Origin of the sequence: Pseudomonas sp. NFR02, from assembly GCF_900119375.1 — a bacterium.
Lineage (GTDB): Bacteria > Pseudomonadota > Gammaproteobacteria > Pseudomonadales > Pseudomonadaceae > Aquipseudomonas > Aquipseudomonas paracarnis.
The window spans coordinates 1-57671 of sequence record NZ_FPJJ01000012.1 but is presented as its reverse complement, the minus strand read 5'-3'; the positions used below and the strand labels follow the sequence as shown (position 1 = coordinate 57671).

Annotated in this window: 48 protein-coding genes (1 of these 48 running past the window's edge); 22 read left to right on the top strand and 26 right to left on the bottom strand. The window is 62.0% G+C overall.

Features of this window, described 5'->3' with window-relative positions; translation table 11 throughout:
* A protein-coding gene (locus BT199_RS25735; protein ID WP_014718111.1) for a methionine gamma-lyase crosses the window boundary here: on the top strand, positions 1 to 566 show its final stretch. It extends 679 nt beyond the left edge of the window; the window shows 566 of its 1245 coding nt (coding positions 680-1245); its start codon lies off the left edge, out of view; the stop codon is at positions 564 to 566.
* Positions 567 to 797: 231 nt separating this feature from the next.
* Positions 798 to 1469 (top strand): helix-turn-helix domain-containing protein, encoded by a 672-nt coding sequence (locus BT199_RS25730; protein ID WP_072435738.1) that lies wholly within the window; start codon positions 798 to 800, stop codon positions 1467 to 1469.
* 116 nt (positions 1470 to 1585) lie between these two features.
* Here BT199_RS25730 and BT199_RS25725 read toward each other — a convergent pair whose 3' ends face one another.
* Positions 1586 to 12973 carry an autotransporter-associated beta strand repeat-containing protein gene (locus tag BT199_RS25725; RefSeq protein ID WP_072435737.1) on the bottom strand — a complete coding sequence of 3796 codons (11388 nt, stop codon included), beginning with the start codon at positions 12971 to 12973 and terminating at the stop codon, positions 1586 to 1588.
* 411 nt (positions 12974 to 13384) lie between these two features.
* Here BT199_RS25725 and BT199_RS25720 point away from each other — a divergent pair, with 411 nt between their 5' ends.
* Both BT199_RS25720 and BT199_RS25715 read left to right on the top strand, forming a co-directional pair.
* Complete coding sequence (locus BT199_RS25720) at positions 13385 to 15196, top strand: monovalent cation:proton antiporter-2 (CPA2) family protein (RefSeq protein WP_019817299.1); 1812 nt, start codon at positions 13385 to 13387, stop codon at positions 15194 to 15196.
* 72 nt (positions 15197 to 15268) lie between these two features.
* Positions 15269 to 15823, top strand: a complete 555-nt coding sequence (locus BT199_RS25715; RefSeq protein WP_014718107.1) for a DcrB/PsbP domain-containing protein — start codon at positions 15269 to 15271, stop codon at positions 15821 to 15823.
* 648 nt (positions 15824 to 16471) lie between these two features.
* On the opposite strand, the gene BT199_RS25705 is transcribed toward BT199_RS25715, so the two are convergent.
* From BT199_RS25705 to BT199_RS25680, 6 genes are all read right to left on the bottom strand, one after another.
* Complete coding sequence (locus BT199_RS25705; protein WP_020303169.1) at positions 16472 to 17188, bottom strand: alpha/beta hydrolase; 717 nt, start codon at positions 17186 to 17188, stop codon at positions 16472 to 16474.
* A gap of 10 nt (positions 17189 to 17198) precedes the next feature.
* A complete protein-coding gene (gene cobF, locus BT199_RS25700; protein WP_019817301.1) occupies positions 17199 to 17954 on the bottom strand; it encodes a precorrin-6A synthase (deacetylating) in 756 nt (251 codons plus the stop codon).
* Positions 17955 to 17999: 45 nt separating this feature from the next.
* Positions 18000 to 18554, bottom strand: a complete 555-nt coding sequence (locus tag BT199_RS25695; RefSeq protein WP_014718104.1) for a histidine phosphatase family protein — start codon at positions 18552 to 18554, stop codon at positions 18000 to 18002.
* A 143-nt stretch (positions 18555 to 18697) separates the two neighbouring features.
* The gene (locus BT199_RS25690) at positions 18698 to 20017 is read right to left on the bottom strand and encodes an MFS transporter (RefSeq protein ID WP_072435736.1); all 1320 of its coding nucleotides are present in this window, start codon (positions 20015 to 20017) and stop codon (positions 18698 to 18700) included.
* A 33-nt stretch (positions 20018 to 20050) separates the two neighbouring features.
* Positions 20051 to 21580 carry a class I adenylate-forming enzyme family protein gene (locus BT199_RS25685; protein ID WP_072435735.1) on the bottom strand — a complete coding sequence of 510 codons (1530 nt, stop codon included), beginning with the start codon at positions 21578 to 21580 and terminating at the stop codon, positions 20051 to 20053.
* A gap of 3 nt (positions 21581 to 21583) precedes the next feature.
* The gene (locus BT199_RS25680) at positions 21584 to 22762 is read right to left on the bottom strand and encodes an acetyl-CoA acetyltransferase (RefSeq protein WP_014718101.1); all 1179 of its coding nucleotides are present in this window, start codon (positions 22760 to 22762) and stop codon (positions 21584 to 21586) included.
* Positions 22763 to 22892: 130 nt separating this feature from the next.
* On the opposite strand from BT199_RS25680, the gene BT199_RS25675 reads away from it, so the two are divergent.
* The 4 genes from BT199_RS25675 (at position 22893) to BT199_RS25660 (ending at position 26900) form a co-directional block, all read left to right on the top strand.
* On the top strand, positions 22893 to 23465 hold the full coding sequence (locus tag BT199_RS25675) for a LuxR C-terminal-related transcriptional regulator (protein WP_003190613.1): 573 nt from the start codon (positions 22893 to 22895) through the stop codon (positions 23463 to 23465).
* Positions 23466 to 23703: 238 nt separating this feature from the next.
* Complete coding sequence (locus BT199_RS25670; protein WP_072435734.1) at positions 23704 to 24600, top strand: VOC family protein; 897 nt, start codon at positions 23704 to 23706, stop codon at positions 24598 to 24600.
* Positions 24597 to 25988 (top strand): alginate export family protein, encoded by a 1392-nt coding sequence (locus BT199_RS25665; protein ID WP_072435733.1) that lies wholly within the window; start codon positions 24597 to 24599, stop codon positions 25986 to 25988. Before BT199_RS25670 ends, BT199_RS25665 begins: the two co-directional genes overlap by 4 nt.
* Before the next feature lie 93 nt (positions 25989 to 26081).
* Positions 26082 to 26900: an alpha/beta fold hydrolase gene (locus tag BT199_RS25660; protein ID WP_014718098.1), complete on the top strand. Its 819-nt coding sequence runs from the start codon at positions 26082 to 26084 to the stop codon at positions 26898 to 26900.
* 217 nt (positions 26901 to 27117) lie between these two features.
* On the opposite strand, the gene BT199_RS25655 is transcribed toward BT199_RS25660, so the two are convergent.
* From BT199_RS25655 to BT199_RS25635, 5 genes are all read right to left on the bottom strand, one after another.
* Entirely contained in the window at positions 27118 to 27357 is a 240-nt protein-coding gene (locus tag BT199_RS25655; RefSeq protein ID WP_072435732.1) for a hypothetical protein, read from the bottom strand.
* Positions 27358 to 27418: 61 nt separating this feature from the next.
* On the bottom strand, positions 27419 to 27580 hold the full coding sequence (locus BT199_RS25650) for a DUF2474 domain-containing protein (RefSeq protein ID WP_072435731.1): 162 nt from the start codon (positions 27578 to 27580) through the stop codon (positions 27419 to 27421).
* 110 nt (positions 27581 to 27690) lie between these two features.
* Positions 27691 to 28707, bottom strand: a complete 1017-nt coding sequence (cydB, locus tag BT199_RS25645) for a cytochrome d ubiquinol oxidase subunit II (RefSeq protein WP_072435730.1) — start codon at positions 28705 to 28707, stop codon at positions 27691 to 27693.
* 15 nt (positions 28708 to 28722) lie between these two features.
* Positions 28723 to 30144: a cytochrome ubiquinol oxidase subunit I gene (locus BT199_RS25640; RefSeq protein WP_072435729.1), complete on the bottom strand. Its 1422-nt coding sequence runs from the start codon at positions 30142 to 30144 to the stop codon at positions 28723 to 28725.
* Positions 30145 to 30211: 67 nt separating this feature from the next.
* Positions 30212 to 32536 carry an FdhF/YdeP family oxidoreductase gene (locus BT199_RS25635; protein WP_072435728.1) on the bottom strand — a complete coding sequence of 775 codons (2325 nt, stop codon included), beginning with the start codon at positions 32534 to 32536 and terminating at the stop codon, positions 30212 to 30214.
* 436 nt (positions 32537 to 32972) lie between these two features.
* On the opposite strand from BT199_RS25635, the gene moaA reads away from it, so the two are divergent.
* The 5 genes from moaA to moaE are packed head-to-tail and all read left to right on the top strand — an operon-like array spanning position 32973 to position 36121.
* Positions 32973 to 33971, top strand: a complete 999-nt coding sequence (moaA, locus tag BT199_RS25630) for a GTP 3',8-cyclase MoaA (protein ID WP_072435727.1) — start codon at positions 32973 to 32975, stop codon at positions 33969 to 33971.
* Positions 33972 to 34010: 39 nt separating this feature from the next.
* Positions 34011 to 34910, top strand: a complete 900-nt coding sequence (locus BT199_RS25625; protein ID WP_072435726.1) for a bestrophin family protein — start codon at positions 34011 to 34013, stop codon at positions 34908 to 34910.
* 12 nt (positions 34911 to 34922) lie between these two features.
* Positions 34923 to 35417 (top strand): cyclic pyranopterin monophosphate synthase MoaC, encoded by a 495-nt coding sequence (gene moaC, locus BT199_RS25620; protein ID WP_072435725.1) that lies wholly within the window; start codon positions 34923 to 34925, stop codon positions 35415 to 35417.
* Positions 35414 to 35665 (top strand): molybdopterin converting factor subunit 1, encoded by a 252-nt coding sequence (moaD, locus tag BT199_RS25615; protein WP_072435724.1) that lies wholly within the window; start codon positions 35414 to 35416, stop codon positions 35663 to 35665. Before moaC ends, moaD begins: the two co-directional genes overlap by 4 nt.
* A gap of 3 nt (positions 35666 to 35668) precedes the next feature.
* A complete protein-coding gene (moaE, locus tag BT199_RS25610; protein ID WP_072435723.1) occupies positions 35669 to 36121 on the top strand; it encodes a molybdopterin synthase catalytic subunit MoaE in 453 nt (150 codons plus the stop codon).
* A gap of 70 nt (positions 36122 to 36191) precedes the next feature.
* Here the strand turns inward: moaE and glp are convergent, their stop codons facing one another.
* Entirely contained in the window at positions 36192 to 37397 is a 1206-nt protein-coding gene (gene glp / locus BT199_RS25605; RefSeq protein WP_072435722.1) for a molybdopterin molybdotransferase MoeA, read from the bottom strand.
* Positions 37394 to 37933 carry a molybdenum cofactor biosynthesis protein B gene (moaB, locus tag BT199_RS25600; RefSeq protein WP_072435721.1) on the bottom strand — a complete coding sequence of 180 codons (540 nt, stop codon included), beginning with the start codon at positions 37931 to 37933 and terminating at the stop codon, positions 37394 to 37396. Before moaB ends, glp begins: the two co-directional genes overlap by 4 nt.
* Positions 37934 to 38163: 230 nt before the next feature.
* Here moaB and mobA point away from each other — a divergent pair, with 230 nt between their 5' ends.
* From mobA to BT199_RS25585, 3 genes are all read left to right on the top strand, one after another.
* Positions 38164 to 38826 carry a molybdenum cofactor guanylyltransferase MobA gene (gene mobA, locus BT199_RS25595; RefSeq protein WP_083535096.1) on the top strand — a complete coding sequence of 221 codons (663 nt, stop codon included), beginning with the start codon at positions 38164 to 38166 and terminating at the stop codon, positions 38824 to 38826.
* A 63-nt stretch (positions 38827 to 38889) separates the two neighbouring features.
* Entirely contained in the window at positions 38890 to 39786 is an 897-nt protein-coding gene (locus BT199_RS25590) for a LysR family transcriptional regulator (RefSeq protein WP_072435720.1), read from the top strand.
* Between the two features lie 128 nt (positions 39787 to 39914).
* Entirely contained in the window at positions 39915 to 40913 is a 999-nt protein-coding gene (locus BT199_RS25585; RefSeq protein WP_072435719.1) for an NAD(P)H-quinone oxidoreductase, read from the top strand.
* A 185-nt stretch (positions 40914 to 41098) separates the two neighbouring features.
* Here the strand turns inward: BT199_RS25585 and BT199_RS25580 are convergent, their stop codons facing one another.
* The gene (locus BT199_RS25580) at positions 41099 to 42229 is read right to left on the bottom strand and encodes an alkene reductase (protein WP_058410443.1); all 1131 of its coding nucleotides are present in this window, start codon (positions 42227 to 42229) and stop codon (positions 41099 to 41101) included.
* 78 nt (positions 42230 to 42307) lie between these two features.
* Positions 42308 to 42985: a type 1 glutamine amidotransferase domain-containing protein gene (locus tag BT199_RS25575; RefSeq protein ID WP_019817311.1), complete on the bottom strand. Its 678-nt coding sequence runs from the start codon at positions 42983 to 42985 to the stop codon at positions 42308 to 42310.
* Between the two features lie 166 nt (positions 42986 to 43151).
* Between BT199_RS25575 and BT199_RS25570 the strand changes: the two genes are divergently transcribed.
* On the top strand, positions 43152 to 44096 hold the full coding sequence (locus tag BT199_RS25570; protein ID WP_072435718.1) for a GlxA family transcriptional regulator: 945 nt from the start codon (positions 43152 to 43154) through the stop codon (positions 44094 to 44096).
* Here BT199_RS25570 and BT199_RS25565 read toward each other — a convergent pair.
* Complete coding sequence (locus tag BT199_RS25565) at positions 44074 to 44712, bottom strand: GNAT family N-acetyltransferase (RefSeq protein WP_019817313.1); 639 nt, start codon at positions 44710 to 44712, stop codon at positions 44074 to 44076. The genes BT199_RS25570 and BT199_RS25565 overlap by 23 nt on opposite strands.
* A gap of 47 nt (positions 44713 to 44759) precedes the next feature.
* On the opposite strand from BT199_RS25565, the gene BT199_RS25560 reads away from it, so the two are divergent.
* On the top strand, positions 44760 to 45632 hold the full coding sequence (locus BT199_RS25560) for an undecaprenyl-diphosphate phosphatase (protein ID WP_038449834.1): 873 nt from the start codon (positions 44760 to 44762) through the stop codon (positions 45630 to 45632).
* On the opposite strand, the gene BT199_RS25555 is transcribed toward BT199_RS25560, so the two are convergent.
* From BT199_RS25555 to BT199_RS25535, 5 genes are read right to left on the bottom strand one after another with little or no spacing between them, the layout of a single operon-like run.
* Entirely contained in the window at positions 45629 to 46591 is a 963-nt protein-coding gene (locus BT199_RS25555; protein ID WP_019817314.1) for a Dyp-type peroxidase, read from the bottom strand. The genes BT199_RS25560 and BT199_RS25555 overlap by 4 nt on opposite strands.
* Positions 46592 to 46639: 48 nt before the next feature.
* Positions 46640 to 47458, bottom strand: coding sequence for a sugar phosphate isomerase/epimerase family protein (locus BT199_RS25550; protein ID WP_072435717.1), 819 nt, complete (start codon positions 47456 to 47458; stop codon positions 46640 to 46642).
* A gap of 2 nt (positions 47459 to 47460) precedes the next feature.
* A complete protein-coding gene (locus BT199_RS25545) occupies positions 47461 to 48660 on the bottom strand; it encodes an NAD(P)/FAD-dependent oxidoreductase (RefSeq protein ID WP_072435716.1) in 1200 nt (399 codons plus the stop codon).
* A complete protein-coding gene (locus BT199_RS25540) occupies positions 48657 to 48983 on the bottom strand; it encodes a MocE family 2Fe-2S type ferredoxin (protein WP_019817317.1) in 327 nt (108 codons plus the stop codon). The genes BT199_RS25545 and BT199_RS25540 overlap by 4 nt, the downstream gene beginning before the upstream one ends.
* Positions 48980 to 50074 carry a fatty acid desaturase family protein gene (locus BT199_RS25535; protein ID WP_072435715.1) on the bottom strand — a complete coding sequence of 365 codons (1095 nt, stop codon included), beginning with the start codon at positions 50072 to 50074 and terminating at the stop codon, positions 48980 to 48982. Before BT199_RS25535 ends, BT199_RS25540 begins: the two co-directional genes overlap by 4 nt.
* Before the next feature lie 161 nt (positions 50075 to 50235).
* Here BT199_RS25535 and BT199_RS25530 point away from each other — a divergent pair, with 161 nt between their 5' ends.
* Entirely contained in the window at positions 50236 to 51288 is a 1053-nt protein-coding gene (locus BT199_RS25530) for a LacI family DNA-binding transcriptional regulator (protein ID WP_072435714.1), read from the top strand.
* Between the two features lie 121 nt (positions 51289 to 51409).
* Here BT199_RS25530 and yghU read toward each other — a convergent pair whose 3' ends face one another.
* Complete coding sequence (gene yghU / locus BT199_RS25525; protein WP_072435713.1) at positions 51410 to 52240, bottom strand: glutathione-dependent disulfide-bond oxidoreductase; 831 nt, start codon at positions 52238 to 52240, stop codon at positions 51410 to 51412.
* A gap of 95 nt (positions 52241 to 52335) precedes the next feature.
* Between yghU and mug the strand changes: the two genes are divergently transcribed.
* Positions 52336 to 52869: a G/U mismatch-specific DNA glycosylase gene (mug, locus tag BT199_RS25520; RefSeq protein ID WP_072435712.1), complete on the top strand. Its 534-nt coding sequence runs from the start codon at positions 52336 to 52338 to the stop codon at positions 52867 to 52869.
* 30 nt (positions 52870 to 52899) lie between these two features.
* A complete protein-coding gene (locus tag BT199_RS25515) occupies positions 52900 to 53496 on the top strand; it encodes a glutathione S-transferase family protein (RefSeq protein ID WP_072435711.1) in 597 nt (198 codons plus the stop codon).
* Positions 53497 to 53569: 73 nt separating this feature from the next.
* Here BT199_RS25515 and BT199_RS25510 read toward each other — a convergent pair whose 3' ends face one another.
* Complete coding sequence (locus tag BT199_RS25510; RefSeq protein WP_014718077.1) at positions 53570 to 54337, bottom strand: SDR family NAD(P)-dependent oxidoreductase; 768 nt, start codon at positions 54335 to 54337, stop codon at positions 53570 to 53572.
* A gap of 138 nt (positions 54338 to 54475) precedes the next feature.
* On the opposite strand from BT199_RS25510, the gene BT199_RS25505 reads away from it, so the two are divergent.
* Complete coding sequence (locus tag BT199_RS25505; RefSeq protein ID WP_072435710.1) at positions 54476 to 55624, top strand: aldose epimerase family protein; 1149 nt, start codon at positions 54476 to 54478, stop codon at positions 55622 to 55624.
* Between the two features lie 115 nt (positions 55625 to 55739).
* Here BT199_RS25505 and araH read toward each other — a convergent pair whose 3' ends face one another.
* The gene (gene araH / locus BT199_RS25500; protein WP_072435709.1) at positions 55740 to 56708 is read right to left on the bottom strand and encodes an L-arabinose ABC transporter permease AraH; all 969 of its coding nucleotides are present in this window, start codon (positions 56706 to 56708) and stop codon (positions 55740 to 55742) included.
* A 9-nt stretch (positions 56709 to 56717) separates the two neighbouring features.
* The coding region (locus BT199_RS25495; protein ID WP_139271628.1) for an ATP-binding cassette domain-containing protein at positions 56718 to 57671 on the bottom strand (954 nt) is incomplete at its 5' end.

The window sequence follows — 57671 nt, the reverse complement described above, 5'->3', positions numbered from 1 at the left end:
GCCACCAGGCGCTGGCACAGCGCATCCGCCTGCAAGGGCTCAAGGACCTGACCGGCGCAGTGATGTCACCCCAGGACGCGTCGTTGCTGATGCGCGGCCTCAAGACCCTGGCCCTGCGCATGGACCGTCATTGCAGCAATGCCCAGGCGCTGGCCGAAGCCTTGCAGGCGCACCCGGCGGTGGAGAGTGTGATCTACCCCGGGCTGCGTTCCTTCCCCCAGTACGAACTGGCGACCCGGCAAATGAAACTGCCCGGCGGCATGATTGCCTTTGAACTCAAGGGTGGGATCGAGACGGGCCGGCGCTTTATGAACGCACTGCAACTGTTCACCCGTGCGGTCAGCCTGGGAGATGCCGAATCACTGGCCCAACACCCGGCGAGCATGACCCACTCCACCTACACCCCCGAGCAACTTGCGCAGCACGGTATCAGCGAGGGCCTGGTGCGTTTGTCGGTGGGGCTTGAAGACGTTGCCGACCTGCTGACGGATATCCAACAGGCCCTGGCCAAGTGCAGCGGTGCCAACCTGCGGCCAGCCCCCACAGCGGTTTATGCCATGAAATAGCGCCTCAAGCCGTGCGTTTTGCGGTGCCTGGGCGGCGGTCGGAAGGATCCGACTGCCGTTCTACATGTTTAATGCTTTTTTTTTCGCAGATTGGATCCCCCTCCTTTAGCCAGCCTGTACTAGCATGTCCGCAGCGGGACGCACTATCACTGCAGGTTATTCACATTCGTTACCTTCTTAACCCCCGTCGCTATAAAACCGAACACCTGCACGAAACTCACGGACGAATTGATGAACTCACACCTGTTCCCACAGATAGGCAAGGTCATCGCCAGCACCGGCAGCCGCCATTTTCCACGCATGCTGCATGACCTGATCCTCACCCAACTGGCAGTGGACGCCACCCATATCACCCAATTGCACGTCAGCCGCGAAGGCCTTGGCCGCCGCAAGATCAGCCCGGTGTACACCGATTCGGTGGCGGCCCTGGGCAGCGAGCAACTCGCCGCACAACTGCACCTCACGGGCCGCAAGGACGATGTGCGCTATGTACTGTCGGTGTATCGCTCGCACCCGTCCGACAGCTTTTCCGCGCAAGAACGCAGCATGCTCCAAGACTTCTCCGCGCTGTTGCTGCCCATGGTGGAAAAACACATCACCGCGCTGCAGCCATCGCTCCCAGACAGCCCGTGCGCAGTGCCCCAACATCAGGGCATCGACACCTTGCACCGACGCATTCAGGAGCGCCTGGTGCAATCGGGGCTGACCCTGTCCAACCGTGAACTGCAAGTGTGCGTAGGCCTGCTGGCCGGGCGCACCGCGCCGGAGTTGGCCGAACAACTGGCGTTGAAGGTCAACACCATCGAGAGCTACCTCAAGCGTGCGGCGATCAAGTTGGGGATCAGCGGGCGGCATTCGTTGTTGCGGTGGATGTACTCGACCGAAGACGGCACCCGTTTCTGAGCTCACGCCAATCAAACTGTAGGAGCATGCTCGCTTCTACACGGGGTATTCGAGCAAGCCCAGCTTTCAGCAAAAAAAACCGCCCTTGCGGGCGGTTCAAGAAAACTCGGCCTTGATCAGAAACCGAGGGAGAAACTCACCGTCACGGCGTGGTCTTTGTCGTTGCGCGAGAGTTGGCCGGAATAGCCCAGGCCCAGTCTGCCGTTCTGGCTGATCTGGTAATCCAGGCCCGCTTCCACCACCGCGCTGTCCTTGGCAATCGGCACGCCCTGGGTGCTGAACGAGCCACCGCCATTGATAAAGCTCAGGTCGGCGTCGGGCTTGGTGTCACCGAAGGCATGGCGCCAGCCGATGCTGCCCCGTGGGGTGATTTTCGAGCCGTTGCCCAGGGTGATGGTCTGGCCAATGCGCACGCCCAAGGTCGAGTAGGTGATGTCCTGGTCGGCATCGCCACGCAGGGCTGCCGAGCCGCCTTTTTCCTTGATGGTGTCGCTGTCATAGTTGACGTAGGCCAGGCCGGCGAACGGTTCCAGGGCCACGGTAGGGGTTTGAATGGTGTAGCCGACTTCACCGAACACCTGCGCACTGCGTGCCTTGTAATCGGCTTTGAGGCGTTGGCCTTCGCCACCGACGGCCACGTTGCGTTTGCTTTCAACGTCATGCCAGCTGTACGCCACGCCCATGCGTGCGGCGAAGGCTTCTTGCTGGTAGGCGGTGTAGGCCATCAGGTGGTAGCTGTCCACATCGGCGCTCGAGTTGCGGCGCTTGGCGTCCAGGTCGCTGCGGGTATAGCCGGCGGCCACGCCCACGCGCCAGGCGTCGTCCACTTGCTTGTCGGTACCGAGCAGGAAGCCGCTGAGGTTGCGGTCCAGCTTGGCGCTGTTGCTGTCACCGCCCATGTGGCCCCAGGTGCCGAGCACGCGCATCCAACCGACCATCTCGCCGTGGCAACCGGCGCTGCTCAGGTGGTTTTCGCTGGGTGCCAGGGCATTGCGCGGGTCGTCCTCGCGGTAGCAACCGGGTTGGCGCAGGCGCTCGTTGACCGCATCACGCACGTAACGCGAGTCTTCAAGCATGGCGCTGGCGGTGCTGGCGTGGATTTCGCCGGACAAGCTGTCGAAGGCCGCACGTGCCGCCGCTGCATCACCGTTAAGCAGTGCATTTTGCACCGCTGCGCCACCGACTGCGGTGCCTGTGCCCAACGCCGCCGCTACGCCGCGCTGGTTACCGGTGGCCGCCACGCTGGCGTAGCTGACGTCGTTGCGGCTGACCGCCAGGGCCACTTGGGTTGGGCTGTAGTTCAACGCGGTAGTGAGGAATGCCAGGTTCTCCAGGTTGGTGGTGGCAAAGGTGCCGTTGACCGCGCCCGCCGTCAGCAGGGTGTAGGTGGTGGCGCCGGCATAGGGTGCCAGGTTGACCACATTCAAGGTGCCGCCCAGGTTGGCGGTGCCGCCCACGGCCAGGGAGCCGGTGGTGGATGGGGTGATCACCAGGTTCAGCGCACCGGTGCTGGCGTTGGTGAAGTTGCCGGCAACGGTCAGCTTGCCACCGTCGGGCGTCACCGAGCCGTTGTTGACCAGCGAACCGACACTGCCGTTACCGGTCAGCCCCGCACCGTTGGCCACAGTGACTTGGCCGCCAAGCACCGCGCCTGGGTTGGCCGCGTTACCCACTTGCAGCACGCCCTCTTCCACCGCCACGGTGCCACTGAACGGCTGGTTGCCGGTCAGCAACAGCGCGCCTGCGCCTTGCTTGATCAGCGCACCGGTGCCGCTCAAGGTGCCGCTGAACTGGCCATTGGTGCGCTGGGTAAACAACAACCGCGCGTTGTTGAGGATCCTGCCACGCAGGCTGGTGGTGGTGCCCGCCAGCGTACCGCCACTGACGGTGGTGCCGCCGGTGTAGGTATTGGCGCCAGTCAGCAGCAAGGTGCCCGCATCCAGCTTGTTGATGCCGCCGGTTCCCACCAGCGGTGCATCAATCTGAGCGGTCACGCCGGAATTGACGCGCACTGGCGCCAGGCTGCCATCGGCCGCATTGGTCGGGCTCAAGCTACCGCCTGCGCCGGCGACCAGCGTGTAGCCGGCGTCCAGCACTTGCAGTCCAGTGAAGCCTTGGTTGCCAACTACGGTCACGGTGCCGCCCTGCCCGCCAAATACCGCGAACTGATTGGTGGACGCCTGCCCTTGAGTGCCGGTGGGGTCGGTCCAGTTGGTGCCTGGGCCCCAGGTACCACTGCCGCCGGTGATGCTGCCATCGGGGTTGGTGGTGCCGCCGTTCCAGAACTGGATCTGCCCTGGGGTGGTTTGCACCACCAGGTTGAGCTGGTTGGCCAGCGCCGTTTGCAGGCTCAGGTTACCCAGTGCCACCGGCAAGGTGCCAAAGGTGAGGCCGTTATCGGTCAAGCTGCCGCCGTAGCGGAACAGCTGGTACACGCCGACACCGAAGCCGCCGGTATCGCTGACGTTGAGGGTGCCGTCCAGGGTCAGGTTGCCCGCCACGTTCACCGCCGTACTGGAGGCACCCGGCGCACCGAGGGCGAAGTCCAGGGTGGTGCCCGATGACAAGGCCAGCGAACCCACCGACAGCGGCGTCGCGGCACCGGCCTGGAGCACCGAGCCATCAGCCATGTTCACCGCACCGCCCAGGGTACCGCTGCCGCCGAGGGTCGCGCCGCTGGCGACTTGCACTGCGGCGCTGTTCAAGGTGCCGTTGACCAGCAGGCTGCCGGTGTTGAAGTTGGTGTTGCCGGTAAAGGTGTTGTTGCCGCTGAGCAACAACGCGCCGGTGCCGGTTTTGTTCAACACACCGGTACCGGTGAGGTTGCCGGTGTAGGTGCCGTCGATGGCTTGCTCAAAGGTCAACGCCGCGTTGTTGGCGATAGCGCCTTGCAGGCTGGTGGTGTTGCCCGTGGTGCTGCCGCCGTTGAGCGTGGTACCGCCGCTGTAGGTGTTGGCCGCGGTCAGCAACAAGTCGCCGTTGCCATTTTTCACCAGGCCGCCGCTGCCGCTGACCACGCCGTTGAGGGCCAGGTCGTGGCTGCCGGCCAGGGTCAGCGCGCCACCCAGGTTGAGGGTATTGGCCAGTTGCAGGTCGGTGCTGCCATCCAGTTGCGCCGCGCCGCCGACCGTCAAGGCACCACTGCCCAGGGCAGCATTATTGCCAAGGATCAATTGACCGGCGTTCAGGCCAGTGCCGCCGCTGTAGCTGTTGACGCCATTGAGTGTCAGCGCTGCCGCACCGTTTTTCACCAGGCTGCCGCTGCCGCTGACAACCCCATCAAGGGTCAGCGCGTTGCTGCCTGCCACCGCCAAGGCACCGTTGAGCACGGCCGCATTGGCCAGGCTGACCGCCGCGTTGCTGTCTAGGGTAGTACCACCGGCCGCCGTCAGAGCGCCTGTGCCCAGGGCACTGTTATTACCCACCACCAGGGTGCCGCCATTGAGCGCGGTACCGCCGGTGTAGCCATTATTGCCGTTGAGTACCAGGGTGCCGCTGTCGAGCTTGGCCAGGGTGCCAGCGCCGTTGAGGGTCACGCCCAGGGTCGCGGTGGCGTTGGGGTCGACGCGTACCGCGGTGTTGCCGGTGCCGCCATTGACCAGGTTGAGCACGCCCGCCGTGCCGGAGCCCAGGGTGTAGCCATCAGTGACGAACTGCATGCCGGTGATGTTTTGCGTACCGTCCACCGTCACGTTGCCCGCCGCGCCTTGGAACACCGCGAAGCTGTTGGCCCAGCCTTGGTTGAGGGTGCCGTCGACATTGGTCCAGTTGGTATTGCCGGCGTTCCAGGTGCCGTTGCCGCCGTCAATCGCACCGTTGCCGATCAGGCTGTTGCCATCCCAGAACTGCACGGTGGTGTTGGGCGCAGTCACCAGCAGGTTGACCTTGTTGGTGATCGCGGTCTGCACTTGCAGGTCGCCCGGCACCACGCTGCCTGGCAGTGTGCCAAGAGCCAGGCCGTTATCGGTCAAGGCCCCGGTGTAGTTGATAAGGTTGTAGACGCCGCTGCCAAAGCCGCCGATATCAGTGACATTGAGGTTGCCGTCCAGGGTCAGATTGCCGCCGACATTCAGCAGGCCTGTGCCGCCACCCAGCACCGGAGTGCCGAGACCGACATCCAGGTTCGAGTTGCCACCCAGCACCAACGAGCCCACCGACAGCGTGCTGCCGGTGGCCAAGCCGATGTGCCCACCGTCGGCCACGGTCACCGCGCCGGCCAATGAGCCGCTGCCGGCCAGGGTTGCGCCGCTGTTCACCGCCACTGTGCCGCTGGCCAGTGAACCGGTGACATTCAAGGTGCCGCCGTTGACGTTGGCCGCGCCGCTGATGGCATTGGTGCCGCTCAGGTTGAGCACTCCGCTGCCGTTTTTATCCAGGTTGCCGGCACCGTTGAGCGCACCGCCAAAGCTGTTATCCAGGTTGCTGCCACCCACCGCCAGCGTGTTGCCGCCAGCCACCTGTACCACGCCGTTGCCGGCCAGGCTGTTGAGGTTGGCGTTGCCACCCAGGTTGAGGTTGGCGCCGCTGCCGACAGTGACGCCGGAGGTGGTGCCCAGCGCACCATTACCCGTCGTGGTCACGCTGCCCGCCGCCACGGTCAGTGGGCCGCTGAAGCTGTTGTTGCCGGTCAGCAGCAGGTCCGCCGCGCCATTCTTGATCAGCGCTGCATTGCCAGCGAGTACACCGGCCAGGGTCAGGTTGTTGCTGCCTGCGACAGTGAGGTCGCCATTGAGGTTGACCGCATTGGCCAACACCAACGGCGTGCTGTTGGCCAGGGTCGCCGTACCGCCGACGGTCAATGCGCCCGAGCCCAGGGCCGTGGTGCTGCCGACGGTCAGCGTGCCGGCATTGAGGGCCGTGCCGCCGCTGTAGGTATTGGTGCCGTTGAGGGTCAGGTTGGCGCCACCGGCCTTGGTCAACGAACCACTGCCGTCCACTACACCGTTGAGGCTCAGATCGTTGCTGCCGCCGACGGTGAGCGCGGCATTCAGGCTGGTGTTATTGGCCAGGGCCAACGCGGTGTTGGTGTCCAGGGTGGTTGCCCCATTGACCGCCAAGGCACCGCTGCCCAGGGCTGACGCATTGCCAAGGGTCAAGGAACCGGCATTCAATTGCGTGCCACCCAGGTAGGCATTGGCACCGTTGAGCGTCAGGTTGCCCGCACCGGTTTTGGTCAGCCCACCGCTACCGCTGACCAAGCCGTTCAGGCTCAGGTCGGCGGTGCCCAGAATGCCCAGGTTGCCGGCCAGATTCACCGTGTTGGCCAGGGCGACCGCCGTGCTGCTGTCGAGGGTGGTGCCGGCGGCCGCGTTCAGGGCACCACTGCCCAGGGCCGAATTGGAGGCCAGGATCAGGCCGCCTGCGTTGAGTGCGGTTGGGCCAGCATAGGTGTTGTTGCCACTGAGGGTCAGGTTGGCGATGCCATTCTTGATCAGGCTGCCCGTGCCCGCCACCGTGCCGGCCAGGGTCAGGGCATTGCTGCCGCCGAGGGTGAGGCTGCCGTTGACGTTGAGTGCATTGGCCAGGCTGACCGCGGTGTTGCTGTCCAGGGTGGTGCCGTTGGCGGTGGTCAAGAGGCCGCTGCCCAGGGCACTGTTATTGCCGACCACCAGGGTGCCGCCATCCAGGGCAGTGCCGCCGGTGTAGCTGTTGGCGCCGTTGAGCACCAGGGTGCCGGTGTCGAGCTTGGCCAGGGTGCCGCCTCCGTTAAGCGCCACGCCCAAGGTGGCAGTGACGCCGGGATCGACACGTACGGCGGTGTTGCCGCCCACGCCATTGAACAGGGTCAGGGCGCCCGCTGCCCCGCCGGCCAGGTTGTAGCCATCGGTGACGAACTGCAAACCAGTGATGGCTTGCGCGCCGTCAACCGTGACGGTGCCCGCCGTGCCTTGGAACACGGCAAAGCTGTTGGGCGTCCAGGCTGTATTGAATGCACCATTGACGCCGGTCCATTGGCTGCCGCCTGCACTCCAGGTGCCGCTGCCGCCTTCGATGGTGCCATTGCCCGTGGTTTGACTGCCGTCCCAGAACTGCACGTTGGTGCTGCCGTTGACCAGCAGGTTGATCTGGTTGCCGATCGCGGTTTGCAGGTCCAAGTCGCTGGCCGGAATGTTCACCGGCAGGCTGCCCAATAGCAGGCCGTTGTTGGTCAGGCCGCCGGTGTAGTCGATCAGGCGGTAGATACCCGCACCGAAGCCGCCGATATCGGTGACGTTGAGGGTGCCGTCCAGGGTCAGGTTGCCGTTGACCTGCACCAGCGCGGTGCCGCCCGTCGCGGGCGCGCCGAGGCCCGCATCCAGGTTGGCGTTGGCATTGAGCAGCAGCGAACCGGTGGTCAGGGTCGCGCCGGAATTGACGGCCAGGTGGCCGCCGTCGGCGATGCTCACGTTGCCCAACAAAGTACCGGTACCACCGAGGGTGGCACCACTGCCCACCGCCACGTTGGCGCTGGCCAGGGAACCATTGACGAGCAAGCTGCCGGCGTTGACCTGGGCGTCCCCGGTCACCACGCTGAGGCCACCGAGGGTCAAGGCGCCTGTGCCGTCTTTGGCCAGGTTACCGAGGCCTGCCACGACGCCGTTGAAGGTGCTGTCCAGATTATTGTTGCCGACGCTCAAGGTGCTGCCGGCCCCTACGGTTGCAAGCCCGGTACCCGTGAGGGCGCCCAGGCTGGCGCTACCGCCCAGGTTGAGGGAAGTACCGCTCGCCAGGTTGACCCCGGCGCCGACACCCAGTGCTCCGTTGCCCAGCGTGGTGAGGCTGCCTGATTGCACATCGAACAGGCCGTTGAAGGTGTTAGTACCGGTCAGGCTCACATCCGCCGTGCCGGTTTTGACCAGGCTGCCGCTGCCGGCCAGCACGCCGGCCAGGGTCAGGTTGTTGTTGAGACCGCCCACGGTCAGCCCAGCGTTGAGGTTGACCGCATTGGCCAATACCAGCGGTGTGCTGTTGGCCAGAGTAGCTGCACCGTTTACGTTCAAGGCGCCGGTACCCAGGGCTGCTGCCGTGCCCAGGGTCAGCGTGCCGGCGTTGAGGCTGGTGCCGCCTTGGAAGGTGTTGACGCCATTGAGGGTCAGGTTGGCCGCGCCGTCTTTGCTCAGGCCAGCCGTGCCGGTGACCAGGCCACCCAGGGTCAGGTCGTTGCTGCCGGTGACGGCGAGGTTGGCGTCAAGCACGACGCCATTGCCCACACTCAGCGCTGCCGTGTTATCCAGGGTCGCCGCGCCGCCAACGGTGAGGTTGCCCAGGCCAAGGGCGGTGGCGCTGCCCAAGGTCAGCGTACCGGCGTTCAGGGTGGTGCCACCCAGGTAGGCGTTGGCGCCGCTCAGGATCAGATTGGCCGTGCCCTCCTTGGTCAGGCTGCCTGCACCGTTGATTGCGCCGCCGAGGGTCAGGTCAGCGGTGCCGCCGATGCCCAGGTTGCCCGCCAGATTGATCGCGTTGGTAGTGGTGACCGCCGTGCTCGCGTCCAAGGTGGTACCGCCTGCGGCATTCAACACGCCCGCGCCCAGCGCCGTATTGCTGGCCAGGATCAGCCCGCCTGCGTTCAAGACCACAGGGCCCAGGAAGGTATTGGTGCCGCCGAGTGTCAGGCCTGCCGTGCCATTCTTGACCAGGCCACCGGTGCCGCTGATGGCGCCATTGAGCGCCAATGCGTTGCTGCCGCCGACCGTCAGGCTGCCGCTGAGTACCGCATCATTGCCCAGGGTTACAGAGGCGTTGCTGTCCAGGGTGGTGCCCGCCGCAGCGGTCAGCGTGCCAGTGCCCAGCGCGGTGTTGCTGCCGACCACCACCGTGCCGCCATTGAGCAAGGTGCCGCCGGTGTAGCTGTTGGCGCCATTGAGCACCAGCGTGCCGGTATCGAGTTTGTTCAGCACGCCCGCGCCGGTGATATCGACGCCGAGGGTGGCAGTCGCCAGTGGGTCGACGCGTACGGCGAAGTTGCCGCTGCCGGTGCTCAACTGCCCACCGGTGCCATTGACCAGGCTGTAGCCATCGGTGACGAATTGCAGACCGGTGATGGTTTGTACGCCATCCACGCTGACAGTGCCCGCAGCACCTTGGAACACCGCAAAGCCACCGCCCCAGGTCTGGTTGGAAAGGCCGTCGGCCGAGGTCCAGTTGGTGCCCCCCGCTGTCCAGGTGCCGCTGCCACCGTCAACAGTGCCGTTGGCAAGGGTGTTGCTGCCGTCCCAGAAACGAATATTCGGCGCCGCTACCACCAGGTTGACCTGGCTGCCCACTGAGGTCTGTACCAGCAGATCACCCAGCCCATAACCCAGCGGCACCGTGTTGACGTTCAATGCGCCGGTCAAGCCGCCGGTGTAGTTGATCAAGCGATACACACCCGCGCCAAAGCCACCGGCATCGCTCACATTAAGGTCGCCGGCCAGATTCACGTTGCCGCCGACATTCATCAGCGAGGTCAGCGACGGTGCGCCAAGCGCCACATCCAGACTGGCCCCGGCACTCATGTTCAGGCCAGCGGCCGACAAGGTCGTGCCACTGCCCAGCGCCAGGTGCCCGCCGTTGTTGATATTCGCCGTACCCAATAGCGAGCCACTGCCGGTGAGGGTGCCGCCGGTATTCACGTTGACCGACGCGCTGCCCAGGGACCCATCGACATCCAGGGTGCCCGCGTTGATCGCCGTGTTACCGGTGATGCCATTGATTCCGTTGAGCGTGAGCGTGCCGGTACCCACTTTAATCAAGCTGCCCGCGCCGCTGAGGTCACCGTCAAAAGTACTGCTGGTGTTCACCCCTCCCACGGTGAGATTCAAACCGCCGCCGACTGCCACGCCACCCGCACCGCTGAGGCCGGCCAGGCTGGAATCGACGCCCAGGTTCAGTGCGGCGCCGGTGCTGACATTGACGCCAGAGGTGTTGCCCAATGCACCGGTGCTGCCGGTGGTGACGCTGCCGGAGACAATATTCAATGGCCCGGTGAAAGTGTTGTTGCCGCTCAAGGTCAGGTCAGCCAAGCCATTTTTGATCAGCGCACTGGCGCCGCTGAGCACGCCGCTGAGGTTCAGGTCATTGTTGCCCGCGAGCGTCAGGTCGCCATTCAAGGCAATCCCGTTGCCCAGGGTAAGGGCCGCACTGTTATCCAGGGTTGCCGCACCGCCGACCGTCAAGGGGCCTGCGCCCAATGCGCCTGCCGTGCCCAAGGTCAACGTACCGGCGTTGAGGCTGGTGCCACCGGTGAACGTGTTGATGCCGTTAAGGGTCAGGTTGGCCAGGCCATCCTTGATCAGCGCACCCGCGCCGCTGACCACACCGCCCAGGGTCAGCCCGTTGGTGCCACCGACGGTCAGCCCGGCGTTGAGGGCAATACCATTGCCTAACGCCACCGCCGAGTTGCTGTTAAGGGTGGCGGCGCCGCCGACGGTCAAGTTGCCCAGGCCAAGCGCCGTGTTGCTGCCGACGGTCAGCGTGCCGGCATTCAGCGTGGTGCCACCCAGGAAGTTATTGCTGCCGCTCAGTGTCAGGCCGGCTGTGCCGTTCTTGGTCAGGCTGCCTGCACCGTTGACTGTGCCGCCCAGGGTCAGGTTGGCGCTGCCACCGATTCCTAGGTTACCGGCCAGGTTGATCGCGTTAGTCAGCGTGGCACTGGTGCTGGCGTCCAGGGTCGTGCCTGCGGCTGCATTCAACGTACCCGCACCCAAGGCACCGGTAGCGCCAATCACCAGCTTGCCGCTGTTGAGTGCCGTGTTGCCCAGGTAAGTGTTCGCTTGATTGAGGATCAGATCCGCCGGGCCGTTCTTGATCAACCCACCAAGGCCCGCCACCACACCGCCAAGGGTCAGCGCGTTGCTGCCGCCAAGGGTCAGGTTACCGCCCAGGTTGAGGTTATTGCCCAGGCTCACTGCTGCACTGGCATCCAACGTGGTACCCGCCGAGGCGTTCAACGCACTGGCGCCGAGTGCAGTATTGGAGCCAACCACCAGCGAACCGGCGTTGAGGGCCGTGGCGCCGGTGTAAGTATTGTTGCCCGTAAGCGCCAGGCTCGATACGCCCTCCTTGATCAACCCGGAACCACCGCTGACAACCCCGCCAAGGGTCAGCGGGTTCACGCCGTCTACGGTCAGATTGGCGTTCAAGGTAATCGCATTGCTGGTTGTCAGCGCAGCATTGCTCTGCAAAGTACCTGCACCCGCCACGGTCAAGGCACCGGTACCTAGCGCCGCGGCATTGCCCAATGTAAGCGTGCCGGCGTTCAAGGTGGTACCACCCTGGAAGGTGTTGGCGCCACTGAGGATCAATTCGCCGGTACCCGCTTTGCTCACACCCGCGGCGCCCGAGATCACACCACTCAGGTTCAGCCCGGTCGAGGCGCCCTGTACCGTTAAACCACCGGTACCCAGGGTCAACAGGTTGGCCAGTGTCAAGCCGTTGCCGGTGGCCTCGATAGCGCCGCCGTTAGACGTGAGCACACCGCTGCCAAATGTCGCGTTGTTATTGAATTGCGCCACACCGCCATTGAGCGTAGTGCTGCCGCTGACCAACGGCCCCTGCAACGTCCAGGTGCCACTATTGATGGCCAGGTTGTTGAAGTTGACATAGTTGGCGCTTGAAGCCGTGCCGGTGCCTGTACTGCCACCACCCACGCCCGTCGTGTTTTCAAGGATAAGCGAGTTGCTGCCGCCTGCGCCGCCGTCCACCTGGCCGGTGGGGGCGAACGTCAGGTTCACGCCGATCAGTCCGCCAAGGCTTAAGCCGAGGCCGCCGCCGTTGGTCACTTGCGAGCCCGTGACTGCCGTAAAGGTGTTGGTACTGGCGGCCCCCATCGACACACCGCCAGAGATAGTGCCGGTGTTGCGGAACGTGTTCCCTGTAGTGGAGCTCTCGAACGCCACGCGCCCGGTCAGGGTGCCGTTATTCGTCATATTGACCTGCCCGCCACCCTGCACGGCCACCACCGGGGTATCGGAAGTGAGCAGCGACAGGCCGAGCAAAGAAGAAGAACCAATGACCCCGTTGTTGACGATCGTGGTGGTGCCGCCTGCGCCGTTGGTGGCGTTCAGGGCCATGCCGTCCAGCGAGGCCAGGTTCAGCCCCAGCAATGCGCCAGTACCGCGCATGATGCCGGAGGCGCTGTTGGTGATGTTCAATGCGCTGGCTGCCGTGTTGCCGATCACTACGCCACCGCTCAGCACCGAAACCAATCCGAGAAGTGCCGGGTCAATGGTGCCGGAGTTGTTCAACGTCGTATTGTTGCCGGTCAGGGTCAGTGCTTTACCGCCCAACGTCGCATTGAGCTGCGCCCCCGCGTTGACGTTGACCGTCAGGCTGTTGACTGCACTGCTGAAGGTATTGAGAAACAGCGGCAATGTCGGCACACCCGTACAGGTCACCGTCGCTCCAGCGGTGGGACTCGCCGGGCTACAGGCGGCGAACACATCCGGGCTCGCCAGCCCCATCACCAGCCCGGCTACGCCCAGGCGGATCGCAAGAGAAAGCGCAGAAATACGAGGTAAAGCGGCAGTCGCAAGTCTTCTATCCACGTTCTACTCCTTGTGGTCCAAGCCTTTCATCCGTGACTGCGTGCACGCCTTGTTTCAACGATCCACACGCATCGAATTCGAAACACCTGACCGTGGTGACTACTGGTTCAGTTTTTCGAAACGTTAGTAGACCTGCGCGAAAGCCATTGAATTAAATGGTATTAATACTTTCGTAAAACCGGCGTAAAAATGGGATGAGCGCCAACATCCATTGACTGTCGCGACAAAAATACAAGTTTCAAAATGTGAAAAAGCGCTCTAATAGCGCCCTATCCTCCCCACCGTAGGAGCGAGCCTGCTCGCGAAAATCCTCAACGATGACGCGACAAACCAGACACAACGCGGTGCCCTTGCGTTCTTCGCAAGCAAGCTCGCTCCTACCGTTGATCGATGCAAATGCTGGAGTTCGTAATGCCCCATGAAGGCAACCTGTTACAAGCAGCCGTGGTGTTCTTGTTCGCCGCCGTGCTGACCGTGCCCCTGGCCAAGCGCCTGCAATTGGGCGCGGTGCTGGGCTATCTGTTCGCCGGTGTGATCATCGGCCCGTCAGTACTCGGCCTGATCGGCAACCCGCAAAGCGTGGCGCAGTTTTCTGAACTGGGCGTGGTGCTGTTGCTGTTCATCATCGGCCTGGAATTGTCACCCAAACGTTTATGGGTGATGCGCAAGGCGGTGTTCGGCGTCGGTCTGGCCCAGGTCCTGCTCACCGGTGTGGTGATGGGCGCGGTCGCGCTGTGGCTGTTTGGCCAGTCGTGGAACAGCGCCATCGTGCTGGGCCTTGGCCTGGCACTATCCTCCACGGCGTTTGGCCTGCAAAGCCTGGCCGAACGCAAGGAACTCAACCAACCCCACGGGCGCCTGGCCTTTGCCATCCTGTTGTTCCAGGACATCGCCGCCATCCCGCTGATCGCCATGGTGCCGTTGCTGGCCGGCAGCGATCATCCGACCACCGAGGCCCAAGGCCTGCAACATGTGCTGCAGATCCTGGGCAGCATCGCCGTGGTGATCATCGGCGGGCGCTACCTGTTGCGCCCGGTGTTTCGCATCGTGGCCAAGACCGGCCTGCGCGAAGTGTCCACCGCCACCGCGTTGCTGGTGGTGATCGGCACCGCCTGGCTGATGGAGTTGGTGGGCGTGTCCATGGCCTTGGGGGCCTTCCTCGCCGGCCTGCTGCTGGCGGATTCGGAATACCGCCACGAACTGGAATCCCAGATCGAGCCGTTCAAGGGCCTGCTGCTGGGGCTGTTTTTTATCAGCGTGGGCATGGGCGCCAACCTCAGTCTGCTGCTCAGCACACCGCTGGTGGTGATCGGCCTGACCCTGCTGCTGATCGGCTTGAAGCTGCCGCTGCTGTACGCCGTCGGGCGAATGGTGGGCGACCTCAACCGCGAAAGCGCTTTACGCCTGGGCGTGGTGCTGGCGGCGGGGGGTGAGTTCGCCTTTGTGGTGTTCAAGATCGGCCGCGACCAGGGCCTGTTCGAACCGCAGCTGTACGACGTGCTGGTACTCACCATCACGCTGTCCATGGCCGTGACCCCGCTGCTGTTGCTGGTGTGCCCGAAGCTGTTCAAGCCCAAGGTCAAGCCGGTGGAAGTACCCGAGGAATACCGCGCCATCGAAAGCGATGCGCCCCGCGTGGTCATCGCCGGCATGGGCCGTATGGGCCAGATCGTGGCGCGCATCCTGCGCGCGCAGAACATCTCGTTCATCGCCCTCGACACCTCGGTGGAAACCATCGAGCTGACCCGCAGTTTCGGCGGTATGCCGGTGTTCTACGGCGACCCCCAGCGCCCGGAAATCCTCCACGCGGCCAAAGTCGATCAGGCGGAATTCTTCGTGATCGCCATGGACGACCCAGAGATCAACATCAAGACCGCCGAGTTGGTGCGCAACCTCTACCCGCACATGAAGATCATCGCCCGTGCGCGTAACCGCCAGCACGTACACCGCCTGGTGGACCTGGACGCTTCACCGGTGCGTGAAACCTTCTACTCCAGCCTGGAAATGAGCCGCCGCACCCTGGTCGGCCTCGGTTTGAGCCAGGCCCAGGCCGATGCGCGCATCAACCGCTTCAAGACCCACGACCAGCAGGTACTCGCCGCCCAACACGCGGTGTACGACGACGCGGCCAAGGTCATGCAAACCGCCCAGGAAGCCCGTGCGGAACTGGCGCGCCTGTTTGAAATGGACAGGCTTGAGGAAGAGTCTTCCGACAAAGTGTGACGGGGCCGATGAACGAGATTGCGAATTTTCTGACAGAATACGCCGCAATTTCGTTCATCCCCGGAGTGCTTCATGGCCACGTTCACCAAGACCGCAATGCTGCTGGCCCTCGCGCTCACCGCCGGCAGCGTATTCGCTGCTGCAAAGCCCACCACCCAGACCATCTCCACCTTGGGTGGCAAGTTCACCTTCAAACTGCCCAAGGCCTACAGCGCCGACACCCTGCCCTCCGGCACAGCGCAAGACGGCACCGCTGACACCCAAGGCACCCTGTACGCTAACTCAACGACGAAAAGTGTGGTGATCGTCGCCGAAACCGTGCGCAACGATGGGGCAACTATCCAGGATAACGACCCGCAGTTCCTAGACGGCGCCGTGGCCGATTTCGTCAAGGACCAGAGCGCTGCGCTGCCTGACTTCAAGAAACTGGGCGAGAAGAAACTCACCTACAAGGGCCTGGGCCTGCGCCAAGTGGACAGCAGCGCCACCCAAGGTGGTGGCAAGACCTTGAACTCCACATTCCTGGGTGGTTCGGGCAACCATTTGCTGGTGATTCAGGCCATTTCCCGGGCGGATGATGTGAAGGGGCATGCGCAGCTGGTGAAGCAGATTACGGGCGGCAAGTAACCCCCCTCTTCCAGCCAACACAAAACCCATGTGGGAGCGGGCTTGCCTACGATGGCGGTGTGTCAGTCACTGAATCTTTTACTGAGCCACCGCTATCGCAGCATAGGCATCTACATAACTCTGTAAGCTCAACGGTAACCACGATGCGAAGCGAGCCACTCTTGATCTTGCTCTTGATCTGAAGCGCCCCGTCAAACCACGCTGGCCGGAATTCGACAGGGATTTGGGGGGTAAACCGGCAGGGATGCCGGTTTAGCCGCCCCGCGCCATGGATGGCGCGTGGCGGCGGCCCCCCAAATCACTGGCGGATTACGGGCACACCGAGCCTAGGCGAGGTGCCGAGTGGTGGGGCAAGAGCGTTTTGCTTACTTTGCCGCTTTTGCAAAGTGAGCCGCCGTAAGGGCGGAACCCTAAGTGGCCGTTACCGCAGGAATGGATATGTACACGGTCCAACTGTGATGACTGCCAGGCCGTCTTCGCAGGCAAGCCAGCTCCCACATTGGATCGCGGGGCATCAGTTATATCTGTGTCGGCTGCCAGGCCGTCACGGGAGCAAGCTCCCTCGCCACAGATTTAGCGTCGTGCCGAAGTTGTGTAGATACCTATGGCTATCGCAGGCAAGCCAGCTCCCACATTTTTAACCGCATTTCACTTCAGGCTTTTCTCAAGCCAGGCTTTTAAGTCCTGGATTTCCGCTTCGCTGATGGTGTGATTCATCCCCGGGTACTCATGAAACTCCGGCTTGAGCCCCAACCCTGTCAGCACCTTGTTCGCCTGCGTGGCCGAGCTGAAGGGCAGCGCCTGGTCCAAGGTGCCATGGCCGATAAAGATCGCCAGCTTGCCCATGGACGCATCCGGTTTCAGCGCAGACCTGAGCCCCGGTAGCACGCTGCCACTGAGTGCGGCGATACCGCGCACCCACTCGGGTTCACGCAAGGCCACCTCGTAAGACATGATCGCGCCCTGGCTGAACCCCACCAGGAACACCCGATCACTTTGGGTGTGGTACTTGGCGGTGGCCTTGAGCACAAAGTCCTTGATCAGCCGGGCGCTGCTGAACAGTTCATCGGTCTCGCCGTTGTACTCAGGCTCATCGGTCTTGGTAAACCAACGATACCCCTGCGGCTCCACCGGCAGTGGCGCACGCACTGATAGGTAGGTCCAGGTAGACGGTAACGCGTCCTTGATGCCAAACAAATCTTCCTCGTTGCTGCCAAACCCATGCAGGAAGATCACCAGCGGCTGGTTGCGCGCATCGCCCTGGGTCTGCTCCAGGTAGGACAACGGCAAGTCGGTGTGCAAGCCGGTGTCGGCATGAGCGGCGCCGGCCACCAGGGCCAAGGCGAGGGCAAGCTGTTTGAGCATCGGGTTTACCTCAGGGTTTGCGCAGCAAATAGGTGTCCATGATCCAGCCGTTTTCCAGGCGCGCCGCCTTGCGTACCCGTTCGATCTCTTCTGCCACGTGCGCCACTTTACCGCTGATCAGGATCTCGTCCGGCGTGCCCAGGTAGGCGCCCCAGTAAATATCCAGGTCCTGATCCGCTACGCTGCGGTAGGAATCTTCGGCGTCGAGCATCACCACCAGGGTATCGGCATCACTCGCCTGCCCCGCCGCCAGCCGTCGCCCAGTGGTGATTTCGATGGACTTGCCGATACGGTTGAGCGGCACCTTATGCTGCGCCGCCAGGGCCTGCACGCTGGTGATACCGGGGATCACTTCAAACTCGAACACACAGCGACCACTGGCAAGAATCGCCTGCAAGATACGAATGGTGCTGTCGTACAGCGCCGGGTCGCCCCAGGCCAAAAACGCCCCCACTTCGCCGTCGGCCATTTCTTCGTTGATCATGCGTTCGAAGGTCTGCTGCTTATCGCGGTTGAGGTCTTGCACGGCGGTGGTGTAGTCGATTTCACCACGCACCCGCTCCGGGCAATCGGCCTCGACAAAACGGTAGCCGGGTTCGGTGATGTAGGTGTCGCAGATTTCCCGGCGCAGGTCGATCAGCTTGTCCTTGCTCTGGCCCTTGTCCATCAGGAAGAACACGTCGGTACGGTTCAGCGCCTTCACGGCCTGCATCGTGATGTAGTCAGGGTTGCCGGCGCCAATGCCGATGATCAGGATGCGTTTCATGGGGTGCTCTCAGTGCGGGGCGTTGATTTTGCCATGTTCCGGGAATCAGGCGGAAGTTTCCAGGCGCAGGCGCCACACGCCGTTGAAGCGTAGCTCGGTGGCGGACAATGGCTCGACGTCGATCCGGTAGAACATCGCGCTCGGCAACTGCATGACGGACAGCATCGCCGCGCGGATGACGAACGGGTGGGTCACGGCGATGACATGGCCGGGGTGGGTTTCGAGGGAGTTGAGCCATTGGCCAACCCTAATGCACAACTGACCCACCGACTCGCCGCCGTGGACTGCACTGGCGCTGTCGGTGGCCCAGGTGTTCAAGGTTGCGCTGTCGAGTTGGCCGATGCGCTGGCCTTTCCATGCGCCGACATCAAGGTCGCGTAAGGCGGGGTCGACCTGGGCGTTATCGCCGAACAAGCCAGCGCTCTGGCAGGTTCTGGCCTCGGGGCCGCACAGCAGGCGTGCCTGTTGTTTGTAGCGGCCGGCCAGGGACAAGGCCGCGCCCTGCCAGTCCATCGTGACGGACTCGTCATCAGAGAAACGCCCCTGCTTTTGCAGGGGCGTGATGGCGTGGCAGATCAGGGTCAAGCGGGTGGCCGGCATGGCAATTCTCTGTACCTGTAGGAGCGAGGGGGACGCCTAGTTCTTGCTCGCGAAGAACCTCAACGATAACGCGTGCTGCCTGAATAAGCGCGGCGCCTATGAGTTTTTCGCGAGCAAGCTCGCTCCTACGGGGTGTTCGTGCTTCAAGCCAACGCAGCGCTGGCAGGCACGGTTGTCGAGTGACCGCTGGCGACAAAATCCTCCTTGCGCAACACCACCAACGCCAGCAACGACACCACCCCGGTCGCCACGTAGAAATACCACGGCGAGGTAATGTCGCCTGTCACCTTGATCAGCCAGGTGGAAATCAACGGTGCGCTGCCGCCAAATACCGCCACCGGCACGTTATAGGCCACCGCAATCCCGGTGGAACGAATGCGCGTGGGCAGCAGTTCACTCATCAGCGCATAGGTTGACGACGCGTACAGCCCGAACAAAATCGCCACCGCCATCAACGGCGCGAAGAAGGTCGCCGGGGTGGCGGTGGGGGCGGATTTGAACAGCCAGAACATCGCCAAGGTCGCCAAGGTGCCGATCACCATCAGGAACGGCTTGCGCCCGTATTTATCGGTAAAGGCCCCGCCAAATGGCATCACGAAAGCCGCCGAGAAGCTGGCGACAAACACGTACAGCAAGGTGGTGCCGCTGTCGAACTTGAGGATCTTGGCCATGTAGGTCGAGGCAAAGGTCAGCACCAGGTAGAAAATCGAGCTGTGCAAGGTGATGATAAAGAACACCAGGGCAATCGCACGCTTCCACTGCCAGACCTCGCGCAGCGGCGCCCGCGACGTTTGCCCGGCGCGTTGCAGGGCCAGGAACTCGGGGCTGTCTTCGAGCTTGAGGCGGATGTACATGGAGACAAAGCCCAGGGGCGCGGCGATCAGGAACGGTACGCGCCAGGCCCATTCCTGCATGACCTCGGCGCCCAGCACCCAGGTCATGCCATTGGCCACGGCGCCACCGAGCAGCAGGCCAAGCACGGCGGTGACCATCAGCCAGCAAGTGGCGAAGCCGCGGCGACCGGGCCCGGCGTATTCAGAGATGAAGCTGGTGACGGTGCCGATTTCGCCGCCCGCCGAGAAGCCCTGTACGCAGCGCACCAGAATCAACAGGATCGGTGCGGCGATGCCCAGGCTGGCGTAGGTCGGCAACAGGCCCAGCATCACCGTGGAGCCGGTCATCATCACCAGCGCCATGATCAGGGTTTTGCGCCGGCCGATCTTGTCCGCCAGCGGGCCAAAGAACAGCCCACCCAGAGGGCGGATAAAGAAGCTCAGTGCAAACGCGGCAAAGCTGGCCAACAGGCTGGTGGTGGGGTCATCGGAGACGAAGAACGCCTGGCCGATATAGACCGCGAGAAAGCCATACACGCCGTAGTCGTACCACTCGATCAAGTGGCCGGAGGTGGCGCCCAGAAACGCACGGCGGCGCTTGCGGACGGTGTCTTGTGCGGGATTGCCCATCGTGGGGACTCCTTGTCTGATTATCGATCCATGTTAAAGCGCGGCGATACTCGCGGTTTGCAGCCAATGCCGCAAGTCGGTCTTGAGAATCTTGCCGTAGCTGTTCTTCGGCAAATCGCTGCGCCACACATATTTTTTCGGCTTTTTGAACGAGGCCATGCGCGCCAGGAACCAGGCCGTCAGCTCGCTTTCGTCCAGCGGCTGGCCGCTGCGCGTCACGACAAAGGCCACCACCGACTCACCCCATTGCGCGTCCGGCTCGCCCACCACGCACACTTCGAACACCTCGGGATGCTGGGCCAGCACTTCCTCGACTTCACGCGGGTACACGTTGCTGCCGCCACTGATGATCACGTCCTTGGAGCGATCCGTCAGGGTCAGGTAGCCGGCCGGGTCGAGGTAGCCGATGTCGCCGGTCAGCAGCCAGCCGTCCACCAGCGTCTGGCGCGTGGCCTGCGGGTTGCGCCAATAGCCTTGCATCACCGTGGCGCCACGCACCGCGATTTCACCGCGCTCGCCGGTGGGCAGTGGCTGGTGCTCGGCATCAAGAATGCGGATCTCGACACAGGCTTGCGCGTGGCCCACCGAGGCGGCCAAGGTGGCCCAGTCGGGACGCTGGCGCTCGGCGATCAAGGCGCGTGGCAAGACGCTGATGGTCATCGGGCTCTCGCCCTGGCCGTAGATCTGCACCAGGCGCGGGCCGAAGGTGTCGACTGCTTCGCGCAGGTCGGCCAGGTACATGGGGCCGCCTCCGTAGACGATAGTCTTGATGCCGGCGCCGTTATAATCCTGGCGCCGCGCCTGCTCGACCATGCGTTTGACCATGGTCGGCGCAGCAAACAACGACACATCGCCCATGTGCTCGGCCAGCCCGAACAGCTCGGCGGCATCGAAGCCATGGGAAGCCGGCACCACATGCCGGGCGCCGCAGCGCACATGGATAAAGTTGTACAGGCCGGCGCCGTGGGACATGGGCGCGGCATACAGCGCCGCATCGTCGGCACTCACTTGATCGACATCCGTGGCGTAGCACAGCGACATGGCGATCAAGTTGCCGTGGGACAGCATCACGCCCTTGGAACGCCCGGTGGTGCCGGAGGTGTAGAACAGCCAGGCGAGGTCGTGATCCTGGCGGGGCACCGGCTGCTCCAGGCTGGGCCAACCATGGCTGGGCGGCAGCGGGTGGCCGTCCAGTTCCGTGCAATGCGCGGGCAAATCCCGCGATGAAAATACCTGGCCGCCGTCGGTAAAGATCAACCGCGCCTCGGCATTATCGGCAATCCAAGCCGCTTCGCTGGGGTGCAGCTTGGCGTTGATCGGCACCGCCACGCCGCCCATCCACCAGATGGCGTAGAGCAGTTCCAGGTAGTCGCAGCTGTTTTTCATCAGCAGCGCCACCGCGTCTCCCGGCACCAGGCCATGCTGCTCCACCAGGTGCGCGGCGCGTTGGCGCACGTGGGCGGCGAAGGTGGCGTAGTCGGCCACTTGCACGCTGCCGTCGAACAATGCCGGGCGTTGCGGGGCCCGGCGCTGGGTGTCGTGCAGCCAGTTGGCAATGTTCATGGCTCAGCTCCGGCGTGCCTGCAGGACCGAGGCGTAGTTGGCCACCGCCATGCCGCCCATGTTGAACACCAGGCCAAACTCCGGGTTGGGCACCGCCAGGCCAATCGGTTCGCCGGTCAATTGCCGGAACGCCAAGGCATGCATGGACACCCCCGTGGCACCGACGGGGTGCCCCTTGGCCTTGAGCCCGCCGGAAAGGTTCACCGGCAAGCGCCCGCCGGCGCGCACCACGCCGCTGTCGAGCACGCGATGGCCTTCGCCCTTGGGCGCCAGACCCATGGCTTCGTAGATCAGCAACTCGGCAATGGTGAAGCAGTCGTGCACCTCGGCGAAGCTCAGGTCGGCCAGGGTCACATTTGCGCCGCGCAATGCTGAATGAATCGCCCGCTGCGGGCCCTCGAAGGCGAGGATGTCGCGTTGGGCGATGGGCAGCGTGTCGTTGACCTGGGTCATTGCACGTATCTGCACCTCGCGACGAAACGCACGCGCACGTTTGGGCGAGGCGAGGATGATGGCGGCGGCGCCATCGCTGATCAACGAGCAATCGGTCAGGCGCAGGGACTCGGCCACGAACGGGTTGCTTTGGGAGACGTTGTTGCAGTGCTCGAAATTCATCTCCCGATGCATCTGCGCCAAGGGGTTGGCCATGGCATTGGAGTGGTTTTTGGTGGCGATGGCCGCCATCGAGCCCAGCGGGCAGTGGTAACGCTCGGCGTATTGGCGGGCGGCGCGGCCGAACAACTGCGGGAAACTCAGGCCGGCTTCGGCCGGGTCGTTCTGGTAACCGGCCCCGGCCAAGGCTTGGGTGACTGCGGCGGTGCTGGTGTGGGTCATCTTCTCGGCGCCCACTACCAATACCAGCTCGGCGCTGCCGGAGAGAATCGCATTGACCCCCGCCTGGATCGCTGCCGAGCCGGACGCACAGGCGTTTTCACAGCGGGTGGCAGGTTTGAAGCGCAGACCGGGGTCGGCTTGCAATAGCAATGAGGCGGCAAACCCGTCGGGCACCAGCCCCGAGTTGAAATGACCGAGGAACAACGCATCGATTTGCGACGCGTCAATCTCGGCGTCGCTCAGGGCTTCCCGGGTCACCTGGACGATCAGGTCTTCCAGCGTCGTGCCTTCCAGGCGACCAAAGCGGGAGTGACCAGCGGCAACAATGGAGACGCAATCAGCAGGCATAATCAATTTCTTCTGTTCTTGATTCGGACTTTACTTACAATGACCCACCCCTGATCGTGCGCCAATTCGTGTAACTACTTACACGGGTAAGTAGCGCCCCAGGGCATTGAACAACGAGGCAGGATGCCCCATGACCGCGCTAGCCCAGCAATTTCCCGACCTCGAACGCCTGGCGTTCAAGCTGTCCCCTGCCCCGCAGATCGTCACCAGCGACCGCGTGATTCTCGACTGCAACGACGCTTTTCTGAAGCTGTTCGGCTATACGCGCGATGCACTGGTCAACCAACTGACCCTGCTGATCTACCCGTCCCAGGCCGACTACCACGCCATCGGCAAGCGCAGCCATGACTGGCTGCTCGACAGCGACAACGGCTTTTATTCCGATGAACGCTTCATGCAGCACCACAACGGCGAAGTGTTCTGGGCCAAGTCCCACGGTTACACCCTCACCCCCAAAGACCCATTCAAACTGATGATCTGGCACTTCGAACGCCTGGACCGCATGCACCAGGGCACCGGCGACCTCACGCCCCGTGAGCGGGAAATTGCCATGCACATCGTCAACGGCTTCAAATCCAAGGAAATCGCCCTGCGCCTGGCGATCTCCCACCGCACCGTTGAGGTGCACCGGGCGCGGTTGATGAAGAAACTGCAGGCCAAGACGGTGGTGGAATTGGTATCGAAGATCATCATGGTGGCCTGACCGCAATGCCCAAAGCAGCGAAGATCAAATGTGGGAGCTGGCTTGCCTGCGAAAGCGGTCGTGCAGTCATAGATGCAGTGACTGACACGCCGTCATCGCAGGCAAGCCAGCTCCCACATTTAAATTGAGGGGCGTCAGGTAGCTGAAACGTTCAACCGAGCACGTCCATACAATTCCCCACCGCCCTGCCCCCCTAACCTCACGGCTTTCGAACCCTCAGAAGCGCTGGAGAACGGGCATGGGTAACACAACAACCAAGGTATCGCTGACATTGACGCTGCTGGCAAGCGCGATGATGAACAGCGCGTTCGCCGCCACCCCAAGCGTGGCCGTGGCGCCGCAATACGACACCAGCCATGTGTATGTGGCACCGGCCGATGTGGACCGTTTTGCCCAGAGTTTCCTCGCCACCTTCGGCGGCAAAAGCACGCCACAGGTCGTGGTCAATGTGCTGCCGGTACCGAGCAGCACCACCTCGCAACTGCTGCAAACCCCGGCGGGTACGGTGTCGTTGTTCGGCTTTACCACCCCCGTACCCCACCCGTTCGGCCAGGAACGCAACGGCTATCTGGTCAAGGACATGGACGTGGCCCTCAAGGCCGCACGGGAAAATGGCGCCGATGTGATCGTCAGCGACTTCCCCGACCCCATCGGCCGTGATGCCGTGGTGCAGTGGCCGGGTGGTGTGAACATGCAGCTCTACTGGCACACCAAGACCCCGGATTACACCGCCTTCGACACCGTGCCGGAAAACCGTGTGTATGTGTCTCACGACAGCGCCGAGCGGTTTATCAAGGCGTTCCTGGGTTTCTCCCACGGCAAGGTAGTGAGCGACGACAAGCACGCCCCAGGGGTTGATGTCGGCCAGGCCGGCGGCCACTACCGCCGCGTGGATATCGAATCGCCGTTCGGGCGCATGGCGGTGCTGGTCACCAACGGCCAACTGCCCTACCCGTTCGGCCACGACACCACCGGTTATCAGGTCGACGACCTCGCCGCCACCCTGGGCAAGGCCACCGGGTCTGGTGCCACCGTGCTGGTGCCGGCGTTCGACAGCAAAGGTCGGCGCAGTGCGTTGGTGGAGTTCCCCGGCGGTTATGTCGCAGAAATCCACCAACTCAGCGCGGCAAAATGATTCGTCACGCAGGCTGGAGCCTGGCGGTGCTGTGGCCGTTGCTTGCTGGCAGCGTGCAGGCCGACGACCCGCCGGTACGCCCGGTGATCAAGGCCAACCGCTGGCAGGAGGACTGGTCTGTGCTCAAGGACCCGGCGTTGCGCACGCAACCGCTGGACAACCTCAAGTACATCCCACTGTCCGCCGCCAACCCGTTCACCTACTTGTCGTTGGGCGCAACCTTGCGTGAACGCTTCGAGATGAACGACGCCAGCGGGTTCGGCGTGCGGGATGTACCGCGTGACCGCTACCTGATCCAGCGCTTTCAGGTGCACGCCGATTTGCACCTGAACGAACACTGGCGGCTGTTCACCCAGCTGGAAGATGTGCGGGCCTATGACAAGACCACGATTGGCGGTGCCGACCAGAACCGCGTCGACCTGCGCCTGGCCTTTGCCGAATACGTGAAGACCTTCAGCGCCGGCACCTTCAAGGCACGGGCTGGCCGCCAGGATTTCGCCTTCGACTTGCAGCGCTTCATCTCGTCACGGGACGGCCCGAATGTGCGGCAGTCCTTCGATGCGTTGTGGGCGGACTGGGAAACGCCGCAATGGCGCTTTATCGGGATCGCCAGCCAACCGGTGCAGTATCAGGATGGCCGGCATTTCGACGACAAGTCCAACAGCGACGCGCGCTTCCACATGCTGCGGGTCGAGCGGCTGGTGGGCGGCACCAATGAGCTGTCGGCCTATTACGGCGTGTACGAGCGCAGCGCCGCTCATTACCTGGACGCCGACGGCGAAGAGACGCGCCAGTTGCTGGACGCCCGCCTCGGTGGCGCAGCCCAGGGTTTCGACTGGGACGTCGAAGCCATGCTGCAACGGGGCTCGGTGGGTAGCAAGACGATTCGCGCCTGGGCCGGTGGCAGCCGCACCGGCTACACCTTTGACACCCTGGCTTGGAAGCCGCGTATCGGCCTGCAACTGGATATCGCTTCCGGTGACCGCCAGGCCGGTGATGGCCGGGTCGGCACCTTCAACCCGCTGTTCCCCAATGGCTATTACTTTTCCCTGGCGGGCTATACCGGCTACAGCAACCTGATCCACGTCAAGCCGTCGATCACCGTCAAGCCCATCGCCAAGCTCAGCGTGCAAACCGCCGTCGGCCTGCTGTGGCGGCAGACCACCGCAGACGCCGTCTACACCCAGCCCAACCTGCCCGTGGCTGGCACCGCGGGCCAAGGTGAGCGCTGGACCGGCGCCTACGGTCAACTGCGCACCGACTACGCCTTTACGTCCAACCTCAGCGGTGCGGTCGAGGCCGTGCACTATGCGGTCGGCCAGACCCTGCGTGATGCCGGTGGGCACGACAGCAATTATCTGGGCATGGAGCTCAAGTTCAGTTGGTGAGACAAGCACACCCATACAAGCCTCGGCTCAGGTTTACGGCAATAGTGATGCGGTTTTTTCACCGCCCTTTTTCAGCCCTGCAAGGAGTTTCAGATGAGCACATTCGTTGCCAAAGACGGTACCCAGATCTACTTCAAGGACTGGGGCAGCGGTAAGCCCGTGCTGTTCAGCCACGGCTGGCCGCTGGATGCGGACATGTGGGAATACCAGATGGAATACCTGAGCAGCCGTGGCTTTCGCACCATTGCCTTTGACCGTCGTGGTTTTGGCCGCTCGGACCAGCCCTGGACCGGTAACGACTACGACACCTTCGCTGACGATATCGCCCAGTTGATCGAACACCTGGACCTGCAGGACGTGACCCTGGTGGGCTTCTCCATGGGTGGCGGTGACGTGGCGCGCTACATCGCCCGCCACGGCAGTGCCCGTGTCGCCGGCCTGGTGTTGTTGGGCGCGGTCACGCCGATCTTCGGCCAGCAAGCCGACTACCCCCAAGGCGTGCCTGGTGAGGTGTTCGATGGCATCAAGGCCGGCCTGTTGAAGGATCGTGCGCAGTTCATCAGCGACTTCAACACGCCGTTCTTCGGTCTCAATAAAGGCCAGCACGTTTCAGAGGGTGTGCTCAGCCAGACCCTGCAGATCGCCATGCTTGCCTCGCTCAAGTCGACCGTGGATTGCGTCACCGCGTTCTCGCAAACCGACTTCCGCCCGGACATGGCCAAGATCGACGTACCGACCCTGGTGATCCATGGCGACGGCGACCAGATCGTGCCGTTCGACACCACCGGCAAAGTCGCGGCGCAGATGATCGAGGGCGCACAACTGAAAGTGTACAAGGATGCGCCGCACGGGTTTGCCGTGACCCACGCTCAACAGCTCAATGAAGACCTGTTGGGGTTCCTGAACCGCTGAACCACTTGAAACATCCTCTCCCTGTTTGGCCGGGAAAGCCCTGAGGGTAAGGGGTTGCTGGAGACTTTGGTATTCACGGCGGGTACGCAAACGCAAAAATAGTAAGCATCCATAAAAAAAGACGTCCAAAGACGTCTTTTTTTGTGCCTGAAATCCAGTGACGCTTACAAGGCCAGGCGCAGTTCACCCCACCACCACACCAGCCCCATAAGCCCTTTCATCGAAGCGGAGATCTCACCCACCGCTCTGCCGCTTCTTGCGCCCCTTCAACCGCCTGCTCATAACTCTCCCAATGGTCTCCCTCCACAAAGGCAGGTCGGGCATCCTCGCCTGGCAAGGTCAACCGGGCACCCACAGGAATATCCAGTGCCTGGCCCCAGCTGAAGCCAATCATCACGGTGACACCACTTTTTGTCACATATTCAACAGGATGGTCTCTATCAATACGTTCTGACATACGTCTCTCCTTGATCCGGCGCCACGTTCAGCGCCGGACGTTCGTTAGGTAAAATACCCCGTCAATGGCTACTCATGCCGGCCATGTGCATGATCCCTCGAATACCACTGGCCACAATGCCGAGTGCAACCACACTGGCGAGCCAAATAGCGATCAACCAACACACCCGTTTGTACCAGGGGCCTGCCTGATTTTGAGCCTGTGACACTTCATAGCGTTCCATGGGCCATTTCCATTGTCAGGGCCGTCGCGGCGGCCAGCATGATCATTGCCGTGCAAAACAGCAGGCTTAACTGCGCCACCTGTTTGTAAAACGGCATCGGTTTTTCAGCGTTAGTGGTAACCATCGCCAATCCTCACTTTTCCACGGAAGACGTAGTAGCTCCAGCAGGTGTACATCAGGATGATCGGCAGGATGAACAGGGTGCCGATCAGGATAAACAGCTGGCTGGACGGTGGTGATGCGGCGTCCCACAGGCTGATGGACGGCGGTACGATGTTCGGCCAGATGCTGAACGCCAGACCGATATAGCCGAGGAAGACCAGCATCAGGGTGAACACGAACGGCCAGTGGGAATGGTGGTGACGCAAGGTCTTCAACAGCCCGACCAGGGCCAGTACGCCGAGCAGCAAGAGCCCGCCGAACACCACTATGTGTGCGTGGGTGAACCAGCGCGTGGCGATTTCCGGGCGCAGCCAGGGGGTCCACACACACAGTACGGCCACCACGGCCATCAGGGCGAAGGCCAGGTAATGGCTGAACAGGCGCATCCGCGATTCCAGCATGCCTTCGGTCTTGACCAGCAACCAGGTGCTGCCCAGCAGGGCGTACGCCACCACCAGCCCTACGCCGCAGAACAGCGGGAACGGAGACAACCAGTCCAGGGTGCCGCCGGCAAACTGGCGATTTACCACCGGTATGCCGGCAATGTAGGTGCCGATCACCACGCCCTGGCAAAAGGTCGCCAGGAACGAGCCGCCGATAAACGCCATGTCCCAAATGTGCCGCTTCTGCGGGCTGGCCTTGAAGCGGAATTCAAACGCCACGCCGCGAAAGATCAGCCCGGCCAGCATGAAGATCAGCGGCAGGTACAACGCTTCCAGGATCACTGAGTACGCCAGCGGAAACGCGCCATACAACGCCGCGCCGCCCAGAATCAGCCACGTCTCGTTGCCGTCCCATACCGGCGCCACGGTGTTCATCATCACGTCGCGCTCCTGCTCGTCCGGGATCAACGGAAACAGGATGCCCAACCCCAGGTCGAAGCCGTCCATGATTACGTACATCATCACCCCGAAGGCGATGATCACGCCCCATATCAACGACAGGTCTATACCTTGAATGCCCATGTGCAATCCCCTCGATCAGTTGGTGTGGTCGCCGGACGCGAGCGTCTCGGTAACGGCGGACAGGGGACGACGTGGCGTACGGTCCTGGCCGGGGCCACCTTGGGGCGGATGGTCGTGATGGGGCTGCGGGCCCTTGCGTACCAGCTTCATCATGTAGCCGATCCCCACGGCAAACACCGAGAAGTAGATCACCACGAACAACGCCAGAGAGATGCTCAACTGCGTGACGGTATGGTTGGACGCCGCGTCGGCGGTGCGCATCAGCCCGTAGACCACCCATGGCTGGCGCCCGACTTCGGTGGTGATCCAGCCGGCGAGCATCGCGATCAGGCCGGTCGGCCCCATGAACAACACCAGGCGCAGGAACAGGCGATTGCGATACAGCGCGCCATTACGGCGCAATGCCAAGCCCAGTATCCCGGTGAGGATCATCAACATCCCCAGCCCGGCCATGATCCGGAAACTGAAGAAAATGATGGTCGAGTTCGGTCGGTCCTCTTTAGGGAAGCTCTTGAGCGCCGGGATCTGTTTGTCCAGGCTGTGGGTTAGGATCAGGCTGCCCAGGTACGGGACCTCGATCGCGTAGCGGGTCTTTTCGGCCTCCATGTCAGGGATCCCGAACAACACCAGCGGCGTCGCGCCGTCACCGACGTTTTCCCAATGCCCTTCAATCGCGGCGATTTTTGCCGGTTGATGCTCCAGGGTGTTCAGGCCATGGGCATCACCGACGACCGCCTGGATCGGTGCCACGATCAATGCCATCCACAACGCCATCGAGAGCATCTTGCGCACTGCCGGGGTGTCGTTTTTACGCAGCAGGTGCCAGGCCGCCGAGGAGCCGACGAAGAACGCCGTGGCGACAAACGCAGCGATTGCCATGTGCGTCAGGCGGAACGGGAACGACGGGTTGAAGACGATGGCGAACCAGTCCAGCGGCATCACCCGGCCATCCACGATGGAAAAGCCCTGGGGAGTTTGCATCCAGCTGTTGGAGGCCAGAATCCAGAACGTCGAGATCAACGTACCGATGGCGACCATTACGGTGGCAAAGAAGTGCAACCCACGCCCGACCCGGTTCCAGCCAAACAGCATGACCCCCAAGAAGCCCGCTTCCAGGAAGAATGCCGTCAGCACTTCATAGGTGAGCAAGGGCCCGGTGATACTCCCGGCGAAGTCCGAGAAGCGGCTCCAGTTGGTGCCGAATTCGTACGCCATGACCAGGCCCGAAACCACGCCCATACCGAAGTTGACGGCGAAGATTTTCGACCAGAAGTGATACAGATCCTTGTAGACCGGATTGTCGGTTTTCAGCCACAAGCCTTCCAGCACAGCCAGGAAACTGGCCAGGCCGATGGTGATGGCGGGAAAGATGATGTGAAACGAGACCGTGAAGGCGAACTGAATTCGCGCCAGGTCGAGCGCCTCGAGATTTAGCATGACGGTACCCTCATAGTGTCCAGTGATCAGCACAACCCAGGGCGACCTGCCGGCCGCCCCGCCCGGCTCAAGCGCCGAGTGACTGAATCAGGTTGCTGGCCGGCGCAGGTTCAAGGCGAATAGCGATGAACTTCGACGTGGGAGTGAAGGTGCGGTCGCCATAGCTTTCCAGGGGTACCAGGGGGTTGGTTTCCGGGTAATAGGCGGCAGCCTGGCCAGGCGGAATGTCGTAGGCGATCAACGTAAAGCCACTGACCCGACGCTCGCGCCCATCGCCCCACAACGACACCATGTCGACCTTTTGCCCAGGCTCGTAACCCAGCTTGCGAATGTCCTGTTCATTGACGAACACCACGTCGCGCATGCCATAAACGCCGCGATAGCGGTCATCGAGCCCGTACAACGTGGTGTTGTACTGGTCGTGGGAACGCATGGTCTGCAGAATCAGGTCCGGCTTGACGTCGAGGTTGCGTACGCCTTCGCTGACCAGGTGGGCGGGCAACTCGCTCGGAGCAAACTGCGCTTTACCGCTGTCGGTATGCCAGATGCGGTGCGCGGCGTTGTTGCGCAGGTGGAAGCCGCCCGGGTGCAGCAGTTTTGTGTTGAAGTCCTTGAAGCCGGGAATGGTGTCGGCGATCAAGTCACGGATGCGGCCGTAGTCGGCCACCGTCCACAGCCAGTCAATGGGGTGCTTGCCCAGGGTCGCATTGGCGATCCCGGCGATGATGGCCGGTTCAGAGCGCATCAAGGGCGACTTGGGTTTCAGTTGGCCGTGGGAGATGTGCACCATGCTGAAGGTGTCTTCCACGGTCACGCCTTGCGGGCCCTCGGCCTGAATGTCGATATCGGTACGGCCCAGGCACGGCAGGATCAAGGCTTCGCGGCCGGTCACCAGGTGGCTTCGGTTGAGCTTGGTGGCGATGTGCACGGTCAGGTCGCACTTGCGCAATGCCGCATGGGTGCGTGGGGTGTCCGGCGTCGCTTGGGCAAAATTGCCACCCAGGCCGATGAAGACTTTGGCGAGCCCCTGTTCCATGGCGGCAATCGCCATCACAGTGTTGTGACCATGGCGGCGCGGTACCTTAAAGTGAAAGCGCGCTTCCAGCGCATCGATCAGCTCCGGTGGCGCCAGCTCGTTGATGCCCATGGTGCGGTCGCCCTGCACGTTACTGTGCCCACGCACCGGCGACAGCCCTGCGCCTGGCCGGCCGATATTGCCGCGCAACAGTTGCACGTTGATGATTTCCTGTACGGTCACCACCGAGTGCACATGCTGGGTCACGCCCATCGCCCAGCACATGATCACCCGGTTGGCGCGGCGGTACATGCGCGCCGCCAGCTCGATGTCGGCAAGGCTAAGGCCCGATTGCTCGACGATATGCTCCCACGAGGTGGCGTCGACCTGTGCCAGGTACTGTTCGAGACCCGAGGTGTGTTCGGCAATGAATGTGCGGTCGAACACCGCCTCGCCATTGTTTTCCAGTGCATCACGCTCCCATTCCAGCAGGAACTTGGCGATGCCTCGAAAGGCCGCCATGTCGCCGCCCAGCGCCGGACGAAAGTACGCCGACGAGGTGGGTTCGGAACCGTTGGTGAGCATCTCCAGCGGATGCTGCGGGTGTTGGAAACGTTCCAGCCCACGCTCTTTGAGTGGGTTGAAACAGATCACCTGGGCGCCGCGCTTCACCGCCTCGCGCAGTGGCTCAAGCATGCGTGGGTGGTTGGTACCGGGGTTCTGGCCGATAACGAAAATCGCGTCGGCTTCCCCCAGGTCATCAAACGTCACCGTGCCTTTGCCCACGCCGACACTGTCGTCCATGCCCAGGCCGCTCGCTTCGTGGCACATGTTCGAACAGTCGGGGAAGTTGTTGGTGCCGTAGGCGCGCACGAACAGCTGGTACAGATACGCCGCTTCGTTACTGGCCCGGCCCGAGGTATAGAACTCCGCCTGGTCCGGCGACTCCAGTTCCTTCAGGTGCTTGGCGATCAGGGCAAAGGCGTCGTCCCAACTGGTTTCGACATAACGATCCAGCGAGGCGTCGTAGCGCATCGGATGGGTCAGGCGCCCCTGGTATTCGAGCCAATAGTCACTTTGCGCCGCCAGCGACGACACCGTGTATTTATTGAAGAACGCCGGGTTGACCAGGCGCCCGGTGGCTTCCCAGTTCACCGCCTTGGCGCCGTTCTCGCAGAACTTGACCATGCCGCCTTCCGGCGATTCGCCCCATGCACAACCCGGGCAGTCAAAACCGCCATTCTGGTTGGTCTTGAGCATCGCGCGGATGTTCTTGAACGCGTTTTCACTGCCCAGCCAGCTTTGCGTCACCGCAATCAGCGCGCCCCAACCTGCGGCCGCCCCCTTGTACGGTTTATAACGTTCAACTTCGCTCATGGTAATTCTCCAAGACTTCACACGTAGGCGCGGGCCTAACTAAAGCCCTTATTGATGATTATTTTTCAGGCACTGCAAAACGCAAATCGGTTTAAAGCCCACTAAACCGGGTTCACGTCGACCGGTTTTAAGGGTCCAACATCGAGTTACGCATTTAGCCTATGCCGTGCATAAACAGCCTGTCTAATCACAAATAATGACCACTTCATCGACATGCTCTATCACGATAAATTGTTTTAAAAATCAAAAAGATAAAATAATAAAAGTCGAATAAAACCCCCAATCAAAAGCCCATAGATTTCGTCGATCACTCGGTTGCTAATAGTGATTAGACGCGGCATTAAAACAACTCTAGCCTTGCTTTAAATAACGCGCTTACCTACATCGAGCGTCCAAACACCGTAGTTACACGCTCAGCGTCGCTGCCGAGGTTTTAATGACCGATCAAGTCTTGATGGATAGTTTTTCTCGCCGGGTCGACTACCTCAGGATGTCGGTGACCGACCGCTGCGATTTCCGCTGTGTGTATTGCATGGCCGAAGACATGGAATTCCTGCCACGCCAGAAAATCCTGACGTTGGAAGAGCTGTATCAACTGGCGCAGAGTTTTGTCGCACTGGGCACGCGCAAAATCCGCCTGACAGGCGGTGAACCCTTGATTCGTCCGGGCGTGGTCGAGCTGTGCAAGCGCATCGCGACGCTGCCCGGCCTGCGCGAGTTGTGCATGACCACCAACGGCTCGCAACTGGGCAAGCTGGCCGCGCCGCTGTTCGATGCCGGGCTCAAGCGCCTCAACATCAGCCTCGACAGCCTTGACCCCAAGCGCTTTCGTGAACTGACGCGCACCGGTGACCTGGCCAAGGTCATCGCCGGTATCGATGCGGCGAATGCGGCGGGCTTCCAACGCACCAAGCTCAACTGCGTGGTGATGAAGGGCCGCAACGACCACGAAATCAACGACCTCGTGGCGTTCGCCATTGACCGCGGCCTGGATATTTCCTTCATTGAAGAAATGCCCCTGGGGGTCATCAGCGAACACAGCCGTGCCGAGGCGTTCTATTCCAGCGCGCAGGTGCGCGAGCGTATCGCCGAGCGCTACACCCTGATCGACTCGGCAGAATCGACCCAGGGGCCTTCGCGTTACTGGCGCCTGGCCGAGGCGCCGCATATTCGCCTGGGCTTTATTTCACCCCACAGCCACAACTTCTGCGGCACTTGTAACCGCGTGCGCCTGACGGTTGAAGGCCGGTTGTTGCTGTGCCTGGGCAACGAGCATTCGGTCGATCTCAAGGAGGTGCTGCGGCGCTATCCGGGTGAACCAAAACGCCTGGAGAGTGCCATCGTCGAGTCGATGAAACTCAAGCCGTATCGGCACAACTTCGAGCTCAATGATGACGTGCAGGTTGTCCGCTTCATGAACATGACCGGTGGTTAACCCATCCGGTTTTATCCCTTCGCATTAAGGCCATTGCCCATGATCGTCAGAGCCAAACCCAACCTGATCGGTGTATTGACTTCGCTCAAGGGCTCCGTGGCCCGGCGTATCGCACTGCGTAGCCTGCTGGTGACACTGCTGGCCTCGGTGATTGTGCTGGTGGAGACCCTTCAGCCGGCGTACTTCTCCAAGGTCAACGCCACGCCGTTCACGCTGCTGGGCTTGTCACTTTCAATCTTCATGAGTTTTCGCAACAACGCCTGCTATGACCGCTGGTACGAAGGGCGCAAAGCCCTCGGCACCATGGTGATGGATGTGCGCGTCATGATTCGCGAAACCCAGGTGATCAAGGATGCTCGCCAACGCAAAGAGATCCTGCGCAACCTGTGCGGGTTCGCCCACGCACTGAACGCCAGGCTGCGCAATGAAAATGAGTCCATCGCGGCAGCGCCCTGGCTCGACAAGCTGCCGTCGGCTAGCACCCCGAATATCCCGGAAAGCATTATCGGCCGCGTGACCCAGCAGTGTTCGGCGCTGGCCGAATCGGGGGGCTTCAGTGAATGGCGCTACCAACTGATGGCCCGGCACTTGAGCAACCTGACCCGTACGCAGACGATTTGCGAGCGCATCAAAAGTACGCCGCTGCCCTTCCCGTACACCCTCTTGTTGCACCGTACCAGCTACATGTTCTGCATCTTGCTGCCCTTCGCCATGGCCGAACCCCTGGGTTGGCTGACGCCGGTCTTCACCGCCATCGTGAGCTACACGTTTTTTGGGCTGGACGCGATTGGCGATGAGCTGGAAGACCCCTTCGGCTACGACGAAAACGACCTGCCAACCAATGCCATCGTGCGCACGATTGAACGCGAAGTGCTGCACGCCAACGGCGCGACACAACTGCCGCCCGTGCTCCAACCCATTGATTGTGTACTGAACTGACCCGAGGCCCCCATGAACGAACGCTCCCACACACTGACCCATCTGGACGCCGCAGGCCGGGCCTGCATGGTCGACGTCACGGACAAAGCAGCAACCACCCGTGAGGCCCAAGCCCAGGCCTGGGTGCGCATGCAGCCGTCCACGCTGCAACTGATCCAGGCTAACGGGCACCCCAAGGGCGACGTGTTTGCGGTGGCTCGTATCGCCGGGATCATGGCGGCGAAGAAAACCCATGAACTGATCCCGCTCTGCCACCCGCTGATGCTCAGTTCGATTCACCTCGAACTGCGTGCTGTCGAGCCCGACAGCGTGCAGATCATCAGCACCTGCCGGCTCAACGGCCAGACCGGCGTCGAGCTCGAAGCCCTGACCGCCGCCAGCGTAGCGGCCTTGACGATCTATGACATGTGCAAAGCGGTGGACCGCGGGATGATCATCGACCGGATCCAGTTGCTCAAAAAACAGGGTGGCAAGTCGGGCACCTTTGTCGCGGGTGACGCGCAATGATCCTGGTCAATTACTTTGCGCGCTATCGGGAACAGCTGGGCATCGGCGGCGAAAAAATCGCCTTGGACGGGTCGCTGCGCACCATTGCCGACCTCAGGCAACACCTGTGCGCCCGAGGTGAAACCTGGCAGCAAGTGCTCGGTGAGACCAGCCTCATGTGCGCATTGAACCAGGAGCTGTGCACACCCGACGCGCCGATAGAAGATTTCGATGAAATCGCCTTCTTCCCCCAAGTGACCGGAGGTTGACCAATGCCTGTTCAGGTTCAGACCGAGCTGTTTGATCTGGGTGAACTGACCCGCAGCCTACATGCCGAAGAGCCGGGCGTCGGCGCCGTAGCCACCTTTGTCGGCTATGTGCGCGATCTCAATCAGGGGGATCAGGTCAGCGAATTGTTCCTTGAACATTACCCGGGAATGACCGAACGCTCGCTGCAGCAGATCATCGATAGAGCCCATCAACGCTGGCCCCTGCAACGGGCGAGCATCGTCCACCGCGTGGGGGCATTGAAGGTCGGTGAACCCATCGTGTTCGTCGGTGTTGCCAGCGAACATCGCCAGGAAGCCTTCGATGCCTGCAATTTTTTGATGGACTACCTGAAGACTCAGGCACCTTTCTGGAAGCGTGAACACACGCCGTCCGGAGAACGCTGGGTAGAGGGGAGAGAAAGTGACCAACTGGCGGTAAACCGCTGGACTGCATGACGCCCCCGCGGTAGGGGCGAGCTGGCTCCTACAGTGGCGGTGGCGGTATTTGAGGACAGTGCATGCCGCGTCAGAACAAGTCGCAGAAAGGAATGAAACGCGCTGTGTCACCGCGCTGCAAGGTGCAGCCCTCGGGGATTTCAAGCAGGCCGTCCGCCCACGAAGCTCCCAGCAGCACGCCTGAGCTCTGGTTCGGATACAGAATCGCCCGGCCCTCCTCCAGCTTGGTCCGCAGGTATTCGCGACGGCTGCCTGCTTTCGGCCAGTCAAACCCGACGTTAACCGGGAAGCTCAGGGGCGTGACGTCATCAACACCCTGGATACGCAACAGGTAAGCCCGTGCCAGCAGGCCGAACGTCACCAGTGCCGAGGCCGGATTGCCTGGCAAGCCGATGACAGGCACGTTACCGTAATAGCCCACGGTCAAAGGCTTTCCCGGTTTGATCGCGAGTTTCCAGAATAACGGCTTACCGCTATCGCGCAGCACCTGGCCAAGGCAGTCGGCGTCTCCGGCTGACACCCCACCGGTGGTCAGGATCAAGTCGGCGGCAGGTTGCAACTGTTCCAGCTTGAGCCGCGTGTGCTGCGGCTGGTCGGGAAGAATACCGCCATCGATGACGTCACAACCCAATGCACTCAGCCAATGGCTAAGCAAAATGCGATTGCTATTGTAGATACAGCCAGGCTTCAGCGTCGTCCCCGGCTCAGCCAGTTCGTCCCCCGTGGACAGCAATGCCACCCGTGGGCGGAGTACCACCGATACATGGGTACAGCCTTGCGCGGCCGCGATGGCCAGCGCGAAAGGCCCGAGTCGCTTGCCGGCAGCGAGCAACACCTGCCCGGCACGGTTTTCCTGGCCTTGCGCACGGATATTCTGACCCGCGCTAAGCGCCTGCTTGAAACGTACCCGTCCGTCCTCCAGTTGCTCGGCGTTCTCTTGCATCTCCACGCAATTGGCCCCAAGGGGTACCGGTGCGCCGGTGAAGATTCGAGCGCAGGTGCCCGGCAGCAATGCCTCAGGTGTATGCCCGGCGAAAATCTGTTGCGACACGGTCAGCGGCTGGCCTTTCCAGTCGTCGACGTTCAAGGCGTATCCGTCCATGGCACTGTTCGGCCACGGCGGCAGATCCAGGGTCGCGATCAAGTCATTGGCCAGCACCCGTTGCCGTGCGTCGCTCAATGCTATCGACTCACTGCCTTGCAGGCGTCGCGCCTGCGCCATGGCCAACAGTGAAGCGATAGCCTCCTCCACTGACATAAGCTGTGACGGGCTCATCCCCGGGACTCGCACAAGGCCACCGATTTGAGGTGCGGCACAAAATTGCACGGCCTGTGGCGCGCATCCAGCTGCTCGGCGAGGATACCCTCCCACGCCGTGCGGCAAGCGCCCGTCGAGCCCGGCAGGCAGCACACCAGCGTACCGTTGGCCAAACCGGCCAAGGCACGACTCTGTACCGTGGAGGTACCGATATCGAGGATGGATATCGCACGGAACAACTCACCAAAACCGTCAATCTGCTTGTCCAGCAAACAGTGGACCGCTTCAGGCGTACTGTCGCGCCCGGTGAAGCCTGTGCCCCCGGTAATCAGTACCACCTGAATCTGCTCGTCGGCGATCCAGGTCGCGACCTGCGCGCGGATTTTATACAGGTCATCCTTTAGCAGGTTGCGCTCGCTCAAACGGTGACCCGCCTCCAGCAGCCGGCTGACCAGCAGTTGCCCGGAGGTATCGTTGGCATATTCACGGGTATCACTGACGGTCAACACGGCCATATTCAGCGGAACAAATAATGCATCCGACTTCACGCTCATGTCACTCTCCTACAAGCCATTATTGAAACGATCACCAGAGGCTAAAGCGCCCATACAGCCACTGTCTAATCGTTACAGTCGACCGGATTATCGAGCGCTTCTATCACTGATATTTCCGGACGCCATTCACCGGTGATCGAGTGAGTCGATCAATCCTTCAATAGTCATGATTGGACGTACAGGCGCGAGAATGAGATCGTCTGCTCATCTCAATTCGCGGTACTCCTGTCATGCCATCGCGCTGCTCTCCTGAAGCTGCATCCAGCCCCTGTTCGATACTCCTGCTGGCGGGCGGGCGCGGGGCACGTATGGGCGGGCGGGACAAAGGATTACTGGTGTGGAAAGATAAGCCGCTGATTGCCCATGTACAGGCCATCGTCCGTCCGTTCACCGACGACTTGATTATTTCCTGCAACCGCAATGCAGCACGTTATCGCGCGTATGCCGATCAATTGGTCGAAGACTCACAAAAGGATTTCCCGGGCCCCTTGGCCGGTGTTTTGGCCGGAGTTTCCGTTGCGCACCATCCCTGGCTGCTGGTGCTTGCCTGTGATGCTCCGAATATTGATGCCGCACTGATCAGAGCAATGCTCGAGGCGCGTCCCACGACCGGCGCCGCGCTAATGATCCAGCAGGCCGGGCAATGGCAGCCCATGTTCAGCCTGATCCCAACGGCGTTGTTGCCGCAGTTGAACCAGGCCTGGGATGAAGGCGAACGCAGCCTGCTGCGCGCGCTGCTCAAGCATGAGCTGGTGGCATTGACCTGCGTAAGCGACGATCTGCGCCTGAGCAATTTCAATACCCCTGAATGGCTGGCTGGGCAATCATTAGCGTGCACCGAAGAAGTCGACGGCACATTAATTAAAAGGGCAGAAACAGAATCGCTAAAATAATCCGCGAGTTCTGGCCACCAGCGTTAATAATTACCCCTCATTTATTCCGCAACAGGTGCTTTAGTGGATATCAAGCAGCTTAAATTCCTCATCGCGCTGGAGCAGACCCGGCACTTCGGCCAGGCGGCTGCGCGTTGCCACATCACCCAGCCGACCTTGTCGATGCGTTTACGTAATCTGGAGGATGAGCTGGGCCTGGAATTGGTTACCCGGGGCCAGCGTTTCGAAGGCTTTACACAGGCCGGTGAACGCGTGCTCGCCTGGGCCAGGACCTTGCTCGCCGCCCATGACGGGTTGTTCGCCGAAGCTGCAGCCTGTCGCGGCCAACTGGTCGGTAATTTGCGTCTGGGTCTGGTGCCGCTCAGCGGCTTCAATCCGATCAGCTACATTCAGGGCCTATCCCATACCTTCCCGGAACTCAAGTTCAACCTGACCTCGATGAGCTCGGACAAGATCATCGAAGCGCTGGGCACTAACCAACTGGACCTGGGGGTGTGTTACCTGGACCACGTAAACGCCAATTACCTAGAGTTTTTCGAACTGGGCGAAACCCGCGTCGGCCTGCTGTACGACACGCGCCACTTCCATTTCGAAGGCACCGAAATGAGCTGGGAAGACGCCGCCGAACTGCCCCTAGGCATGATCAGCAATGGCATGCACTATCGAAAGTCCATTGACCTGAGCTTTCGCAGCCGCGGCCTCGACCCCCAACCCATACTCGAGAGCGATTCGACGTATCAGCTGTTCCAGGCGATCCACAACGGTTTTTGCTGCGCGATTATGCCTCTGGACAGCGGCTTGGAAAGCCCGATCGAAAACCTGGCCTTTATCAACCTCCCGGACGCCAGCGTACTCGCGCCGCTGGGCATGGTGATGCGCAAAACCGAACCCCGCTCGGCCATCGCCGAAAAGTGTTTTGCGCAAGCCCAGAAATTGTTTGCCGCCAAGGGTACGGTCTAGCGTACGGGAGGGATGTTGAGGGAGAGAGCAATGACTGCATTGCTACGCGAACCCGGCCTCATCGTGCTGAACTGCTTGCGCCGCCACACGGTCCCAACCCATACGCTCATCGCTACAGGAATTTTTCCATGACGCTTCCCCAAGAAATGACCCTGATCGAAATCACCACCCCTGGCGGGCCCGAGGTCTTGCAGCCGCGCAGCGCCGACGTGCCAGTGGCCGGGCCAGGCGAGATTCTGATTCGCGTGCACGCCGCCGGGGTCAACCGCCCAGACGCCTTGCAGCGCGCGGGCAAATACCCGATGAAGCCCGGCATGAGCCCGATCCCGGGGTTGGAAGTGGCCGGTGAAGTGGTGGCGCTGGGCACTGGCGTGAACGAATACAGCCTGGGCGACAAGGTCTGTGCCCTGACCAATGGCGGCGGCTATGCGCAGTATTGCGCGGTGCCGGCCAGCCAGGCGCTGCCGATCCCTGCGGGCATGGACTGGATTCAGGCCGCTGCCGTGCCGGAAACGTTCTTCACGGTCTGGGCCAACCTGTTCGGCCTCGGCGGTGCCCATAAGGGCCAGCGCGCATTGATCCACGGCGGCACCAGTGGCATCGGTACCACCGCGTTGATGCTCTGCCAGGAGTTCGGCATCCAGGCATTCGCCACGGCGGGCAGCGCCGACAAATGCGCGGCGATTGCCAAGCTCGGTGCCGAGCCGATCAACTACCGCGAACAGGACTTTGCCGAGGTCATCGCCAAACAGACCGACGGCAAAGGCGTCAACGTGATCCTCGATATCATGGGCGCCTCGTACCTGAACAATAACCTCAAGGCCCTGGGCATGGACGGCCACCTGGTGATCCTCGGCTTCCTCGGTGGCGGCAAGGCCAACGACGTCGACCTGCTGACCATCCTCGGCAAACGCGCGGTGATCACCGGCTCGCTGCTGCGGGCCCGCACGCGGGAAGAAAAGGCCGAGATTGCCCAGCAACTGCGCGAACACGTGTGGCCGGTACTCAGTGCCGGGCGCTGCCTACCGATGATCGACCAGGTCTACGCCTACACCGACGCCGCCCAGGCCCATGCGCGGATGGAAGGTGGGGACCATATCGGCAAGATTGTGTTGCGGGTGGAGTGAGGCGATTCGACTTGCCCGCGAAGGTGGTGTGTCAGTCACTGTATCTGTTACTGCACGACCGCTTTCGCAGGCAAGCCAGCTCCCACATTTGATCTTCATTGCTTCGAGCATAGCGTTCGTTTAACTGACCGGCGTTAGGGCAAGCCTCCTCCCACACTGGATATAACACAGGCCATCATGGGCTATCACGGCTGTTGGGCATACACCGGATAGTCCACATACCCCGCCTCTGTCCCGCCATACAAGCCTTCGGCCTTCAACGCATTCAATGGCCAGCCATTGAACAGCCGCTGGGGCAAGTCCGGGTTGGCAATGAAGGGCCGTCCAAAGGCGATCAGGTCCGCCAACCCGGTCTCTACCAGCCGTGCGCCGCGCTCGGCGGTGTAGCGGCCGGCGTAGATGATCCTGCCGCTGAAGGTGCGGCGCACGGCCTGGCGGAAAGTCTCGGGCAGGTCGGGCGCGTTGTCCCAGTCGGCTTCGGCGATGGACACATAGGCGATGCCCGACGCTTCCAGCACTTTGATCGCTTCGATATAGGTAAGGTGCGGGTCTTCTTCCACCAGGCCGATGTAGACCCGGTCCTGGTCGGTGCCACTGAACAGCGGCGAAAAGCGCACGCCCAGGCGCTCCGGCCCCACCACCTTGCACACCGCTTCGACAATCTCGCGCAGCAAGCGCAGGCGATTGTCCAGCGAGCCGCCGTACTCATCCTCACGCAGGTTGGAATGGGCCGAGATGAACTGGTTGACCAGGTAGCCGTTGGCCGCGTGGATTTCCACACCGTCGAACCCGGCGTCCAGGGCATTGCGTGCAGCCTGGGCGTAGTGCCCCACCAGCTCTTCGATTTCCAGCGCGGTCAAGGCGCGGGGTACCGGTGGCTGCACCAGTTCACCCACACCCGGCCCGGTTTCAATGAAGGCTTTGGCTTGCAACGCCGCCAGTGCAGACGGCCCCACCGGTGCACCACCGTCGGGTTGCAGCGCGTGATGGGACACCCGCCCCACATGCCATAGCTGGGCGAAGATCACACCGCCCTCGTCATGCACCGCTGCGGTGACTTTGCGCCAACCCTGGATTTGCGCCGGTGTATGGATACCCGGCGTCCACGCGTAGCCCTGGCCCCGGGGTTCGATCTGCGTCCCCTCGCTGACCATGAACCCGGCACTGGCCCGCTGACGGTAATACTCGGCCATCAGGTCGGTGGCGATATTACCCGGCTGGGCGCTGCGCTGGCGGGTCAGCGGCGGCAGTACGACACGGTTGTTCAAGCGGTGATGCCCCAGCTTGATCGGGGTGTTCAGGATGCAGTCAGGCACGGCGATATTCCAAATTCAGGACGAACGAAAACCGTGGCAACTCCTGGGAGTCGCCACCGTGTAGATCGGTTGATTAACTTAAGCGCAGAGTGTCAGCAGGGCCTTGGCCACTTCGCTGGAGCTGCCTGGGTTTTGCCCAGTCACCAGCAAGCCATCGACGAGGACGAAGGATTGCCAGTCAGCGCCCTTCTCATACTGGCCGCCCAGTTTTTTGAATTCATCTTCAATCAGGAACGGCACGACTTCAGTCAACTGCACAGCGGCCTCTTCCGAGTTGGAGAACCCGGTGACGCGGCGGCCCTTGATCAACGGCTCACCGTTAACCGCCTTGACGTGACGCAAGGCACCCGGTGCATGGCACACAAAGCCGATGGGCTTGCCGGCCCGCTCGAAGGCTTCGATCAGCGCGATGGACACCGGCGACTCCGCCAGGTCCCACAGCGGGCCGTGGCCGCCTGGGTAGAACACGGTGTCGAAGTCGGCGGCGTTGACCGAGTCCAGCTTCACGGTGGTCGCCAAGGCTTGCTGCGCAGCCGAGTCTTTACCGAAGCGCTCGGTCTGCTCGGTTTGCGCATCCGGTTCATCGCTCTTGGGGTCCAGCGGCGGCTGGCCGCCGGCCGGGGAAGCCAACACCACTTCGGCGCCAGCGTCCTTGAACGCGTAATAAGGTGCGGCGAATTCTTCGAGCCAGAAGCCGGTCTTGCGCCCGGTATCGCCAAGCTGGTCGTGAGAGGTCAGTACCATTAATACTTTCATTTTCCAGTGCCTCGGTCGGTGTGAATAACAGTTGTCTCATGTTAGGCAGCGAGGCAGTGGCTCACAATGTCATATCCGCAAGGATTGCGGACATGCACCAAAGTCGGTTGCCGTTTGCCGGGCACGCGCCGACAATCGCCTCTCCCCCGCCCCTTGGAGAGATGCAATGCACAGCGTTGCGCTGATGGTTTACCCGAATTTCCAGTCGTTGAGCCTCAGCCTGGGCTCGGTGTTCGAGTGCGCCAACCTGCTGCGCGGCGAGCCGGCCTATGAGTTTCACCTGGTGTCGGAAAGCGGCGGCGCCGTGATGACCTCCCAGGGTTTTTCGGTGAACACCAGCGCGCTGCGCCCAGAGGGCTATGACACCTTGATTGTCAGCGGCTACCTGGAGTTTCGCCTGCCCGAAGCCAACCTGCTGGAGCTGGTCGAGGCCGCGTCCGCGCAGTCGCGCCGGGTGGCGTCCTTATGCATGGGCATCTTTGTACTGGCCGAGGCAGGCCTGCTGGCGGGCAAGCGCACCACCACCCACTGGATCCATGCGCCGGCATTTCGCAAACGCTACCCGGATATCCACCTGGAAGAAGACAAGTTGTTCATTGTCGACGGCCAGGTGTGGACCGGTGCGGGCATGAGCGCCGGGGTCGACCTGGCGCTGGCGATGGTGGAGGACGACCTGGGCAGCGGCCTGGCCCGGCGCATTGCACGCAAGCTGGTGATTGCCCAGCGCCGCGGCAGCGAGCAGTCGCAACTGTCGGCCTTGCTGGAACTGGACCCAAAGTCCGACCGCGTGCAGTTGGCCCTGGCCTATGCCCGTGAAAACCTCACCCATGATTTGTCGGTGGACGCCCTGGCCGACGTTGCCCGGCTCAGCCCCCGCCAGTTCAGCCGGGTGTTTCGCGAAGAAACCGGTCAAACCCCAGCCAAAGCCATCGAAGCCCTGCGGGTGGAAGCTGCGCGGGCGATGATGGAAATCAGCCGTCACCCGGTAGAGGTGGTGGCCCGCGAAACCGGGTTTGGTGATCGCGAACGCATGCGCCAGGCGTTCCTCAGGGCCTTCGGGCAGCCGCCCCAGGCGATGCAGCAGGCTTTTAATGCAGCGATGCCCGGGTAATCAGGTAGTTCACCAACTGCGGGTCATCGTCCAATTCAATGCTCTGCACCGGGCGCGGCAGGTTATCCAGCACGGTGCGCCAGAACGCCTGGGACACCTCGTCCTGATCATAGAAACGCACCAACCAATTGGCCGCGCCGCTGCACAGCACCTGGCTGGCAATTGCGCGGCCAATGCCTTTACGGCGGTAGCGCTTGAGGATGAACAGGTCGGCCAGTTCCAGGGCGTCGATGCCCGGCAGTTCGCTGCCTTCGATCAACAGGAAGCCGGCGATGTAGCCGTCTACCAGCAGCAGGTTGGCGCTCCATTGCGGGTCGCTCCAGTAGCGGGCCAAGTGTTCGTCATGGATGTAGAAACGCCCATCGGCCTCGACATCTTCCTGTTCCCAGTCCGAAGACTCGTAGGCGTAGTACTGGTAAAGATTGCGGATCAGTTCGGCTTCTTCGGGGCCGGTCTGGATCAATTCGACGGTGGTTTCAGGCATGGGGCTCTCGGTGGAAAAACGCAGGGCGCCATTGTTCACAAAAGTGCAGCCCACGCCAATGGCCTGGCGAATCCTTTCTATTGGCTGAACCGATTGCAAATAGCGATTGCCCTGGCCGAAATCCTGAAACATTTAGAATAAACTTCGCCGGTTCCCCCTTTTGCTCAAGGACACGTATTTTGACCAACGTCTGTACCGCCGGCCTGGATGTGGGCTTTGCCTCCCTGGATTACCTGCAGATCTTCATCCTGGGCGTGATCCAGGGCATTACTGAATTGCTGCCGGTGTCATCCACCGCCCATATGCGCGTGGTACCCGCCCTGCTCGGCTGGCAAGACCCTGGCTCGGCGTTTTCCGCAGCCATGCAATTGGCGGCGTTGGCAGCAGTGGTCAGTTACTTCTGGCGCGATGTGCGCCAGGTCACCACGGGCAGCATCAGTGCGGTGCGCCGGGGCGACTACAACGACCGCTGGTTCAAGCTCGCCGTGGCAATTGTGCTGGCAACCGTCCCGATTGGCATTGCGGGGCTGGCGTTGTCGTCGACCTTGAATGCCTGCAACTCGCCATTGCGCGGGCTGATGGTGATCGGCATTTCCTGCGTGGTGATGGCGGTGCTGCTGGCAGTGGCCGAACTGCGTGCCCGGCATACACGCGACGTGAGCCAAATGCGCCTGCGCGATGCCCTGATCGTGGGGGTTGCACAGATTGGCGCGTTGATACCGGGCGTATCGCGTTCGGGCTCCACGTTGACCGCGGCGCTGTTCCTGAATTTCAAACGCGAAGAAGCGGCGCGGTTTTCCTTCCTGTTAGGCTTGCCGGCCATCGCCCTGGCCGGTTTGAAAGAGTTGTGGGTGCTGCTGCGCGCCGACCTGCCCGCCCACGCCTGGCCGCACTTGATCTTTGGCCTGGTGGTGGCCAGCATCTCGGCGTTCTTTGCCATCTGGGGCCTGATGAAATTTCTGGAGCGTTTCTCCACCTGGCCGTTCGTGATCTACCGTGCGCTGCTGGGGATCTTCCTGATTGTGGCGGTCAGCACCGGGTTGTTGAGTTAAGCCACCGGCTCGCGGTCGGCCAGCGCTTCGAGCAAGTCGGCCGAGGGCACGAAGAACAGGCCGCCGGTCACGGCCGTGCTGAAGTCGAGCAAGCGGTCGTAGTTGCCGGCCGGGCGGCCGACGAACATGTTCTCCAGCATCTGCTCCAACGGCTGCGGCGAGCGTGCATAGCCGATGAAGTAGGTGCCGAACTCCCCGGCACCAGGGCGGCCGAAGGGCATGTTGTCGCGCAGGATCTTCACCTCCTCGCCGTCCTCGTCAGTGATCACTGTCAGGGCGCTGTGGGAGTTGCTCGGCTTGGCGTCGTCGTCCAGTTCGATGTCCGACAATTTGGTGCGCCCGATCACCTTCTCTTGAGCCTCCACCGTCAAGCCATTCCACGCGGTCATGTTGTGCAGGTATTTCTGCACCAGCACATAGCTGCCGCCTTCGAACTCAGGGTCTTCATCGCCCACCAGGGTGAAGGCCTCGGCCTTGCGCCCCACCGGGTTCTCGGTGCCGTCGACGAAACCGATAATGCTGCGCATATCGAAGTAGCGAAAGCCCTGGACCTCATCGACCACCTTCACGCTATCACCCAGGGCGGCCATCAGTTGGGTTGCCAGCTCGAAACACAGGTCCATCTGCTCGGCACGGATGTGCAGCAGGATGTCACCTGGGGTCGACACCGCCTTGCGCCCTTGCACACCGAACTCGCGAAACGGATGCAAGGCCGCCGGGCGCGGCGCGCCGAACAGGCGGTCCCAGGCATCCGAGCCAAACCCGCAAACGCACGTCAGGTTGCCCGAGGGCACGCGCTTGCCTACCGAGCGCACCAGGCCTGCGATGTCGGCGCACCAGGCCCGCACGTTTTCAACCGCATCAGGCGCCAGGGTGGCGACCATGAAGATCGCGCTGCTGGTGATCGGGTGACACACCGATTGCGGTTCGAGCGGGGGACGGACGGGGCAGGTTTTCATGGGCATTCCACAGGCTGAGGGCGGTTTGAACCCGCGCAGATTAGCAGATCATCGATGGCAACTGGCCCACACCTGGCGAATCAGGGCTTTGAGCTTGAGCGCCTCGGCCCAGCGATCGGTGAGTTCGCGCCCCTGTGCGTCGGTAATCGCATAGGGTGGCGGGCCCAACTCGCAAGTGAAGGACAGGCTCTGCGGGGTGTCAGCGCGGCCCAGCCAGTGTTCGACCCCATAGCGCCACCAGCCGGTAAATCGCTCGACCCACGGTTGGTGCTGGGAAAAATCCAGGCCAACCTGCACCTGTTCGCTGCTGGCGATGCGGCCATGAAAGCCCCAGCTGTGACGCAGGATGGTGCGTATCTGTTCGTCGTCTTCCACACTGCCGGGCTCGGGCAACTCGCGGCCAACCACGTAGTGGGACAGGTCAGCGAGCAGTTTCAGATCGGGCATCTGTGCCAGCAGGTCGAGGGTGAACAACAGGTCGTTGGTGAGCCGATAACGGTGGGTTTCCAGCAAAATCTGGAAGTCCACCTGTTCGGCCAGGCGTTGCCAGCCGTCGATCAGCCTGGCCGCCTCTGCCTGGGTACGTGGGCGCACGTCGGCTTGCAAGGTGAGGTGGTGACAGCCGTAACGGCTGATCACCTCCAATGCCCTGGCCAGATCATCCACCGATTGCGGGAACAGTTGCCCTTCAATCTGCAGGCCACTGGCCGTGGCCGCCGCGTGCAGGCGCTGCACCGATGCCGGCGCCCAGTAATGGTCGGTGATGCCGTCATAACCGGCGGCGGCGATGCGGTCCAGTTGCGCTTCGAGGCTGCCGGGCTCGGTTTGCATGGCCCACATCGATTGGAATACTAACAACTGGCGCATGGTCAGCCTCGCAATAACAGCTTCAGGGATACCTCGGGGTCGGCCAGGCTGGCCGGGTTAAGCGGGATGTGGGCAGTGATCAAGTGCTCGCACAGCTTGATGTCCTTCGCTGCGCGGTGACCCATGGCCCAACCGCAGGCGCCTTGCAAACGGTGATGGTCGTCAAGGTAGAACAGCAGCAGGCCGCCGTCGGGCAATTGCCGGCGGACCATCAGTGCAGTCATCACCCCGACGGTGTACAAGCCCCACGCGTATTGATCGGACCAGAAACCCGGGATCGTCTCGAACGCCAACGCCTGCCCCAGCAGGTTCAACGCCGCGAGACGGCCCTGGGCTTCGGCGTTGCGCCAGGTTTCCTGGCGCTGATAAAGGCCCGCCAGGCGAAACTCGCACACATCCCCCGCCGCGTAGATATCCGCCACACTGGTGCGCAAGTACGCATCGACGCGAATGCCCTGCCCGACGTCCAAACCTGCCGCCGCGGCCATCTCGATGTTGGGCTGCATGCCAATGCCGACCACCACCAGGTCGCAGGGCAGCCGTTGCCCGTCGACCAGTTGCACGGCGTCGGCGTGGATGCACTCCAGGGCGACGTTCAAACGCACGTCCACACCCTGCTCACGGTGCAATGCCAGCAACGCGTCACTGATCACCGGCGGCAACACCCGCCCTGCCAGCCGTGGCCCGGCTTCCAGTAGCGTCACCTCGCAGCCCAGGCCCCGCGCCGTCGCTGCCACCTCCAGGCCGATAAAACCACCGCCAACCACCACCAGCCTGGCGCCTGGCTTTAATTCATTGCGCAAGACCAACGCGTCATCATGGGTGCGCAGGTAAAACACGTTGGCCTGCTCCTGGGGCAAACGCCGCGCCCGGCCTCCGGTGGCCAGCAGCAGGCCGGCATAGCTCAACCACTGGCCGTCGGCCAATTGCAACCGGTGGTGCTGCGGCTCCAGGCGGCTGACCGGGTTGGCGGCGATATGCTCTACCTCGAGCGCCGCCAACTGCTGGCTGTCGCACAGGCTGCATTGCGCCAAGTCGGTCGAGCCTTGCAGCAAGCCCTTGGACAACGGTGGCCGCTCGTAGGGCAAGTGCGCTTCATCGCCAATCAGGATCAGGCGCCCGCTGTAACCTTCGTCACGCAGGGTCAGTGCCGCACGGCCACCAGCATGGCCGGCGCCGACGATGATCAGGGGAGCGTTCATTCTTCGGCCGTGACGGCGAGCAGTACCCGCCCCGCATCTACCCGCACGGGGTAGGTCTTGAGGTTGACGCACACCGGCGCGCCCAGGGCCTTGCCGGTGCGGTAATCAAAGCGTCCGTTGTGCTTGGGGCATTCGATCACATGGTCCATCACCAGGCCGTCGGCCAGGTGGATTTTCTCGTGGGTGCACAGGCCGGCGGTGGCGAAGAATTCGTTATCGGCTGAACGGAACACCGCGTAGGTCTGCGCGCCGTGGTCGAAGCGCAGCACGTCTTCTGCTTCTATTTCGCCCACGGCGCAGACGTCGATCCATTGATCGTTCATGCATTTATCTCCAATGACTGGCTTTCAGTCTGTGGCGAGCGAGCTTGCTCGCCACGGGTGGGGCGCTGGACGAAATAGCTGGGGTCTCTGCGCTGGCGCCAGATCGTCGGAATGATTTCCTGGTAGGCCTGCCACAGGTTGGCATACGGCGGCGGGCAGTCGCTGCGGATCTCTTCGTGCAGTTGACTGAGCGCGTGGTAAGGCACCATCGGGTACATGTGGTGTTCGAGGTGGTAGTTCATGTTCATGTAGATAAAGCGCAACACGCGGTTCATGTAGATGGTGCGGCAATTGCTACGGTGGTCGAGCACATCTTCGGCCAGGCCCACGTGTTGGCTGAGACCAAACAGGTAGCCGAGCCACGCGCCGTAGAGGCTGGGCAGGCCCACCAGCATCAGCGGCAACCCGCTGTGCAGGTACAGCGCGGTGCCGATGATCAGGGCGTAGATGCCGACCCAGATACGCGCATCTCGGTACACCTTGGGCCACTCGGATTCGGGGATGAAGTCCTGCTCCTGGGCACTCATTCGCCCGAACGTATGGCGGGCCACGCCGCTGAAGGTCTTCCAGGCCAGGGGTAGGTTGAACAGACTGAGGGCCATCATCCATAAGCTCGGCGGGCGCGGTTCAACGATCTCCGGGTCGCGACCGACGACAATGGTGTCGGTGTGATGGCGGGCATGGCTCCAGCGCCACACGTGGGGTTCGAAGAGGCACATGAAGCTCGCCACCTGATACAGCGCATCGTTCATCCAGCGGGTCTTGAACGCCGTGCCGTGGCCGGTTTCGTGCCAGCGCGGGTTGGAGGCCGTGCCGTAGAGCACACCGTAGGCGATAAAGAATGGCACGCAGGCCCAAGTGCCCCAGAACCAGTAGCCGCCGACACCGGTGGCCAACAACGTCGAGAACCACAGGGCGGTGTCGCGCAAGGCCGGGCCGTCACGGCGTTGCATCAGGGCTTTCATGCGATTGCGCGGGATGGGCGACTGGTACCAACGGGCCGAGACCAGGCCCTTGTCGGCGGCGCGGGCCGCTTCAGGGCCGGTGAGGCTGTAGTCGCGCCGAGCGCGGTGAGCGGTGTGTCCAGGCATTGTTATTGTTCTCCGCAAGCGTGGGTTTCAGGGGCTTTGCGAAACCAACGATAGAGTGCGGCTAAATCACCCTCAAGGCCTTGAATCCATTCCCTATCAAGCTATCATCCAGGCCCAGCGGGGCTTGATAGTTTTCTATCAAGACGCTCAAGGGGCCTGCCATGCACAACAACAAACGCCCAACCATCGCCACCGTCGCCGCCCATGCGGGGCTCAGCGTAGCCACCGTCGACCGCGTATTGAACGCCCGCGCGCCGGTCAACCCCGGCACCGCCGAACAGGTGTTCCAGGCCGCCGAAGCGGTGGGCTATTTCGCCGCACGGCTGATCGGCCAGCGCATTCGCGAACGTCGGCCCACCTACCGTTTCGGCGTGCTGTTGCTGGGGACCGCCCAAGCCTTCTATGCGCAGTTGGCCCACGCCATTAGCGAGGCAGCGCAGCATCACGCCACCGCTAACCTGAGCTGCCAGTTCGACTACATCAACGACCGCACGCCCGGCGTCATCGTCGCGCAAATCGAACAACTGGCCGTGCAGTGCGACGCCCTCGCGGTGGTCAGCTTCGCCCATCCGTTGATCAACGCCTGCCTGGCGCAGATTCGTGAAGCAGGCGTGCCGGTGGTTGCCCTGCTTTCGGATATCCATGAACACGCTGCCGAACCCTATGTAGGCCAGAACAACCACGTGGTCGGGCGCACCATGGGCTGGCTGCTGGCGCGCACCTGCGGCGCACGCAAAGGCAGCGTGGGCATCCTGTTGGGCGGCCATCGTTTCCTCGGCCATCAGGCACGGGTCGAGGGCTTGCACAGCTACCTGGCCGAACACGCGCCGGGGCTCAAACCGTTGGAGCCGCTGATCAACCTGGACAACTGCGACATCACCGAAGAAGCCACCCTCGATCTGCTCAGCCGCCATACCGATTTGCGTGGGTTATGTGTGGTCGGCGGTGGTGGCGACGGCGTGATCAACGCCCTGGCGCAACTGCCCAAGCGCCCGGCGCTGTGCTGCATCCTGCAAGAGTCCACGCCGTTGTCGCGTCAGGCATTGAGCAACGGCTTGATTGATGTGGTGATGGACTCGCAGCCACGGCAAACGGCCGTGGCGCTGGTGGAGTTGCTGGTGCGCTTGCAGAGTGATGAGGGGTTTGACCCATTGAGGCACCGCGTGCATATACCGCCGCAGATAGTGACCCCGGAAAACATGTCACCTGATTAATGACGATCAAAAGTGTGGGAGCGGGCTTGCTCGCGAATGCAGTGTGTCAGTTAACCTATTCTTTACTGACCCACCGCATTCGCGAGCAAGCCCGCTCCCACATTTTTTACGGTGCCAGGACTTAATCCAAATCGCTGGCGCTATGCCGCTCGGGCAACTGTTCCTCACCCGACACCCGGTTCACCCGCCGCCCGCGCTGCACCGCCGGCCGGGCGTCAATTGCGTCGGCCCAGCGCAGCACGTGCTTGTATTCATGCACAGAGAGAAACTCCGCCGAGTCGCCATACAAGCGGCCTTTGACCAACCCACCGTACCAAGGCCATATCGCGATGTCGGCAATGGTGTATTCATCCCCGGCAATGTATTGGCTGACCGCCAGGCGCTTATCCAGCACATCCAGTTGGCGCTTGGTCTCCATGGCGAAGCGGTTGATCGGGTATTCCATCTTGCTCGGCGCATAGGCATAGAAATGCCCGAAGCCGCCCCCCAGGTAAGGCGCGCTGCCCATCTGCCAGAACAGCCACGACAGGCATTCAGCCCGGGCCGCAGGCTCCATGGGCAGGAATGCACCGAACTTCGCGGCCAGGTACTGCAGAATCGCGCCCGATTCGAACACGCGAATCGGCGTGGCGCCGCTGTGGTCCATCAGCGCTGGAATCTTCGAGTTCGGGTTCACCGCCACAAAGCCACTGCCGAACTGGTCGCCGTCGCCGATCTTGATCAGCCAAGCATCGTATTCGGCGCCGCTGTGCCCCAGGGCCAGCAGTTCTTCCAGCAGGATCGTGACCTTCTGCCCATTGGGCGTGGCCAGGGAGTATAACTGCAGCGGGTGCTTGCCCACCGGCAGCGGCTTTTCGTGGGTGGCGCCGGCGATGGGCCGGTTGATGCTGGCGAAGGTGCCGCCGCTTTCGGTGTCCCAGGTCCAGACTTTGGCAGGTACGTACTCGGTCATAATCAATGCTCCAGAGGCGCTTGTGATCCACTAAGCGTTCCAGACTAAACCAAAGGTTGATGACTCGTCTCACCTATCAGCATGGAAGATCCGGCATGAACGAGCGACTCGACGACCTCCTCGCCGACCACTTGCACGTACTGTTCTGCGGCATCAACCCTGGCAAGGGCTCGGCAGCCCTCGGCCTGCATTTTGCCAATCGCAGCAACCGCTTCTGGCGCACCGTGCATTTGGCCGGTTTCACGCCCCATGAAATCCGCCCGCAAGACGGTGCCACCTTGCTGCACTACGGTTGCGGATTGACCACCTTGGTGGCACGTCCAACGGCCAGTGCAGGCGAGTTGGCGCGGCATGAGTTCCAGGACGCGGCGGCGGCGTTCGAACACAAGATCCGCCGCCATGCCCCGCGCTTCGTCGCGTTCCTCGGCAAGCCCGGCTATAGCGCGCTGAGCGGCCAGCGCGAGGTCGCCTGGGGTTTGCAAGCGCAGCCACTGGGCGGGGCCTCGGTCTGGGTGCTGCCCAACCCCAGCGGGCGCAACCTGGCGTTCAGCCTCGATCAATTGGTGCAGGCGTATCGGCTGCTGCACAACGCCGTTGCGCAATCCAGGCCCGCGCCCTTAATCTCGTGAGCCCAACACCCTGTAAGCAATGGAGGCTGCATGAAACTGGTCGGAATGCTGGACTCGCCCTACGTACGCCGCGTGGCTGTTTCCCTGGAGTTATACGGGGTGGACTTTGTTCATGAACCGCTTTCGGTGTTCAGCACTTACGCTGAATTTGCCCAGATCAACCCGGTAGTCAAGGCCCCGACCCTGATGCTGGACGATGGCACGGTGCTGATGGATTCGAGCCTGATCCTCGATTACCTGGAAGCGCTGGCGCCGGCTGACAAGAAGCTGCTGCCCCAACAACCGGCGGCACGCGCCCGCGACCTGCAACTGCTTGGGCTCGCGCTGGCGGCCTGTGAAAAAAGCGTGCAGATCGTCTATGAACACAACCTGCGCCCCGCCGAAAAGCTGCATGCGCCATGGCTTGAGCGCGTTACCGGGCAATTGCTGGCGGCCTATACGTTGCTGGACAAGCAACTGGCGGGCAATGAAGCGCTGACCCAGGCGTCGATTACCGCAGCGGTCGCCTGGTCGTTCAGCCAGTTCACCGTGGCCTCGGTGGTGAAGGCCGATGCGTTCCCCAACCTCAAGCGCCATGCTGAACGCCTGGAGCAGCACCCGGCGTTCAAGCGTTACCCCATCGAGTAAGCACCACAATTTAACTGTGGGAGCGGGCTTGCCCGCTCCCACACTCGATGTGCATCATTCTGAAAGTCGCGTGTTATACCCACCCGCCGTCAACGATAAAGTTCTGCGCCGAGCACATCGCCGAGGCATCCGAGGCCAAAAACAGCGCCATGTTGGCGATGTGTTCTGGCATCACGCTGCCGGGCAGGCACTGGCTGCGGGCGATGAGTTCCTTGGCGGCGTCGTCGACCCACATGGCCAGTTGTTTTTCGGTCATCACCCAACCCGGCACCAAGGTGTTGACGCGAATACGGTTGGGCCCCAGCTCACGCGCCAGGGCTCGGGTCATGCCGTGGGCGGCGGCCTTGCTGGCGGCGTATACGGGGTAGCCGGCCGAGGCCATCATCCAGCCCACCGAGCCCAGGTTGATGATCGAGCCGCTACCGGCCTCCTTCATCATGGGCACCACCGCCTTGGCGGCAAAGAAGGCGTGCTTGAGGTTGACCGCAATCAGCTGGTCGAACATGTGCGAGTCGATTTCTTCCAGGCTGTGGCGCACATCGTTCGCTGCGTTGTTGACCAGTACCGTGATCGGCCCCAGGGAATGCTCGAAGCGCCCGATCGCCGCGCGGTAGCCGATCTCGTCGGTGATATCGCAGCACTCGAACTCGACACTGTGCCCTTTGGAGTTGAGCAGCGCCGCCAAGCGTTCACCCTGGCTCTGTGCACGGTCCACAAACGCCACCTTGGCACCCTGCGCGGCGAAGGCACGCACCATGAACTCGCCAATCCCCGACGCCCCGCCGGAAACCAGCACGGTTTTGTCCTTGAGGTCGGGATAAATTGCTTGCTGGGTAGTCATAACAATCAGTGCTCCGCTTAATTAGTCTTATTTTATTTTGCAAGAACGGCGTTAAAGGCTATAAATCTGCTGTCATATCGACAAAATATCTCAAATTAGTAGAACTATTCCAGCAAAACAACAAAAGGAAGTTCGACCATGAAGCACCCTCGATACCTGCTGTCCGGCCTCGCGCTGTCCATGCTGATCGCCAGCGGTGGCGCGCACGCCGCCGGCCTTAGCAGCGAACACAAACCCTTCGGCAAAACCAACGATGGCACCGCCGTCGAACAGTACGTGTTGCGCAACAGCCATGGCATGCAAGCCACGGTGATCACCTACGGCGGCGTGCTGCAGTCGCTAAAAGTGCCAGACAAACACGGCAAGCTCGACGACGTGGTGCTGGGCTTCGATGACGTGCAAGGCTATCAAGGCGGTACCGCGTTTTTCGGCGCGACCATTGGCCGCTTCGGCAATCGACTGGCCGGCGGCGCCTTCGAACTCGACGGCAAACGCTACCAGGTACCGCTCAACGACGGCCCTAACTCATTGCATGGCGGCGCCCAGGGCTTCGACAAGCAGGTGTGGCAAGCCAAATCGGTCAAGGACAAGGATTCGGTGGGCGTCACCCTCACCTACCTGTCCAAAGATGGGGAAATGGGCTTTCCGGGCAACTTGAAAACCGAGGTCACCTACCGCCTCAACGACCACAACGAACTGCACATCGACTACACCGCCACCACCGACAAACCGACGGTGCTCAACCTCACCAACCACAGCTACTTCAACCTGGCCGGCGCGGGCAACGGCGACATTCTCAAGCAGGTCGCCACCTTGCACGCCAGCCACTACACACCGGTGAATGCCACCTTGATTCCCACCGGCGAACTGGCGCCGGTCAAGGGCACGCCCATGGACTTCCTGAAGCCTACCGCCATCGGCCAGCACATCAAGGACGACCATCCGCAGCTCAAATTCGCCGAGCCCAAACAAGGTGGCTTCGACTTCAACTGGGCGCTGGATACCAAAGGGGACGTCAAGCAACTGGCCGCCGAGGTGCATGATCCTGAATCAGGCCGACGTTTGCAGCTCTACACCACAGAGCCTGGCGTACAGTTCTATACCAGCAACTTCCTGGACGGTTCGGTGAAGGGCAAAGGCGGCAAGACGTACCAGCACTGGAGTGGGTTTACCTTGGAGACCCAGCATTTTCCGGATGCGCCTAACCAGCCGAGCTTTGCTTCAACGCGTTTGAATCCAGGGCAGACTTACACCCAACACACTATTTTCAAGTTCACCGCTGATTAAATTGTGGGAGCTGGCTTGCCTGCGATGGCGGTGGCACAGGCTACTCAATTATTGCCTGAACCAACGCTATCGCAGGCAAGCCAGCTCCCACATTGGTTTTTCACAGCGCCTGGGTTCAGCGTTGTTTCATGCGGTCGATGACCACGGCCAACAGCAGGATCGAACCGCGGATCACATACTGGTAAAAGGTATCGATGTTCTTCAGGTTCATCGCATTCTCGATGATCGCCAGAATCAACACCCCGGCGATCACATGGCGGATCATGCCGATGCCGCCGCTCAGCGACACCCCACCCAGCACGCAGGCCGAGATCACCGTCAGCTCGAAGCCCTGGCCGATCATCGGCTGGCCGGAGGTCATGCGCGAAGCCAGGATCACCCCGGCCAAGGCGCCGATCAGGCCATGGATGGCGAAGATCAGGATCTTGGTGCGGTCAACGTTCACGCCCGCCAGCAGCGCCGCCTCCGGGTTACCGCCGATGGCCATGGTGTTGCGCCCATAGGTGGTGTAGTTGAGCAGCCAGCCGAAGAACAGGAAGCAGACAATGGTGATCAGGATCGGCACCGGCACGCCGAACAATTGGCCGTTGCCGAACACGAAAAATTGCTCCTGGGACACGCCTACCGCCTTGCCGTCGGCAAAAATGTAAGCCAGGCCGCGCACGATCTGCATGGTCGCCAGGGTAGTGATCAAGGCGTTGACCCGCAGCTTGGCGATCACGATGCCATTGATCAGCCCCACCATCAGGCCCATCAGCAGCGCTGCACCAATGCCCAGCATCACGCTGTCGGTATCGCGCATTACAATCGCCGCAACTACCCCGGCGCAGGCGATCACCGAGCCTACCGACAGGTCGAAGTGCCCCGAGGCCAGGCAGAACAGCATGGTGCACGCGGCAATACCGACAGTCGAAATCGCCAGGCCCAAGCCGCGCATGTTGAGCGCAGAGAGGAAGTTATCGATCAGCAGCGCGCACAGTACGAAGATGCCCACCGCCGCCAAGAGCATCGCCCAGTTATCGAGCAATGCACGCATATCGAGGGGTTTGCGTGCCGAGGGCAACGCGTTGTTTTGAATGGTCATGGTCGTCTCTCAGTTCGCCAGGCCGCGTGACAAGGCCAGTTGCAGCAGGTTGGATTCAGTCGCGTGCTCGCGCAGTTGTTCGCCGCGCAGGGCGCCTTCGCACAGCACCAGGATGCGGTCAGAGATGCCCATCACCTCCATCAGGTCGCTGGACACCACGATCACCGCAATGCCACTGGCCGCCAGGTTATGGATGATCTGGTAGATCTCCGACTTGGCGCCGATGTCGATACCGCGAGTGGGTTCGTCGAGCAGCAACACCTTCATCGGCATCGACAGCCAGCGGCCAAGAATGGCTTTCTGTTGGTTGCCGCCGGACAGGTACAGGATCTTCTGCGCCGCGTTCGGCGTTTTGACCCGCATCGCCTGGATCTGTCGGTCGGCGTTGCCTTTCTCCCAGCCTTCGCGCAACAGCCAGCCAAAGGTGGAATGGGCACCACGGGCGCTGATGTTGATGTTTTCAGCGACGCTGCCCAGCGGGATGATGCCCTCTTTCTTGCGATCCTCCGGACACAGCAATACCCCGGCGGCGATGGCGTCCCGGGGTGAGCGCAGTTGCAGCGCGTGCCCGCACAGTTCCAGGCTGCCGGCACTGGCGCGCTCTAACCCACTGAGCAGGCGAAACAGCTCGGTACGCCCCGCGCCCACCAGCCCGAACAGGCCCAGGATCTCGCCCTTGCGCACCTGGAAACTGATCGGTTCACGCAGGCCAGGACCGAGCAAGCCGTCCACCTTGAGCGCCACTTCGCCTTGCTCTCGCGGGCGGTAATCGTAGATGTCCTGAATATCGCGACCGACCATGCAAGTCACCAACTGGTCGTGGGTCAGCGTGCTCATGTCCTCGAAGGTGCGCACGTAGCGGCCGTCCTTGAACACCGTCACTGCGTCACAGATACGGAACACTTCTTCCATACGGTGCGACACGTAGAGCACCACTTTGCCCTCGTCGCGCAGGCGCGTGAT

What these genes read in the sequence shown, in the direction of transcription:
- BT199_RS25635 (WP_072435728.1), bottom strand. Translation starts at nt 32,536, where the DNA reads ATGAGCGAAGTTGAACGTTATAAACCGTACAAGGGGGCGGCCGCAGGT.
- BT199_RS25670 (WP_072435734.1), top strand. Translation starts at nt 23,704, where the DNA reads ATGGGTAACACAACAACCAAGGTATCGCTGACATTGACGCTGCTGGCA.
- BT199_RS25720 (WP_019817299.1), top strand. Translation starts at nt 13,385, where the DNA reads ATGCCCCATGAAGGCAACCTGTTACAAGCAGCCGTGGTGTTCTTGTTC.
- BT199_RS25685 (WP_072435735.1), bottom strand. Translation starts at nt 21,580, where the DNA reads ATGAACATTGCCAACTGGCTGCACGACACCCAGCGCCGGGCCCCGCAA.
- BT199_RS25565 (WP_019817313.1), bottom strand. Translation starts at nt 44,712, where the DNA reads ATGTTTCAGGATTTCGGCCAGGGCAATCGCTATTTGCAATCGGTTCAG.
- BT199_RS25675 (WP_003190613.1), top strand. Translation starts at nt 22,893, where the DNA reads ATGACCGCGCTAGCCCAGCAATTTCCCGACCTCGAACGCCTGGCGTTC.
- BT199_RS25550 (WP_072435717.1), bottom strand. Translation starts at nt 47,458, where the DNA reads ATGCGCCAGTTGTTAGTATTCCAATCGATGTGGGCCATGCAAACCGAG.
- BT199_RS25650 (WP_072435731.1), bottom strand. Translation starts at nt 27,580, where the DNA reads ATGGAACGCTATGAAGTGTCACAGGCTCAAAATCAGGCAGGCCCCTGG.
- mug (WP_072435712.1), top strand. Translation starts at nt 52,336, where the DNA reads ATGAACGAGCGACTCGACGACCTCCTCGCCGACCACTTGCACGTACTG.
- BT199_RS25585 (WP_072435719.1), top strand. Translation starts at nt 39,915, where the DNA reads ATGACGCTTCCCCAAGAAATGACCCTGATCGAAATCACCACCCCTGGC.
- glp (WP_072435722.1), bottom strand. Translation starts at nt 37,397, where the DNA reads ATGAGCCCGTCACAGCTTATGTCAGTGGAGGAGGCTATCGCTTCACTG.
- BT199_RS25515 (WP_072435711.1), top strand. Translation starts at nt 52,900, where the DNA reads ATGAAACTGGTCGGAATGCTGGACTCGCCCTACGTACGCCGCGTGGCT.
- BT199_RS25625 (WP_072435726.1), top strand. Translation starts at nt 34,011, where the DNA reads ATGATCGTCAGAGCCAAACCCAACCTGATCGGTGTATTGACTTCGCTC.
- moaB (WP_072435721.1), bottom strand. Translation starts at nt 37,933, where the DNA reads ATGAGCGTGAAGTCGGATGCATTATTTGTTCCGCTGAATATGGCCGTG.
- BT199_RS25655 (WP_072435732.1), bottom strand. Translation starts at nt 27,357, where the DNA reads ATGTCAGAACGTATTGATAGAGACCATCCTGTTGAATATGTGACAAAA.
- BT199_RS25570 (WP_072435718.1), top strand. Translation starts at nt 43,152, where the DNA reads ATGCACAGCGTTGCGCTGATGGTTTACCCGAATTTCCAGTCGTTGAGC.
- BT199_RS25640 (WP_072435729.1), bottom strand. Translation starts at nt 30,144, where the DNA reads ATGCTAAATCTCGAGGCGCTCGACCTGGCGCGAATTCAGTTCGCCTTC.
- cydB (WP_072435730.1), bottom strand. Translation starts at nt 28,707, where the DNA reads ATGGGCATTCAAGGTATAGACCTGTCGTTGATATGGGGCGTGATCATC.
- BT199_RS25510 (WP_014718077.1), bottom strand. Translation starts at nt 54,337, where the DNA reads ATGACTACCCAGCAAGCAATTTATCCCGACCTCAAGGACAAAACCGTG.
- BT199_RS25535 (WP_072435715.1), bottom strand. Translation starts at nt 50,074, where the DNA reads ATGCCTGGACACACCGCTCACCGCGCTCGGCGCGACTACAGCCTCACC.
- BT199_RS25540 (WP_019817317.1), bottom strand. Translation starts at nt 48,983, where the DNA reads ATGAACGATCAATGGATCGACGTCTGCGCCGTGGGCGAAATAGAAGCA.
- moaE (WP_072435723.1), top strand. Translation starts at nt 35,669, where the DNA reads ATGCCTGTTCAGGTTCAGACCGAGCTGTTTGATCTGGGTGAACTGACC.
- BT199_RS25530 (WP_072435714.1), top strand. Translation starts at nt 50,236, where the DNA reads ATGCACAACAACAAACGCCCAACCATCGCCACCGTCGCCGCCCATGCG.
- BT199_RS25680 (WP_014718101.1), bottom strand. Translation starts at nt 22,762, where the DNA reads ATGCCTGCTGATTGCGTCTCCATTGTTGCCGCTGGTCACTCCCGCTTT.
- cobF (WP_019817301.1), bottom strand. Translation starts at nt 17,954, where the DNA reads ATGAAACGCATCCTGATCATCGGCATTGGCGCCGGCAACCCTGACTAC.
- BT199_RS25555 (WP_019817314.1), bottom strand. Translation starts at nt 46,591, where the DNA reads ATGAAAACCTGCCCCGTCCGTCCCCCGCTCGAACCGCAATCGGTGTGT.
- BT199_RS25545 (WP_072435716.1), bottom strand. Translation starts at nt 48,660, where the DNA reads ATGAACGCTCCCCTGATCATCGTCGGCGCCGGCCATGCTGGTGGCCGT.
- araH (WP_072435709.1), bottom strand. Translation starts at nt 56,708, where the DNA reads ATGACCATTCAAAACAACGCGTTGCCCTCGGCACGCAAACCCCTCGAT.
- BT199_RS25505 (WP_072435710.1), top strand. Translation starts at nt 54,476, where the DNA reads ATGAAGCACCCTCGATACCTGCTGTCCGGCCTCGCGCTGTCCATGCTG.
- BT199_RS25705 (WP_020303169.1), bottom strand. Translation starts at nt 17,188, where the DNA reads ATGCTCAAACAGCTTGCCCTCGCCTTGGCCCTGGTGGCCGGCGCCGCT.
- BT199_RS25575 (WP_019817311.1), bottom strand. Translation starts at nt 42,985, where the DNA reads ATGAAAGTATTAATGGTACTGACCTCTCACGACCAGCTTGGCGATACC.
- BT199_RS25660 (WP_014718098.1), top strand. Translation starts at nt 26,082, where the DNA reads ATGAGCACATTCGTTGCCAAAGACGGTACCCAGATCTACTTCAAGGAC.
- BT199_RS25665 (WP_072435733.1), top strand. Translation starts at nt 24,597, where the DNA reads ATGATTCGTCACGCAGGCTGGAGCCTGGCGGTGCTGTGGCCGTTGCTT.
- BT199_RS25730 (WP_072435738.1), top strand. Translation starts at nt 798, where the DNA reads ATGAACTCACACCTGTTCCCACAGATAGGCAAGGTCATCGCCAGCACC.
- yghU (WP_072435713.1), bottom strand. Translation starts at nt 52,240, where the DNA reads ATGACCGAGTACGTACCTGCCAAAGTCTGGACCTGGGACACCGAAAGC.
- moaC (WP_072435725.1), top strand. Translation starts at nt 34,923, where the DNA reads ATGAACGAACGCTCCCACACACTGACCCATCTGGACGCCGCAGGCCGG.
- moaA (WP_072435727.1), top strand. Translation starts at nt 32,973, where the DNA reads ATGACCGATCAAGTCTTGATGGATAGTTTTTCTCGCCGGGTCGACTAC.
- BT199_RS25695 (WP_014718104.1), bottom strand. Translation starts at nt 18,554, where the DNA reads ATGCCGGCCACCCGCTTGACCCTGATCTGCCACGCCATCACGCCCCTG.
- BT199_RS25690 (WP_072435736.1), bottom strand. Translation starts at nt 20,017, where the DNA reads ATGGGCAATCCCGCACAAGACACCGTCCGCAAGCGCCGCCGTGCGTTT.
- mobA (WP_083535096.1), top strand. Translation starts at nt 38,164, where the DNA reads ATGCCATCGCGCTGCTCTCCTGAAGCTGCATCCAGCCCCTGTTCGATA.
- moaD (WP_072435724.1), top strand. Translation starts at nt 35,414, where the DNA reads ATGATCCTGGTCAATTACTTTGCGCGCTATCGGGAACAGCTGGGCATC.
- BT199_RS25715 (WP_014718107.1), top strand. Translation starts at nt 15,269, where the DNA reads ATGGCCACGTTCACCAAGACCGCAATGCTGCTGGCCCTCGCGCTCACC.